Below are 56,470 nucleotides of genomic sequence, written 5' to 3' on the forward strand. Positions count from 1 at the left end.
TTTTCGATCCGGAGGCGGCATCGGGCCATGGTTTGCCCGCCTTTTGTTTGGTCTCGTTCGATGCCATGAAAAGAGATGCCGTGGTTTTTTCTGCGTTTTTTGCACCTGTAGTGTAATTGCGCGTGCGGCCTGATCGATGAGCCTTCGACAATGGATCTGCCAGGCGAGCGCAGTTCTGCGCTGATTTGGCGCAGCCGAAACCCGGTGGTGATAACGCACAAACGATAACAACCGCCTGTCTGACACAGCTGCGATGGAAGGGCTGGATGTGGTAAAATCCCTGCACCCTCTTTCCCCTTCCTGGAAACTGTGCAATAGGGTCACCGCCAAACGGTGTTTTGCATGGGGAAGACAAATGCAGATTCGTGAGGCTCTCACCTTTGACGATGTTTTGCTGGTTCCGGCCGCGTCCAGTGTTCTGCCGAACACGGCGGATACGCGCACTCGGGTGACCCGCGCGATCTCACTCAACATTCCATTGTTGAGCTCTGCCATGGATACGGTGACGGAATCGCGCATGGCGATCAGCATGGCGCAGGCCGGTGGCATGGGGGTTATTCACAAGAACCTTGATGTTGCGGAACAGGCCCGCCAGGTGCGCCGGGTGAAGCGGTTTGAAAGCGGGATCGTCTATAATCCGATCACGCTGCGCCCCCATCAGACCCTGGCCGATGCCAAGGCCCTGCAGGAACGTTACCGCGTGACGGGGTTCCCGGTGGTGGATGATCAGGGCCGTGTGGTCGGCATTGTGACCAACCGGGATATGCGGTTTGCGTCCGACGACAAGACACCGGTTTCCGTGATGATGACCTCTGCCAATCTCGCCATGTTGCAAGAGCCCGCAGAGCGTGAAGAAGCCAAATCTCTGATGCGGGCGCGGCGCATTGAAAAGCTGCTGGTGACCGACAAAACGGGCAAGCTGACCGGGCTTTTGACGCTGAAAGACACTGAGCAGGCCGTACTGAACCCGACCGCCTGCAAGGACGATCTGGGCCGCCTGCGGGTGGCTGCGGCGACCTCGGTCGGCGACAGCGGCTTTGAACGGTCCGAGGCTTTGATTGATGCCGGTGTCGACATCGTTGTGGTTGATACGGCCCACGGCCATTCAGCAGGGGTTCTTGAAGCTGTAAAGCGGATCAAGGCATTGTCGAACGAAGTTCAAGTGATCGCCGGCAATGTCGCGACCGCGGATGCGACCCGCGCGCTGATTGATGCCGGGGCAGATGCGGTCAAAGTCGGGATCGGCCCCGGTTCGATCTGCACCACACGGATGGTCGCCGGGGTTGGCGTGCCACAGCTGACGGCTATTATGGATTGTGCGCGGGCGGCGGATGACACGCCGATTATCGCCGACGGTGGCATCAAATTCTCTGGTGACTTTGCCAAGGCGATTGCGGCAGGCGCCTCCTGCGCTATGGTCGGTTCCATGATTGCGGGCACGGATGAGTCTCCGGGCGAGGTAATCCTGTATCAGGGCCGGTCCTTTAAATCCTATCGCGGAATGGGGTCCATGGGGGCAATGGCCCGGGGCTCCGCGGATCGGTACTTTCAGAAAGATGCGGCCAGTGACAAGCTGGTCCCCGAAGGAATTGAAGGCCAGGTCCCGTACAAGGGCTCTGCTGGTGCGGTTGTTCACCAGCTTGTCGGCGGCCTGCGCGCCGCGATGGGGTACACAGGCTGTGCCACCATCGAGGATATGCGGAAAAACTGCGAATTTGTGCGCATCACCGGCGCGGGTCTAAAGGAGAGCCACGTTCATGATGTTCAGATCACACGCGAGTCGCCCAACTACCGGATCGGGTGAACCCCCGATGAAAAATGATCCCCACAGGCCCCTGTGGCAAGGCGTCGGAACATGACGCCGGGCGCGCGGGTTCAGGCCGCGATCGAGATTCTGGATGAGATCCTTGCGGGCACTCCGGCAGAAAAATCTCTGACCAATTGGGGGCGGCGCAGCCGGTTCGCGGGTTCCAAAGACCGGGCTGCCGTGCGTGATCACGTGTTTCATGCGCTGCGCTGCATGCGGTCCCATGCGGCGCTTGGTGGCGCCATGTCTGGCCGTGGACTGCTGATTGGCGGTCTGCGAGATGCGGGCGTCGATCCGTCGCAGCTCTTTACCGCAGAAGGGCACGCACCGGGTGTGCTGGCAGAGGCGGAGCTGGAGCAGCCACCGCTTGACGCGGAGTCCGCCGAAGGGTTGGACATTCCCGATTGGCTTTGGCCGCTGTTTTGCAAAAGCCTCGGGGCGGAGGCGCAAGCCGCAGCCGCCGTGCTTCGGACACGGGCTCCGGTGTTTCTGCGCGTCAACCTGACAAAAATCGAACGTGCGGACGCAATCCTGCGCCTCGCACAAGAAGAGGTTGTCACCCTGCCGCATGACGCCTCGGCGACAGCACTTGAAGTGACCGAAGGGGCACGGCGGGTCAAAAACACCCAATGTTACCTCCAGGGCCTTGTGGAATTGCAGGACGCGGCCAGTCAGGCGGTGGTTGATACGCTTCCTTTGCAAGATGGTCAGAGGGTTTTGGACTTTTGTGCCGGGGGCGGCGGAAAAACACTGGCGATGGCAGGTCGGGCGCAACTGTCGCTTTTTGCCCATGATGTGGATCCGCGCCGGATGACGGATGTTCCGAACCGGGCGGAGCGGGCAGGGGTGCAGATAACCTGCCTGACGACCGAAGAGCTGGCGACAACCGGCCCGTTTGATGTGGTCTTTTGCGATGCGCCCTGTAGTGGCTCCGGGTCCTGGCGACGCGATCCGGAGGGCAAGTGGCGGCTGACATCGGATCGGCTGGAAGAGCTTGTGGCCCTTCAGGCCGAGATCCTGGATCAGGCGGCCATGCTTGTGTCGCCGGACGGCGTGCTTGCCTTTGCCACATGTTCGATGCTCGATGTTGAAAACGGGCTGCAATCCCGGGCGTTTGTGGCGCGAACCCCAGGCTGGAAAATCGCGCAAGAAGCCGCTTGGCACGTCCAGAACGGCACCGATGGGTTCTATGTTTCGGTGTTCCAGCGTACAAAAACCGGTTAGTGCCTTGGAAAGTTTTTCGTTTCGCCGCCTTAGTTAACTCCGCCTTAACCAAGGTTGTCGCGATAGTGCAGCATGAAGAATGTTAACGGAGTCGAAATGATCGGTCGCGCCTCCTCGATCGTACCGGACCTGAAGGGACGCGCTCCCGAACAGGTCCGGCTTGTGATGACCGTTTGTATCGCGATGATGCTCATCGCGTCGCCCTGGATCTTACCGGTTCCGGAGTGGGCGGCGCGTGCGCTAATTGCGGTTGGGCTGACGCTGGGCGGGGTTGCCGTTCTGATTTTGGTGCAGGCCCGCGTGCAAGGCAACGCCCGCGCCATGGCCAGCGCGCTGCTGACCAGTTTCATCGAGAAGGACGCAACACCGAGTTTTGCGACGGACGACGACGGTGTCATCCATGCCTGCAATTCTGCGGCGTTGAAACGCTTTGACAGCTCCGAAAGCGAGACGATATCGGGCACTCTGCGCGCCATCCTGGCCAACCCGTCGGCGGTTCTGTTTCGGTTGCAAAGCCGGGCAAAGCTGGAAGGGGCCGCGCGCGAGGACATTGTGACCCGCCGGGGTCATATGCGGTTGTCGGTGCACGAGATGACCACTGGCAGTTTCCTGTGGCGGATCGAGGACATGGGCGAACGTCCGGCCGGGCGCGCCGCAGATACCAATCCTGTGCCAATGATTTCCATTGGTCGGACGGGGGCGGTCTTGTTCATGAACGAAGCGGCCCGCAATCTGATCGGCGAGCGGGTCAAGTCCACGGACCGGCTGTTTTCCTCGCTGCCCGTCATCCCGAACCGCATCAATACCATCATGACAAAGTCGGGACCGGTGGATGTGCTTGTCAGTGAACAGGAGCGGGCGCAGGGGCGCAGCGAGCTGTATTTCCTGAAATCGGACGCGCAGGACAACGCCTCGCACGCCAGTTTCGAGACCCTTCCGGTGCCATTGCTGAAGATCGGCTCCGAAGGAGAGGTCCTGGCCGTCAACCGCATGGCCATGCGGCTACTGGGAATTGAAAAGGCCGAAGGCGTGCATCTGGGGCAGCTGATGGAGGGCCTTGGCCGTCCGATGAACGATTGGCTGCTCGAAACCATCAAGGGGCTCGCGCCACATAAGTCAGAGTTTCTGCGCGTCAGTCGGGACGACAGAGAAGTCTTTGTCCAGGTGACCCTGACCCGCGTTGTCGAAGATGGCGAAACCTTGTTGATGGCGGTCCTGAATGACGCGACCGAGCTGAAAACGCTGGAAGCGCAATTTGTGCAGAGCCAGAAAATGCAGGCGATCGGTCAACTTGCGGGCGGCGTCGCACATGACTTCAACAATCTTCTGACGGCGATCTCCGGCCATTGTGACCTGTTGCTGTTGCGGCACGATCAGGGGGACCAGGACTTTGGCGATCTGATCCAGATCCATGAAAATGCCAATCGTGCGGCGGCGCTTGTTGGTCAGCTGCTGGCGTTTTCACGCAAACAGACCCTGCAGCCAGAAATTCTGGATGTGCGCGAAACCCTGTCCGATCTGACCCATCTGTTGAACCGCCTTGTCGGTGAAAAGGTCTCCCTCACCCTGAGCCATGATCCGGTGATGCGCTCCATCCGGGCGGACAAGCGGCAATTGGAACAGGTGCTGATGAACCTGGTGGTGAACGCGCGGGACGCCATGCCATTGGGCGGCGAAATTCGGATCGAAACGGAGGTCGTCTCTCTCGAAACCGCGCTGGAGCGCGACCGCGCCGTGGTGCCGCCGGGGGAATGGGTGACCATTCGCGTCAACGACGAGGGTACCGGGATTTCGCCGGACAAACTGCAAAAGGTCTTTGAACCCTTCTACACCACCAAACGCACGGGCGAAGGCACGGGGCTTGGTCTGTCGACGGCCTACGGCATCATCAAACAGACCGGCGGTTTCATCTTTGTCGACTCGGTGCTGAACAAGGGCACGAAGTTCACGTTGTTCTTCCCGGTTTACCGCAGTGACAGCAGCGATGCAGAGGTCGCGCCGGAACCGGTGGCCAAGGCAAAGGTGACCGCGCAGCATGGCGAAGGTGTGGTGCTTCTGGTTGAGGACGAGGCGCCGGTGCGTGCGTTTGCGTCACGGGCGCTGCGGATGCGCGGCTACACCGTGCTGGAGGCCGAGTCGGCCGAGGAGGCGCTCCATACGCTTGAGGATCCGAACCTCAGCGTCGATGTCTTTGTCACGGATGTGATCATGCCAGGCATGGACGGGCCAAGCTGGGTGCGCGAGGCGCTGAAGGATCGCCCCGGGACCAAGGTGGTCTTTGTCTCCGGCTATTCTGAAGGTGCCTTTGGCGATTCCGGTCCTGATGTCCCCAACTCGGTCTTTCTGGCCAAGCCGTTTTCGCTGAGCCAGCTTACCGAAACTGTTCAACTGCAACTTCAGTAAGCCGGGGAGCGCGGCTGACCTCAGCCAGCGATGGAGGCGTAAAGCGCAAAATCCTCGGGGTGTTTGCGCTCCAGCTTGCGACGCACATCCCCGCTGAGAGAGAGATCGCCAGCGGGGCTGACGTTTTCCGGTTTCGTCTCAATCGCAATCCCGGTCCTGTCTTCCATAAACCGGTAAAGCGCGCCGAGGTTCTCATAGGCAAACAAATGCGTCACCTGGCAGCCGTTTGGTTGGCCTTCCAGGAATTTCGCCTGGCTGCCGACATTGGCGTGCGCGGGGCGCTTGCCCTTGCAGTAGTCGGTCACAAACGTGTCAAAGCTGATGCCGACGGTAGAGGTCGGCTTGCCCCTCAGGTCGGGACGTTGGCGAAACCGATACCAACTGCCCAGCCAATCCACCGGTTCCCGCATGGTGGCCGCCACCTCAAGTTCCGCGCCGCAGACTTTTTCAAACATCGGCCGTACCCAACGGTTGTAGCGATAGACCGGCGAGTGCTTCAGCTCCGGCGGATCCGAAATCACCAGATCTGCGTGCGGGCGCAGGGCAGTCATCAGCGCCGTGGTGCCGGTCTTGGGAACCGACAAAAGCACCAGTCTGGCACGGTAAAAAACCATCATGACGTAAAAGCCCCGACAATAGATAAAAGTCTCATTGCTTTGTAAACCATTCCTTAACCCCGTTGCCAGTCCCTGAAACAAGGTGGATTGGGCTTGCAATGTTCTTGTTTTGAACCCATAAGGAACAAGAGGAGAACAAAGCAGTGATTGTCGTCCGCCTCTGGGTGTGACACATAGAGAAGGACACGGGTACTATGGCGGATCTATTGACCATGAAGGACGACAAGAAGAGCGGCGACAAGAAAAAAGCTCTGGACAGCGCGCTTGCCCAGATCGAACGGCAGTTCGGCAAGGGCTCGATCATGAAGCTGGGCGATGGCACCGCCCTGCAGGAGATCGAGGCCAGTTCGACAGGCTCGCTGGGGCTGGACATCGCGCTCGGCATCGGTGGCCTGCCCATGGGGCGGATCATTGAAATCTACGGGCCGGAAAGCTCGGGCAAGACCACGCTGACCTTGCATTGCATCGCTGAACAGCAAAAAAGCGGCGGCGTTTGCGCCTTTGTGGATGCGGAACACGCGCTTGACCCGCAATACGCCCGCAAGCTGGGCGTTGATCTGGACGAATTGCTGATCTCGCAGCCCGATACCGGCGAACAGGCGCTTGAGATCACGGATACGCTGGTGCGCTCCGGAGCGGTCAACATGGTGGTTGTCGATTCTGTCGCGGCGCTGACACCAAAATCCGAACTTGAGGGCGACATGGGCGACAGCAGCGTCGGCGTGCAGGCCCGACTGATGAGCCAGGCCATGCGCAAGCTGACCGGCTCGATCAGCCGGTCCAAATGCATGGTGATCTTCATCAACCAGATCCGCATGAAAATCGGCGTCATGTTCGGCTCGCCCGAAACCACGACTGGCGGCAATGCGCTCAAGTTCTACTCCTCCGTGCGCCTTGATATTCGCCGCATCGGTTCGGTCAAGGATCGTGACGAGATCGTTGGCAACAGCACCCGCGTCAAAGTGGTGAAAAACAAGGTTGCGCCCCCGTTCAAACAAGTTGAATTCGACATCATGTATGGCGAAGGCATCTCCAAGATGGGGGAATTGCTCGACCTTGGCGTGATTGCGGGTGTGGTCAACAAATCCGGGGCCTGGTTCTCTTACGGGGACGAGCGGATCGGGCAGGGGCGCGAAAATGCCAAGACCTATCTGCGCGAAAACAAACGCATCGCCCTGGAGATCGAAGACAAGATCCGCGCCGCGCATGGGCTTGATTTCGAAATGCCACCCGAGGACAAGGACGACGATGTTTTGTTCGAAGGCTGACGATGCTGGTTAGTCAAGAAGACCTGGATGCGGCCCTGCCGTATGTGATGGCCGCCCCGAAAGATCGGGCGGCCATTTCCATGCTGTGTCTGCGTCCGGGCTATGGCAGGCGCAATTTCGTGGATGAGATTTCGGTCTCTGCAGAGCGCGGGATCGAGGGGGATCGATGGCTCGAACGCCCCTGGTTGCGGCTTGAGGATGGCCGTCCCGATCCCGGCATTCAGATTTCGATCCTGTCTCTGCGCGTGTTGGACCTTGTTTGGCGCGCGCGCAAAGACACCCCTCATCCTGGCGATACCTTCATTGTTGACATGGATCTCTCCGAGGAAAACCTGCCCGTCGGTCAATTTCTCCGGGTCGGTGGTGCTGTGCTCAAGGTCTCGGATGTGTTCAACGATGGCTGTGTGAAGTGGAAAACCCGCTATGGTGCGGCGGCGAAATGCTGGGTGGATCAGGACGAACACCATCCCCTGCGTCTGCGCGGTGTCCTGTGTTCGGTCGAGACGGCCGGGACGATCCGGACCGGGGACCTTCTGTCCAAGGCATAGCGGCACGGGGCACACGGGCGGGCCAGATCGGTTTTTGGGCGGTGGACAGCCTCGCACAGGCGAGATAAACCGCCTAGGATTGTTCCCTTCACATCAGAGAGCCGCGTGATCATGCCCAGCTTGAACGACATTCGGTCGACCTTCCTCAACTATTTTGCCAAGCAGGGCCACGAGGTTCTGGATTCCAGTCCGCTTGTCCCGCGCAATGACCCGACCTTGATGTTCACCAACTCAGGGATGGTGCAGTTCAAGAACTGCTTCACCGGGCTTGAAAAACGCGACTATGTCCGGGCGACAACTGCACAAAAATGTGTGCGCGCCGGCGGCAAGCATAACGACCTCGACAATGTCGGCTACACCGCGCGCCACCATACTTTTTTCGAAATGCTGGGGAACTTCTCCTTCGGGGATTACTTCAAATCCGAGGCCATCCCCTTTGCCTGGGAGCTGATCACGCGCGAATTCGGCATTCCCAAGGACAAGCTCTACACCACCGTTTACCACACCGACGACGAAGCGTTTGAGATCTGGAAAAAGGTCGGTGTGCCCGAAGACCGCATCATCCGCATCGCGACGTCGGATAACTTCTGGCAAATGGGTCCCACCGGACCTTGCGGTCCCTGCACCGAGATCTTTTACGATCATGGCGACCATATCTGGGGTGGTCCTCCCGGCTCTCCCGAGGAAGACGGCGACCGGTTCATCGAAATCTGGAATGTCGTTTTCATGCAGAACGAACAGTTCGAAGACGGCTCGATGAAAGCTCTCGACATGCAGTCGATCGATACCGGCATGGGGCTGGAGCGGATCGGCGCCTTGTTGCAGGGCAGCCATGACAACTACGATACGGATCTGTTCAAGGCACTGATCGAAGCTTCGGCCGATGTCACCAATGTCGATCCCTATGGCGACCAGAACGTGCACCACCGGGTGATTGCGGACCATTTGCGCTCGACCTCTTTCCTGATGGCCGATGGCGTGATGCCTGCCAATGACGGCCGTGGCTATGTGCTGCGTCGCATCATGCGCCGGGCCATGCGTCACGCGCATCTGTTGGGGGTAAAAGATCCGGTGATGCACCGGCTTGTGCCCGCTTTGGTTCAGCAGATGGGGGCGGCCTATCCCGAACTGCGTCAGGCGCAGTCGATGATCGAAGAAACGTTGAAGCAGGAAGAAACCCGGTTCAAACAAACCCTGGATCGCGGTCTGAAACTGTTGGACGACGAGATTCTGGATCTTGATGACGGCGCGCCATTGCCCGGCGCCGCCGCGTTCAAGCTCTATGATACCTACGGTTTCCCGCTGGATTTGACGCAGGATGCACTGCGCGAAAAGGGCCGCGAGGTGGACACCGACGGATTTGCCGCCGCCATGGCAGAACAAAAGGCCAAGGCGCGCGCCGCCTGGGCCGGTTCGGGCGAGGCGGTGGACAGCACGGTCTGGTTCGACATCGCCGATGCCAAGGGCACCACGGATTTCCTCGGCTACGAGACCGAGCAAGCCGAAGGGCAGATCGTCGCCCTGGTCAAGGACGGCGCTGAGGTTCGCGAAGCCGGGCAGGGCGACAGTGTCCAGGTGGTTCTGAACCAGACGCCCTTCTACGCCGAATCCGGCGGACAGGTTGGCGATCAGGGTGTGATCCGCGTCGAGGGCGGTGCCGTGCAGGTGACCGACACCAAAAAGGTCGCGGGCGTCTTTATTCACATCGGCGCGGTGATCGAAGGTCAGGTGACCACTGGCGCCGCTGCACAGCTAGAGGTCGATCACGAGCGTCGGTCGGCTATTCGTGCAAATCACTCCGCGACCCACTTGCTGCACGAGGCCCTGCGCGAGGCGCTTGGCGATCATGTGGCACAGCGCGGATCGCTCAATGCTCACGACCGCCTGCGGTTCGATTTCAGCCATACCAAGGCGCTGAGCGAAGCCGAATTGCGCCAGGTCACAGCAGACGTCAACCGCTATATCCGCCAGAATTCCACGGTCGAAACCCGGATCATGACCCCGGACGATGCCCGTGCTCTTGGTGCGCAGGCGCTGTTTGGCGAGAAATACGGCGACGAGGTTCGCGTTGTCTCGATGGGGAAGGCCGCCACCGGCAAGGGGAAGAACGGCGACACCTATTCGCTGGAGTTGTGCGGCGGCACCCATGTCAAGCAGACCGGTGACATCGGGACCTTCGTGATCCTCGGTGACAGCGCGTCGTCGGCCGGGGTGCGCCGGATCGAGGCGCTGACCGGCGCGATTGCACTGGAGCATCTGGAAGGCGAAGCCGCGCGTATGGCGGAGATCGCAGGTGCGCTGAAAACTCAACCGACCGAGGTGATCGATCGGCTGAAATCCCTGATGGACGAGCGCAAGGCGCTGCAGAATGAGATCTCAAACCTCAAGCAGCAGATTGCAATGGGGGGCGGTTCCGATGGCGCTGCAGAAACCCGCGAGATTGGCGGCAAGACCTTTCTGGGGCAGGCGCTTCAGGGCGTGTCCGGCAAAGATTTGCGGGGATTGATTGATGCCCACAAGCAAAAAATCGGCTCGGGCGTCATCCTGTTGATTGCCGAAGACGAGGGAAAAGTCGCGGTTGCGGCCGGGGTCACTGACGATCTGGTGGCTGAGATCTCAGCCGTTGACGTTCTGCGCGCGGCGGTTCCGGCCGTTGGCGGCAAGGGCGGCGGCGGTCGCCCGGATATGGCGCAGGGCGGTGGCAAGGATTTTGCCGGAGCGGAGGACGCGATCAAGGCCGCAGAGGCCTTGCTTGCCAGCTGACCATTGGATCAAACCACTTGGCCTGACGGGCAGACATTCTTTTGCCTGCCCGGCGGTCGAACAAGAGAGGAGGCTTTGATGCCCGCACTTTGGATTGCACATGTCACTGTCACGGATCAGGAGGCCTACGGTCAATATGCCGAGCTGGCCGGTCCGGCCATCGCCAAACATGGCGGCGAATTCATCGCTCGTGGCGGTCGTTTTGTTCAGCTGGAAGGCAAGGAGCGCCCGCGCAATGTGGTTGCCCGGTTCCCCAGCGTCGATGCTGCCGTAGACTGCTACAACAGCCCGGAATACCAGGAAGCGCTGGATCACGCGCGCGGCGCCTCGGAACGAGAGCTGATGGTCGTCGAAACCAGCGACTGACCAGGCATTGGGTTGCATAGATTCAACGAAGGGCGCCATCTGGCGCCCTTTTCTTTGCATTCGCACCTGAGCGCACTGGGCATGTAGAACAGGCGTTCCGACATCAGGCGTTGCCAACAAAAAAGGCCGCCAGATCGGCGGCCTTTTGAGTATTTGCAGTGCTTACTGGTTGGCTTTGGCCATCCGCTTGCGTTCATGCGGGTCAAGATAACGCTTGCGCAGACGAATGGAGGTGGGCGTCACTTCGACCAGCTCGTCATCGTTGATATAGGCAATCGCTTCTTCCAGTGACAGCGTGACGGGTGTCGTCAGGCGAACCGCGTCATCGGTGCCAGAGGCCCGAACGTTGGTCAGCTTTTTCCCCTTCAGCGGGTTCACTTCCAGGTCATTTTCGCGGCTGTGCTCGCCGATGATCATACCCTGGTAGATATCGGCCTGCGCACCGATGAACATCTTGCCACGCTCTTCGAGGTTCCACAGCGCATAGGCGACAGACTGTCCGTTCTCCATTGAGATCAGCACACCGGCGCGCCGGCCCGGAATAGACCCCTTGTGCGGTGTCCAGCCGTGGAACACACGGTTCAGAACGCCGGTGCCGCGGGTGTCGGTCAGGAACTCGCCGTGATAGCCGATCAGCCCGCGCGAGGGCACATGGGCGATGATGCGGGTCTTGCCGGCGCCAGCGGGTTTCATCTCGACCAGCTCACCTTTGCGGTTGCCGGTGAGTTTTTCGATCACGACGCCGGAATATTCGTCATCCACGTCGATGGTGGCTTCCTCGACCGGCTCCATGCGCTGGCCGTTTTCTTCGGTGAACAGCACCTGCGGACGCGAGATTGACAGCTCGAACCCTTCGCGGCGCATGTTCTCGATCAGAACGCCCATCTGAAGTTCGCCGCGACCGGCAACCTCAAATGCTTCGCCGCCGGGTGTGTCGGTGACCTCGATGGCCACGTTCAGTTCGGATTCCTTCATCAGGCGGTCGCGGATAACGCGCGACTGCACCTTCTTACCGTCCCGACCGGCCAGCGGGCTGTCGTTGATGCCAAACGTCACAGTAATGGTCGGAGGATCAATCGGCTGGGCGGGCAGCGCCTCGGTCACGGAGGTATCCACCAGGGAGTCCGCAACGGTCGCCTTGGTCATGCCAGCAATGGTCACGATGTCACCGGCTTCGGCGATTTCAATCGGTTGCTGGGACAGGCCGCGGAACGCGAGGATTTTGGTGGCGCGGAAGTTTTCGATCAGCTCGCCTTCGCGGCTCAGCGCCTTGAGGCTCTCGCCGATCTTGAGCGTCCCGCTTTCAACGCGGCCCGTCAGAATGCGGCCCATGAACGGATCCGCACCAAGCGTGGTCGCCAGCATGCGGAAGGGTTCTTTCATCTGGGCGATCTGCTTGGGCGCAGGCACGTGCTTGACCACCATGTCAAACAGCGCGTCGAGGTTCTCGCGCGGGCCGTCCAGCTCCATATCGGCCCAGCCGGAACGACCCGAGGCATACATCGACGGGAAATCCAGCTGGTCGTCATCGGCGCCGAGATTAGCAAACAGGTCGAAACACTCGTCCAGCGCGCGATCCGGCTCGGCGTCGGGTTTGTCGACCTTGTTCAGCACCACAATGGGACGCAGGCCCAGGGCCAGGGCCTTGGACGTCACGAATTTGGTCTGCGGCATCGGGCCTTCGGCGGCGTCCACCAGCAAAACGACTCCGTCCACCATCGAAAGGATCCGCTCGACCTCACCACCGAAATCGGCGTGACCGGGGGTGTCAACGATGTTGATCCGGGTGCCTTTCCATTCGACCGAGGTACATTTGGCCAGAATGGTGATGCCGCGTTCGCGTTCCAGGTCGTTGGAATCCATGGCACGTTCTGCCACGGCTTGGTTTTCGCGGAATGCGCCGGATTGTTTAAGTAGCTCGTCAACCAGTGTCGTTTTACCGTGGTCAACGTGCGCGATGATCGCAATATTGCGCAGGTCCATGGGTCATGCCTTTAATTGGGGTTGCCGCGCGCATACCGTGATACCCGGCCAAAGGCCAGAGGAAATACGGTCTTGATCACTTTCTGACGCCGCGCTGCCGCATCGGCCACGGGTTTTAGTGGCTGGCGCTGTTGGAAAACAGGTGAATCACCAGGATGCCCGCCAGGATCATCGCCATTCCGAGGGCGGCGGGAAAGTCGATCCGCTGACCAAAAACGACAAATCCGATGATGGCAATCAACACGATGCCCAGGCCGGACCAGATCGCGTAAACGATACCGACCGGCATGACCTTCAGCGTCAGGCTCATCAGAAAGAACGACGCCCCATAGGCCACAATGACAATCAGGACCGGGCCGAGCCGGGTGAATTGCTGGCTGGCCTGCAGCGCCGTGGTGCCGATCGTCTCGGCAAGTACTGCGGCCATAAGATAGAGATAGTGCATCGTGAAACCTCGGTACGGGACGTGGGCGTCAGATCCGGCCTTGTGCCGTGAACCATGGGGTGAGCAGGCGGCGAATATGATCCCAGACCAGCGGCGCCCCGCGCGCGACCTTGGCTCCGACCCGCGTGTCGAGCTGGGGCAGGGTGACGTTGTAGTCAACCCAGCTGCCGCCGCCATTCGCGAGGTTCAACAAGATCGGCTGGACCCGGTCAATGGCCTTGGCAAAGATCGCATCTGGCGTATTGTTGGCCTCGAATTCGTCCCAGAGGGCCAGAAAATCGCGCGCTTGAGCCTCCGGCAGCATGCCAAAGAGCCGCTGGGCCGCGGCCTGCTCTGCTGCGGCGATCCGGGCCAGGTCAGCGGCCGCAAGGGCGGTATGGATCGGCACGTCGCCCGCGTCGATTTCCACCAGGTCGTGCAGCAAGAGCATCGCCAGCACCCGGTCTGGCGCGATGTTGGTCGAACTGTGCTCTGCCAGAACCCAGGCGTAGAGCATGATATGCCAGCTGTGTTCGGCGGAGTTTTCATGGCGGCTGCCATCTGCGATCTTTGAGGCCCGCAGCACGGACTTGAGCTGATCCGCTTCGGACAGAAACCGGAGCCGGGCGGAGAAATCCGTTTCGGGCAGTGTCTGGCCGGACAAAAGCAACTGCGCCGCGTCATAGGCCTCGGGAAACCGGTCTTTGAGGCAGGTCGCGCGCCCGGTGGCAAGGTTCTCGCGCACAACGCGGATATGGTCCGGAGGCGCCGCAGATCCGCAAAGCGTCTGGAAGATCGGCTGACAGTAGTCCAGAGCTTTTGCAAAGCGAGCGTCCGGGCTTTCGGCGGCTTCGAACTCCGTCCAGAGGCCTGCGAAGACGTCGGACTGCGCCGCTGGCAGCAAACCAAAGATCCTGCGTTGCGCGACCTCTTCTGCCGCGGCAACCGCAGACCAGTTGGTCGGCTCATCAATCGGATGATCGCCCACGTCGATTTCAACGATGTCATGCAGCAGCAACATCTTGATCACCCGTGGGATCGAAACCTCTGCGGGGGCATAGGGCGCGAAACACAGCGCATAAAGCGCAAGGTGCCAGCTGTGTTCGGCAGAGTTTTCCCGGCGACGGCCGTCCAGCAACAGGTTCTGACGCTCTACCTGGCGTAACCTCTCGATGTCGCACAGGAATTCGAATTGCAGCGTCAGGTCTGAGGTCATTCTTTGGTCTGGGCCCTTGCTTCTAGCGCCGCCTTGGCGGTTTCTAAACGGGTCGTCAGGAATTCGCGCGCCGTGCGTTCGGCAAGCCGGACGCGGATCTCTGTCAAATAAGCTTCTTCAAGAGATTGAGAGGCCGCCCCGAGTACCTGGGCGACCTCCATGTATATGCGATCTTCTTCAAGCGCATCCTGGACCTTGAGCGTATCCTCAGCCAGCTGAGCCGCCAGCCTGTCCAGCGTCGACATCAGCGCGAGCTTTCCGTCAGCCGCCGCTTCACATAGTCGTTCACGTTGCCGATCATGTTGTCCATATGCGTGTCCTGGAAGAAATGATCCGCGCCTTCGATCTCGGTATGGGTGATGGTGATGCCCTTCTGCTCGTGCAGCTTGTTCACCAGGTTCACCGTGTCCGCAGGCGGGGCAACCCGGTCGGCGGTCCCGTTGATGATCAACCCGGAGGACGGGCAGGGCGCGAGGAAGGAAAAGTCATACATATTGGCAGGTGGGGCGACCGAGATAAATCCGGTGATCTCCGGCCGACGCATCAACAGTTGCATACCGATCCAGGCCCCAAAGGAGAACCCAGCGACCCAGCAATGCTTTGAATTGTTGTTCATCGACTGCAGATAATCGAGCGCAGATGTGGCATCGGACAGTTCTCCGACGCCCTGATCGTATTCGCCTTGCGAGCGACCCACGCCGCGAAAATTAAACCGCAGGACGGTAAAGCCCATGTTATAGAAGGCATAGTGAAGGTTATACACCACCTTGTTGTTCATGGTGCCGCCGAATTGGGGATGCGGATGCAGCACGATTGCGATCGGCGCGTCCTTTTCCTTTTGCGGGTGGTAACGGCCTTCCAGGCGTCCTTCGGGTCCGGGGAAAATGACCTCAGGCATGGGTGGGTGGATCCTACTCTCTTTTGGCGCGAATGTCAGAGACATATACTTGACGAAATTTCTCTGACACCTTAGAACTATTCTAAAGAGGCGCGGGTTGCTACCGGCACCTTGTCAAGCTGAAATACGCATTGGCAATGGTATCGTCAATCATTTGCTGCCTTTTCGACGAAAGGGTGAGTGGATGAAGCTTTCTACAAAGGGTCGGTATGCCATGGTGGCCTTGGCCGACATCGCAATGCATCCGGCAAAGGGGTTGGTCGTGCTGGCCGACATCTCGCGGCGCCAGGACATCTCGCTGCCGTATCTGGAACAGCTGTTTGTTAAACTGCGGCGGGCGGGACTTGTGTCCTCGGTTCGTGGTCCCGGTGGTGGGTATCGCCTGGCAAGACCCGCAACGGAGATCCGCGTGGTTGAAATCCTGGCCGCCGTCGACGAGACGGTGGATGCGATGCACAAAGGCGCCGGCGTCTCTGGCGGGGCCTGTGGCAGCCGCGAACAATCGTTGACCAACCGGCTTTGGGAGGGGTTGAGCGCGCATGTCTATGTGTTCCTGCACCAGACCCGCCTGTCGGATGTGATCGACAATGATCTTGCGCCCTGTCCCGCGGTTCCGACCCTGTTTGCGGTTGTGGATGAATAAATCCTCCTAAACCCATGCCTTTGCTTTGTTTCTGGAAAGATCCACGATGACCCGCGTCTATTTGGACCATAATGCCACATCGCCGCTGCGCCCCGAAGCGCGGGCGGCCATGGTTGCGGCGATGGATCTCTGTGGCAATCCCTCATCGGTTCACGCCGAAGGGCGCGCGGCCAAATCCCTGGTGGAACGCGCGCGGGCCCAGATCGCTGCTGCCTTTGGTGCCGAGGGGGCCGATATCGTCTTTACCTCGGGATCAACAGAAGGGGCCGCGCTGGCGCTTTCTGGTCGCGACCTGCACGGATCTGTGGTTGAGCATGACGCCGTAAGGTCCTGGGTGACTGAAGATCTATCTGTTTCCCAGTCGGGTGTTGTCACGGTTTTGGATCCCGCGCGTTCAACCCTTCAACTGGCCAACTCGGAAACGGGCATCGTGCAAGATCTGCCGGACGGGCTGGCGGTGACGGATGCGACCCAGGTTTTTGGCAAACTGCCGGCTGCGTTTAATTGGATGGGGGCGACGATGGCCCTGATGTCGGCGCATAAATTCGGTGGCCCCAAGGGGGTCGGCGCGCTCTTGCTCAAACGTGGCACGGAGCTTTCGTCGCAGATCAAAGGGGGCGGCCAGGAGATGGGACGCCGGTCGGGGACGGAAAATGTGATTGGAATCGCAGGTTTCGGAGCCGCAGCTGAAGCCGCTGCCAAAGATTTGGACGCGGGCGTCTGGGATCGGGTTGCAGAACTTAGAAATATTCTAGAAAACGCGGTTGCGGCAGAGTGCCCAGAAACTATTTTCATAGGGCAGGCGGCCCGCCGCCTTCCGAATACCTCGTGTTTCGCGACCCCCGGCTGGAAGGGCGAAACGCAGATCATGCAGATGGATCTGGCTGGTTTTGCGATCAGTGCAGGCAGTGCCTGTTCCAGTGGCAAGGTGCGTGCCAGCGCGGTTCTGACCGCAATGGGATTTGACGAGATCACGGCCCAGGGTGCGATCCGCGTATCGCTCGGGCCGGAGACGACTGAAACGGATGTGTTGCGCTTTGCTAAAGCGTGGTGCGCCAAACAGAAGAAACATCGCGCCCGTTTGGCGTGAGTTTAGGAGAAGACGATGGCCGCTCTGGACCAATTCGAAGCAAAAGAAGGTGTTGATCAGGAAACGGTGGATGCCGTTCGCGATGTCAGCACCTACAAATACGGTTGGAATACCGATATCGAGATGGAATACGCGCCCAAGGGCGTGAACCCGGACATTGTGCGGCTGATCTCGGACAAGAACGAAGAGCCCGAATGGATGACCGAATGGCGTCTTCAGGCCTTTGACCGCTGGACCGGTATGAAAGAACCGGAGTGGGCGATGGTGACCTACCCCAAGATCGACTTTCAGGATCAATACTACTATGCCCGTCCCAAGAGCATGGAAGTAAAGCCAAAGTCGCTGGACGAGGTCGATCCGAAGCTTTTGGCGACCTATGAAAAGCTCGGTATCCCGTTGAAAGAACAGATGCTTCTGGCCGGCGTCGAGGGCGCCGAGGGCGCGCCCGCCGAAGGCCGCAAGGTCGCAGTCGATGCGGTGTTTGATTCCGTTTCCGTCGGCACGACTTTCCAGGCGGAACTGAAAAAGGCCGGCGTGATCTTCTGTTCGATCTCCGAAGCGATCCGGGAGCATCCCGAGCTGGTGAAAAAATACCTCGGCACGGTGGTTCCTGCGTCGGATAACTTCTACGCCACGCTGAACTCCGCTGTGTTCTCGGATGGGTCCTTTGTCTATGTGCCGCCGGGCGTGCGCTGCCCGATGGAACTGTCGACCTATTTCCGCATCAACGCCGAAAACACCGGTCAGTTCGAACGTACGCTGATCATCGCTGACAAGGGCTCTTATGTGTCCTACCTCGAAGGCTGCACCGCGCCGCAGCGCGATACCGCACAGCTGCATGCCGCCGTGGTCGAGATCATCATCGAAGAAGACGCAGAGGTGAAATATTCCACCGTTCAGAACTGGTATCCCGGCGACGAGAACGGCAAGGGCGGCATTTATAACTTTGTCACCAAACGTGCCGATTGCCGGGGCGACCGGGCCAAGGTGATGTGGACGCAGGTGGAAACCGGCTCTGCCGTGACCTGGAAATACCCGTCCTGCATCCTGCGCGGCGACGAAAGCCAGGGCGAGTTCTACTCCATCGCCATCGCCAACAACATGCAGCAGGCCGATACCGGCACCAAGATGATCCACCTCGGCAAAAACACCAAAAGCCGGATCGTGTCCAAGGGGATCTCTGCCGGCAAGGCGCAGAACACCTATCGCGGGCTGGTTTCGATGCACCCGAAGGCGAAAAACTCGCGCAACTATACCCAGTGCGACAGCTTGCTGATCGGGGATAAATGCGGTGCCCACACGGTGCCGTACATCGAGGTGAAGAACAATTCTTCCCGCGTCGAGCATGAGGCCACCACCTCCAAGGTGGATGACGACCAGCTGTTCTATTGCCGCCAGCGCGGCATGGATGAGGAAGAAGCGGTCGCCCTGGTGGTGAACGGGTTCTGCAAGGATGTTCTTCAGGCACTGCCGATGGAATTTGCCATGGAAGCCCAGCAACTGGTTGCGATTTCGCTCGAAGGTTCGGTGGGCTAACCATGGTCCTTACCACCACCGCTTCCGTCAATATGCACGCCAGGGCCGCGTTTTGCGGTGTCGGTGCGACGGCGATGGTGGGCTAGGCTTGCAAGTTCGGAGACACGACAGTGCTGTTTGACCCAGATCACTTGGCGGAATTCCTGCGGCGTGTGGCGTCTGGCCAATCCGTGGGCTTTGGCGGTGTAGACCTCTACACAAGCGAAATTCACGGCCGCCGGATGGTGTTCTCGGTCGAGATGCAGCGGGATCCGATCCAGCGGTCCCATCGCGAAGGGCGCTTTTACGAAGAGGAAGAACTGGCTGTTATCAAGTCGCTTTTTCCTCTTGGGGGCACCTTCGTCGATATCGGGGCGAATGTGGGGAACCATGGGCTTTATGCGGCGGTCTTTCTGTCGGCCGGCAAGGTTATCCCGTTCGAGCCGAACCCGCGCGCCTACAAGCTGTTGCTGTCGAACATCGCGGCCAATGGGCTCGCGGCGCGGTTCGATCTGAGCCATATCGGCAAGGGGCTTGGCGCGGCACCGCAGGGCAGCTTTGGGATGGAGGATCGCGACCGGAACCTCGGCGCTGCAAAGATGTTGCCCGGCGCGGGTGACATCGAGGTGACCACGGGTGACCTTGCGCTGGCGGACAGCTCTCCCGACTTCATTAAGATCGACGTGGAAGGTATGGAAATTGATGTTCTTTCAGGTCTGAAAACCGTCATTTCCCGATGCCGTCCCGCCTTGCTGGTAGAGGTCGACCGTGACAACGACGACGCGTTTCATGCGCTGGTGGATGACCTTGGCTACGTGATTGCGGACACGCTGCAACGCTACAATCGAAACAAGAATTACGTTATCACACCCCGCCAGACCGGCGCGGATGGGTAACGAGACAAGAAAAGCAGCTGCCATCCCCGATGTGCTGCATGAGAGAAAAGGCGAAGAAACATGCTTGAAATCAAAAACCTGCACGTGAAACTTGAAGAAGAGGACAAGCAGATCCTCAAAGGCGTCAACCTGACCGTCGAAGCGGGCAAGGTCCATGCGATCATGGGGCCGAACGGGTCTGGCAAATCGACGCTGTCGTATGTTCTGTCCGGCAAGGATGGCTATGAGGTCACCGAAGGCTCCGCGACGCTGGAAGGCGAAGAGCTGCTGGAGCTGGAACCGGAAGAGCGCGCCGCGCTTGGCGTGTTTCTGGCCTTTCAATACCCGGTGGAAATCCCCGGCGTTGGCAACATGACCTTTCTGCGCACTGCCGTAAACGCACAGCGCAAGGCCCGTGGCGAAGAGGAATTGTCGGCCTCTGACTTCCTCAAGGTGGTGCGTGAAAAAGCCAAGACCCTGAAGATCGACGCCGAGATGCTGAAGCGTCCGGTCAATGTCGGCTTCTCCGGTGGTGAGAAAAAGCGCAACGAAATCCTGCAGATGGCGATGCTTGCGCCGAAGATGTGCATTCTTGACGAAACCGACTCCGGCCTGGATGTCGATGCGATGAAACTGGTTGCCGATGGCGTCAACGCGCTGCGGGACGAGGGCCGTGGCTTCCTTGTGATCACCCATTACCAGCGCCTGTTGGACCATATCAAACCGGACGTTGTGCACATCATGTCGGATGGGCGTATCATCAAGACGGGCGGCCCCGAGCTGGCGCTTGAAGTGGAGCATAACGGTTACGCCGACATCCTCGCAGAGGTGGCATAATGGCGCTTCCTGAACTGAAACACTCCACGACCGAGGCTCGCCTTGCGGCCTTGGACCTGCCGACCGGGGGCTGCCTTGACGTCGCCCGTCGTGCGGCCCTGTCCCGGGTTCAGACCATGGGTCTGCCTGATCGGCGTGATGAATACTGGAAATACACCCGCCCAGACACGTTGACCGCGGTGGAGGCACCAGCGGCTGCCGTGTTTGAAAGCGGCGAAGCAGCGATGTTCGATGGCTTTGACAGGCTGCAGATCGTCTTTGTCGATGGTGTGTTTGATCCGGATGCTTCGGATGATCTGTCGCTCGAAGGTGTCAGCATCGAACGGCTGATTGATCTGAAGGACAAAGATATCCATTGGTCCAAGGACATCTACGGCGTTCTTGAAGCACGCGGTCAGATCCCGGTGGAACGGCCCCTGGCGGCGCTGAACACAGCTTTTGCCACGGATGGTGTCGTTGTCCATGTCACCGGCACGCCGTCCAAGCCGCTCAACTTTGTATATCGTCACGGCCAGGAAAACTCTGACGCGATCCTGCACCATGTGATCAAGGTTGACAGCGATGCCGAAGCGACAATTCTTGAAAACGGACCCGCCGCATCGCGGTTCAACCACGTGATCGAGATCGACATCGCCGATCGTGGCACCCTGCATGTGGTGCGGTCGCAGGGGCGCGACCACGAACGCCGCGCAGCGACCCATATGTTCGCGCGGCTGGGCCAGGAATCCGTGTTCAAAAGCTTCACGCTGACCGTGAACGGTGTTTTGACCCGTAACGAGGCTGTGGTCGAATTTCTCGGCGATGACGCGGTCGCCCATGTCGCGGGGGCCTGCGTTGGCGATGGCGATTTTCACCACGACGACACCGTATTCGTCACACATGATGCGGTGAACTGTGAGAGCCGCCAGGTCTTCAAAAAGGTTCTGCGCAACGGTGCCACGGGCGTATTCCAGGGTAAGATCCTGGTGAAGGAAGGCGCGCAAAAGACTGACGGATATCAGATTTCCCAGTCCTTGCTGCTGGACGACGACAGCCAGTTCCTCGCCAAGCCAGAGCTGGAGATCTATGCCGACGACGTGGCCTGTTCGCACGGCTCCACCTCCGGTGCGATTGACGAGGAAGGCTTGTTCTATCTGCGGTCGCGCGGCGTGCCAGAGGCGGAGGCGACCAACCTCATGACCCTGGCGTTTCTAGCCGAAGCGGTACAGGAAATCGACAGCGACGAGATCGCCGCATCGATCAATGACCGCCTCTACGGCTGGTTGGCCCGGCGGGGCTGAGGCCACGATGGCGGTGAGCACCGACATTCTGGCGACCTACCGGCGACCCCAGCAGGTGATCGCGCGGCTCCTCTTGATGGGGCCGCGTGAAGACCGGCTTTTGGCAATCCTGATGGGCGGTTGCACCTTGATGTTCATCGCTCAGATGCCGCGTCTCGCCCGTGAATCCCATTTGACGGGGCAGGAGCTCAATATGCTGCTGGGCGGTGCGCTGCTCGGGATCGTTTTCATGGCGCCGCTGGCGCTTTATGCGCTGGCGTGGGTCTCGCACCTGATCCTGCGCGCTTTGGGCGGGCAGGGCGACGGGTACCAAAGTCGGCTGGCGCTGTTCTGGGCTTTTCTCGCGGCCACTCCGATCCTGTTGCTGAACGGTCTGGTGGCGGGATTCATCGGACAGGGCAGCGCGCTGAATGCGGTTGGTGTTTTCTGGTTTCTCATTTTCGTTTGGTTCTGGATTGCGGGATTGCGTCAGGCCTACTGGGGAAAATCTTGATGGATTTCAAATCGCTCGCCATCGAAACTTTGGTGGACCCGGCCTCGGCTGCGCGCCGCATGCTGATCCGGCAATTTGGCACAGATGTCGTCTGGACCGGTTTTGCGCTTTGCGTGGTTCTGACCGTTCTGCTCTATGCGGTTCAGGGCTATTTGCTCGGCGTGCCCTCCAATGGGGTCTTTCCGATGCTTAGCGCTCCGGCGTTTGGCGTGTTGCTCGTGTCCTTGCAGCTTGCCTTTACCTTTTGTGCGCTAGTGGTCGGGCGCTGGCTGGGTGGGCAGGCACGGTTTGTTCCATACCTTGGCCTGCTTGTTTGGCTCAGGTTCTTGAATATCGCTGTTCAAGCTGTTGCAATCGCCCTTATTTTTGTCGTTCCGCCCCTGGCGATCGTGCTGAATCTCATCTCAGCGATCTATGGGTTTTATCTGTTGCTACACTTCACGAACGAAGGTTTCGGGCTGGCGTCCCTGGCCAAATCTCTCGGTGTGGTTCTGATGGCCGGTCTCGGCGCGATCACGACCGTCCTGCTTCTGATGGGGCTTTTTGTCCCTGCAATTCTGGAGACGTCCAATGTATGATGTCGAAAAAATCCGATCCGATTTCCCAATCCTGTCGCGCGAGGTCAATGGAAGGCCGCTGACCTATCTCGACAATGGCGCCTCCGCTCAGAAGCCTCAGGTTGTGATTGATGCGGTGACAAAGGCCTACGCAGAGGAATATTCCAACGTTCACAGGGGGTTACACTTTCTTTCTAACCTCGCCACCGAAAAGTACGAAGCCGTCCGTGGCACCGTTGCCAAGTTTCTGAACGCCGGCAACGAAGACCATATCGTCCTCAACTCCGGGACCACCGAGGGGATCAATCTCGTGGCCTATGGCTGGGCGATGCCGCGTTTCGAAGCCGGCGATGAAATTGTGCTGTCGGTCATGGAGCATCATGCCAATATCGTGCCCTGGCATTTCCTGCGGGAGCGCCAGGGCGTCGTGTTGAAATGGGTCGAACCCGATGCTGATGGCAGCCTTGATCCGCAAAGCGTTCTGGATGCGATTGGCCCACGCACCAAACTTGTGGCGATTACCCATTGTTCCAACGTGCTGGGGACTGTTGTTGATGTTAAATCCATCTGTACCGGTGCCCGTGCCAAAGGCGTTCCGGTTCTGGTCGACGGGTCACAGGGCGCGGTCCATTTGCCGGTAGATGTTCAGGACATCGGTTGTGATTTCTATGCGATCACGGGGCATAAGCTTTATGGACCGTCAGGATCCGGTGCGATCTATATCCGGCCAGAACGAATGGCAGAGATGCGGCCGTTCATCGGTGGTGGTGACATGATCAAGGAAGTCAGTCGCGACCGGGTGATCTATAACGATCCGCCGATGAAGTTTGAGGCCGGAACGCCTGGGATCGTGCAGACGATCGGACTGGGTGTTGCGCTGGACTATATGATGGATATCGGCATGGCTGAGATTTCCACGCACGAGGCCGAGCTGCGCGATTATGCTAGCCGCAAGTTTCAAGGCCTCAACTGGTTGAACATCCAGGGGCAAGCGGCGGACAAGGCCGCTATCTTCAGCCTGACCCTGGACGGCGCCGCACATGCTCACGATATCTCGACGATCCTGGACAAAAAAGGCGTCGCCGTGCGTGCGGGTCATCACTGTGCGGGACCGTTGATGGATTTCCTTGGCGTGACCGCGACCTGCCGGGCGTCCTTTGGGCTGTATAACACCACATCAGATGTTGATCGTCTCGTGGATGCGCTGGAACTGGCACACGAGCTTTTCGCCTGAAACTACCAGAACAAACTGGTCACCAATTGGATGCGGCGCGGGAATACACCGTCGCCGCATCACCTCTTATTTACATAATACTGATTATCGGACTTGTAGTTCGGTCGAAATCACGCGGCCTGTTGTGCACGACATCACTGTGTCTTGGTCGACTTAGACCAGCAAATATGCTGTTTGAACGGCGTTTTCCCGTGTATGACCTGCAGAATTTGCGGATGCCGTTAACCGCTGTCTCGCCAACAGCCACTGTGGCAGGACGGAACCTTTTGCAAATTTGTCGACGCAGAGAATGAGTTTCTGAAAAAATCCGAGAATTGCAAAAATGCTAGCTTGGATCGTCATACTTGGCCTGCATGATCCGAAACGCGCAAAGTGCGCTGGAGGATCTTCAGGCCGGTTAACGCCTTTTGCCCAAAATGCCTTTCAAATTGTATCAGTGTTAACGGTACTCTTCACAAATCTAGCCGAGGTCAAGGGCATACACAGGCCGATATCAGGACTGATGGCACGCCTATCCCCGCAAAATGACGGGGCCTGCATTTCTGCAAGCCCCGTATTGTGTTTCTGCGGTGCGTTAAGGGTTTAAAAGAACGCCTGCAATCCGGTCTGTGCGCGCCCAAGGATGAGCGCATGGACATCATGGGTGCCCTCGTAGGTGTTCACCGTCTCCAGGTTCACCATATGCCGGATCACATGGAACTCCAGACTGATCCCGTTGCCGCCATGCATGTCCCGCGCGACACGGGCAATCTCGAGCGCCTTGCCGCAGTTGTTGCGTTTGACGATGGAAATCATTTCCGGCGCGGCGTTCGCCTCGTCCATCAGGCGCCCGACCCGTAGCGACGCCTGCAGCCCAAGCGCGATTTCGGTTTGCATATTGGCCAGTTTGAGTTGGAACAGCTGTGTGTTTGCCAGCGGACGCCCGAATTGCTGACGGTCCAATCCGTACTGGCGGGCCGCATGCCAGCAGGATTCCGCCGCGCCCATGACGCCCCAGCTGATCCCGTAGCGGGCCCGATTGAGACAGCCAAACGGACCTTTGAGCCCTTCGACATAGGGCAGCAGCGCGTCCTCGCCCACCTCGACATTGTCCATTACGATCTCGCCGGTGATCGACGCCCGCAGCGACATTTTCTTTTCGATTTTCGGCGCCGACAGGCCTTTCATTCCCTTTTCCAGCACAAAACCGCGGATCTTGCCGCCATGTGCCTCTGATTTTGCCCAAACGACAAAGATATCGGCGATGGGCGCATTGGAGATCCACATTTTGGAGCCGGTCAGACGATAGCCATCGGCGGTTTTTACCGCGCGGGTCTTCATCCCGGCCGGATCCGACCCGGCGTCCGGTTCGGTCAGGCCAAAACACCCGATCCATTCGCCGGAGGCGAGTTTTGGCAGGTATTTTTGGCGCTGTGCCTCGCTGCCATAGGCGTAGATCGGATACATCACCAAGGAGCTTTGGACTGACATCATGGAGCGATAGCCGCTGTCCACCCGCTCGACCTCACGCGCGACCAGGCCGTAAGACACGTAGCCGCCGCCCAATCCGCCGTATTCTTCGGGAATCGTGGTGCCAAGCAGGCCCATTTCGCCCATCTCACGGAAAATCTCCGGGTCAGTGTGTTCGGATTGGAAGGCTTCGGTGACGCGGCTTTGCAGTTTTTCCTGTGCGTAGGCGCGTGCCGAGCTTTCGATCATGCGTTCGTCTTCGGTCAATTGGTCCGACAGCCGGAACGGGTCTTCCCAATTGAATTTGCCCAGATCGGGGGCGTCTTTGGCGCGCAGGCTTGGTTTTGCATCCGGCATCGGGAGGTCTCCTCAAAAAGTGTTGTTGAAACCTTAAGGCGGCGCGGGGTGAAAAAACAGCGAGACTTTGACAATCCTATATGACAAAAGGTCATACATGTCTGTGCCGCGTCGTTTCCTTCCTTCGATATCCTCTCTGCGTGCGCTGGAGGCGCTGGACCGGCTTGGCAGCGCATCGGCCGCCGCGGCAGAATTGTCGCTGACACAGGGCGCAGTAAGTCGCCAATTGCAGGCGCTGGAGCGGCAATTGGGGCTGGAGCTTGTGGTGCGCGCGGGGAAAAAGCTGACATTGTCCACCGAGGCTGCGGCCTACGCCGATGAAATTCGCCAAGCCCTGGATCGGATCGCCCAAGCGACCCTGACGGTGCAAGCCAGCCCACTGGCGGGTAGCCTCAACCTTGCTATTCTGCCGGCCTTTGGGATGCGTTGGCTGATGCCACGGTTGCCGGAGTTTTCGCGTCGCCACCCCGATGTGACAATCAATATGTCAACGCGTCTTACTCAGTTCAACTTCGCACTGGAAGGGTTTGATGCCGCGCTTCATTTCGGAAACGCCGATTGGCCGGGAACAGATTCCCTGCTGTTGAAGCAGGAGCAATTGTTGCCAGTGTGCGCGCCAGAGCTGCGGCAGCGGTATCAGCTCGCCGCGCCGGCGGATGTGTTGGACATGCCGCTTTTGCATATCCAGTCCCGTCCCAATGCCTGGCGTGATTGGTTCGCGCGGCAAGACGTCCAGCCGGAGGGCGCCCTGCCGGGAACAATGTATGATCAATTCGCAACCATAAATCAGGCCGCCTTGCATGGGCTCGGCGTGGCGTTGATGCCGGACTACCTGGTTGAACAGGATCTGGCCACCGGTCGGCTGGTCGCCCTGCACGCCCAGCCAGAAGATATCGGCGGCGCCTACTATCTGGTGTGGCCACGATCAAAGGCGCGAAACCCGGCCCTGTTGCAGTTTCGCGGCTGGCTGGCCGGGCAGGCGCAACCAGAAGACCCCCTGCCCCGATAGCATAAATGCCAGCACCAGCCGCAGGCCACAAAACCGCGGCGACAAGACAAACGGCCCCGACCTGCGCCGGGACCGCTCTGCGTCTTTCGGGGACGTTTTTGTCAGCCGAGCGCGTAGCCGGCGCCGCGCACCGTACGCACCGGATCTTCACCGCCATGCTGGGTCAGCGCCTTGCGCAACCGACCGATATGGACATCCACGGTGCGGGTATCGACGTAAATGTCGCGCCCCCAGACCCGGTCCAGCAGCTGTTCGCGGCTCCAGACCCGGCCCGGCTTTTCCATAAACGTGGAGAGCAGGCGAAATTCGGTCGGACCGAGTTTCAGCGGATGTTCCGATCGGCTTACCTTGTGGGTTTCCGCATCCAGGATGATGTCGTCGAACTCCAGCCGCATACCAACGGTGGCGGGACGCACGCGGCGCAATTGGGTGCGCACCCGCGCCATCAGCTCGATGACGGAATAGGGTTTCACCACATAGTCATCGGCACCGGTTTCCAGCCCGCGCACCTTGTCCACCTCTTCGGATCGGGCCGACAGCATGATGATCGGAATGCCGCGGGTTTCGGTCCGTGTTTTCAGACGACGGCAGACTTCGATACCGGTGAGATTGGGCATCATCCAGTCCAGGACGATGATATCCGGCATGTCCTCGTCCACCAGGAGCAAAGCCTCTTCGCCGTTTTCCGCCTTGATCACCCGAAAGCCGTCGGCTTCCAGGTTGTAGGCCAGCACTTCCCGCTGGGCCAGCTCGTCCTCGACGACCAGAACCGTGGGCTGATCGACTGCCATGGCTTAGACCTCCTGCGGCGAAACCGATGTGGTATCCGCCTTGATGCGTTCTTCTTCCGGCTTGTTGCCGGTCACGAGATAGATCACCTGCTCGGCCATCGCGGTAACGTGGTCGCCCATGCGTTCCACGTTCTTGGCGATGAAATGCAGGTGCATGCAGGAGGTGATGTTGCGCGGATCCTCCATCATATGGGTCAGGAACTCGCGGAACAGGGCGTTGTACATCTGGTCGACGTCGCGGTCCCGTTCGATCACGTCCCGTGCCAGTTCGGCGTCGCGCTGGATGTAGCTGTCCAGGGCGTCCTTCAGCATCAGTTCCACTTCGCGTGCCATCCGGCGCAGCGCGGCAGAGCTGTCCGCGACCGCCGGCCCCTGCACCAGCACCCCGGTGCGTTTTGCCATGTTCTTGGCATAGTCGCCGATCCGTTCCAGGTGGCCGGAGATCTTCATCACGCTGAGGACGACGCGCAAATCCACCGCCGCAGGCGAGCGGATCGCGATCACGCGGGCCGCGTCTTCGTTGATCAGCTCTTCGAGCCCGTCAATGGCGGCATCGGCCTTGACGACCTTGGCCGCCAGTTCCTCGTCGCGGGTTTCCAGCGCCCGGGCGGCCTCCATGATGGCGGCCTCGACCAGGCCGCCCATTTTCATGATCCGGGCCTGGATCGCCTCGAGGTCCCGATCGAATGCGGATGCAATGTGTTGCTCTTCCATCAGATATTCTCTCTACCTTAGCCGATGCGGCCGGTGATGTAGCTTTCGGTGCGAGGATCTTCGGGATTGGTGAAGATCTGACCGGTCGGACCAAATTCAACCAGGTTGCCCAGGTGGAAGAAGGCGGTTTTTTGCGACACGCGCGCGGCCTGCTGCATCGAATGGGTCACGATGACCACCGAATAGCTTTTGCGCAATTCGTCGATCAGCTCTTCGACCTGGGCAGTGGCAATCGGATCGAGCGCCGAACAGGGTTCGTCCATCAGCAGGACTTCGGGTTCGGTGGCCACGGCGCGGGCGATGCACAGACGCTGTTGCTGACCACCGGACAGACCGGTGCCGGGCGCATGCAGGCGGTCCTTGACTTCGTCCCAGATCGCCCCGCGGCGCAGGGATTTTTCGACGATCTCGTCCAGTTCCGCCTTGCTGGTGGCCAGGCCGTGGATGCGCGGGCCATAGGCGACGTTGTCGTAGATCGACTTTGGAAACGGGTTCGGTTTCTGGAACACCATGCCGACCTGGGCGCGCAGCTGCACCGGGTCCACGCGCTTGTCGTAGATGTCCTCGCCTTCCAGCAGGATATTGCCCGTCACCCGGCAGATGTCGATGGTGTCGTTCATCCGGTTCAGGCACCGCAGGAAGGTGGATTTGCCGCAGCCCGACGGGCCGATAAAGGCCGTGACCGTCTTGTCTTCGATCTCGACGTTGACGCCCTTGATGGCATGCGTGTCGCCGTAATAGACGTTCACGTCCTGCGCGGCGATCTTGGTGCGTTGGGTTTCCACGGTATTATCCACTACTGTCATGTCGTTCATTGTAAATGTCTCCCTTACCAGCGGCGTTCAAAGCGGCGACGCAGGATCACGGCCAAGGTGTTCATGGTGATCAAGAAGACCAACAAGATGATGATGCCGCCCCAGGCGCGTTCGTAAAAGGCCGGGTCGGCGCGTTTTGCCCATTCGTAGATCTGGGCCGGCATGGCGGAATTCGGCGACAGGAGCCCTTCGGAGATGGTTCCCGGCGCGTTTGAGGCGATGAACCCGACCATGCCGATCAGCAACAGCGGTGCGGTTTCCCCAAGCGCCTGTGCCAGACCGATGATGGTCCCGGTCAGGATACCGGGGGCTGCAAGCGGCAGCACGTGGTGAAACACGGACTGCATTTTCGACGCCCCGACCCCCAGTGCCGCATCGCGGATCGACGGCGGCACCGCCTTGAGCGAGGCACGGGTCGAAATGATGATCGTCGGCAGGGTCATCAGGGTCAGCACCAGACCGCCCACCAGCGGCGCCGAGGACGGCAGGTGCATGTAGTTGATGAACACCGCAAGGCCAAGAATACCAAACACGATCGACGGAACCGCCGCGAGGTTGGAAATATTGACCTCGATGATGTCGGTCAGCCAGTTCTGCGGTGCAAATTCCTCCAGGTAGATGGAGGCCGCGACACCGATGGGCAGGGCCAGGACCAGCACCACCAGCATCATGAACAGCGACCCCAGCATGGAAACCCCCATGCCTGCCGCCTCGGGCCGGGCATCAGAGGCATCCGAGCCAAGGATGAACGACAGGTTGAAGGTTTTCTCGATCACATCCGCCGCGACCAGCGCATCCACCAGATCCAGCTGTTCGGCAGAGATATTCTTGTCATTGCCGATGCTGTCGCGGCTGACGCGGGATTTCAAATAGCCATCGACACGGCTTTGCGCGAGAAAGCGGAACTCGACCGTTTCGCCGATCTGGTCGGGGTTTTCGATCACATAGGCCCGCAGGGTGGCGGCGGCGTCCTTGGACAGGATATCGGCCATGGCCTTGGGCTTGAGCGGGGTTTCGATGCCCAGCTCGGATACTTTGGCCGCGACGGCATCGCGGATGATCGGGGCATAGCCGAAGGTGGTCACTTTCTTGATCTCGTCGAGATCGCGATTGCCGCTTTTGTCGAGCTTGTCTTCCAGCAGTTCCACTTCGAGCGTGATGAAGGTCTGTTGGAAGGCGCCGAGGCCGCGGCTGAAGATGGTCGTCACCAGAACCACCAGCATCAGCAGGCCGATGGCGATCGCCACGATCCCATAGGCCTTGAACCGGGTTTCGGCCGCGTTGCGTCGCTTGGTGCGGTCCGTCAGCTCCAGCAAGGAATTGCCGAGTTTTTTCTGCTTTGGAACGTCGCCAGAGGCGGGAGATTGGCTGAGGTCAGTCATTAGTCGTACTGCTCCCGGTATTTGCGCACAATATAAAGCGCGAGAACGTTGAGGCCCAGGGTAAGGACAAAGAGGGTCAGACCAAGCGCAAAGGCCACCAGCGTTTCGGGGCTGGCAAAATCTGTGTCGCCGGTCAGCTGGCTGACAATTCGGGTGGTGATCGTGGTCATGGCTTCAAGCGGGTTGCCAGAGAACTTGGCAATCGCCCCTGCCCCCATCACAACGATCATGGTTTCACCGATGGCACGCGAGGCGGCCAGCAGAACCGCGCCGACGATGCCAGGCAGGGCTGCCGGCACCACCACCTGGCGGACGGTTTCGGATTTGGTCGCGCCCAGCCCGAGCGAGCCGTCGCGCATCGCCTGCGGGACCGCGTTGATGATGTCATCCGACAGCGACGACACAAACGGGATCAGCATGATCCCCATCACCAGGCCGGCGGTCAGCACCGAAGTGGCCCCCGACATCCATTCGACGCCGAGAATGCCGTTTTCGCCCTGACCGAAGAATTTGACCAGGGCCGGCCCAACGGTCAGCAGCGCAAAGAGACCGTAGACGATGGTTGGAATGCCGGCGAGAATTTCCAGCAGCGGTTTGGCAAAGGCGCGTGTTGTCGCGCTGGCATATTCACTGAGGTAGATCGCGGCAAAAAGCCCGATCGGCACCGCCACCAGAAGCGCGATGACCGACACATAGAGCGTCCCCCAGAGCAGCGGCAGGATCGACAGGTCCGAGTCACCGCGAAAGTTCGGCGCCCAAGAGGAGCCAAAGAAGAAGTCGGTCCAGGGATGCAGCGCAAAGAAGTTGCGGGTTTCAAACACCATCGACAGTACGATGCCGATGGTGGTCAGGATCGCCAGCGACGCGGCCAGGATCAACAGGGCCATAATGCCCTGTTCCACCACGTTGCGGGCCCGGAAATCCCGATGCGTGCGACCATAGGACCAGGCAAAACCACCAAGTGCGGCCAGCGCCACGATCACCGTCATGACCAGAGTGCCGGTGGCATTCATCGTGCGATAGCTCTGCGCGGCCCGCAGCACCTCGGGGCGGACATCGGAGCCAAGCGCGACACCGATTTCACCAAGCCGGCCACGGACATCCGAAAATTCGGTGCGCACGCTGCTGGCCTGATCGCTGGTCATTGCGCCCTGGGCGACCGCGAGGTCCAGACCCTCGGCGACCCGGCGCACATCACTCATGACCAGCCCGCGGGTGGTGCCTTCCGTTATAACGTCATCCGGGATCAAGCTGGAAACCCGGGATTCAATGAGGATGGGCTGCAACAACAGCCAGGCCCCAAGAATAACAAGCGCCGGCACCAAGGCCGACAGCGCTACATTGTGCCCGTAATACGAGGGCAGCGAATGAAGGTCCTTCGGGTTTCCATTGGCGGAAACCAGCGCGCGGTTGCGGCCGAGGAAGAACCCGGCGACCGACAACGCGATCAGGACGAGAACAAGCCAGAAGGTGGGCATCAAGAGCTCCGTTCGACGGTGCGAAGTTGGAATTTATCTGAAACGAAAGGCCGGGGCAGCACACTGCCCCGGCCGGAAAAACCTTGCGCGGGGCTCTTAGGAGTTGCCGCCCATGGTTGCTTCTGCTGCAACAGCTTCCTGGGTTTTTGCCAGTTCCGGGTCAGAAACGAGGCCATACTCGGCCAGCGGGCCGTCGGGGCCTGCAACCTCATCAGAGATGAAGAACTCAGCATATTCTTTCAGGCCGGGGATCACGCCGATGTGGGCTTTCTTGACGTAGAAGAACAGCGGGCGGGACACCGGGTATTCGCCGGTCGAGATGGACTCGGTGGAGGGAACAACGCCGGACATGGTCGCAACCTGCAGCTTGTCGGTGTTGTTCTCGTAGAAGGCCAGACCAAAGACGCCGATGCCATCCTTGTTGGATTCGATGCGGGCCAGGGTCTCGGTGTAGTCGCCGTCGATGTCGACAGACACGCCATCGGTGCGCAGGGCGATACAGGCTTTTTCTGCTGCATCTTCGTCGCCGCCGTTGGCCGCGGTGAAGGCTTCGAGCGCGCCGGTTTCTTCACAGCCGGTCAGGATGACCTTCTCTTCGAACACTTCACGGGTGCCGTGCTTGGTGCCGGGCACGAAGGCCTGGATCGGCTGGGCCGGGAAGTCGGCGTTGACTTCGTTCCAGGTTTTGTTCGGGTTGGCAACCAGTTCACCGTCGACAACGATCTGGTCGGACAGCGCCAGGAACCAGTCGGACGGGGTGAATTCGAAACCGTTGCCGTTGATGTCGGAGGCGAAAACGATGCCATCGTAGCCGATGCGGACTTCGATGATGTCGGTCACGCCGGCGTCGGCGCAGGCTTTGATCTCTTTTTCGCGGATCGCGCGGGAGGCGTTTGCAATGTCGATGGTGTTTTCGCCAACACCTTCACAGAAACGCTTCAGGCCTGCGGAAGAGCCACCGGATTCAACAACCGGTGTCGGGAAGTCGAAGTTCTCGCCGAAGGCTTCGGCAACGATGGAAGCATAGGGCAGTACGGTGGAGGACCCAGCAACCTGCACCTGGTCACGTGCAGCTGCTGCAGTGGCAGAAACGGCTGCGATTGCCAGGGTGGATGCGGTCAGTTTCACAAAGGACATGTAAGTCTCCATGAGTTTAAGAAGTTTACGATCACCCCCAAGATGATCTTGCGCCCCTCCTAGAAGGCTCAGGTGTGCCTTTTGTGACAGTCATGTAACAGTTATATGACGAAGGGCCTGTCTGGCTGTGAAAAAACCGAAATAGTTGCGCTGGCTTTATTTTCGCCGCTTGAAACCGCTGGATCGGGTGCCAGCGGGCCGGTTTTGCGTTGGTAAAGCTTAACAGCGTGTAACAGAGGCCGGTTGGGGCAGTTGGTCACAAACCCACAACTGCTGTTGGTTTTTATGGAGTCTGACGCGGCGGCGACTGCGGCTATTGCGGCAGGATGACGGTGAAGGTCGCGCCCTGCCCCAGATCGCTCTCCACCCGCAGCCGGCCGCGATGGCGGTTGATGATGTGTTTCACAATCGCAAGACCAAGCCCGGTGCCCCCCAATTCGCGCGACCGATGATTGTCGGCGCGATAGAACCGCTCTGTCAGGCGCGGCAGATGGACCGGGTCGATGCCGGGGCCATCGTCGATCACCTGCACCCGCACGGCGGCGCAACGCAGCGCCGGGTCGCGGTCCAGAACCGTCAGTACGACGCTGACGGTCTCGCCGCCATATTTCAGGGCATTCTCGATCAGGTTGGTAAAGACCTGCTGGATCTGATCGGGGTCGGCGGGGATCTCGACAGGAATGGAGGGCGCGTCCAGCACCAGCGCGGTGCCCCCCGCCTGCGCCAGAGGCTCCAGCGATTTGATAGTGGATTTCAGATGTTCGACCAGATCGACCCGTTCCTTGGGGCGCACGCGTTCTTCGCTCTCGACCCGGTTCAGGGACAAAAGATCGCCGACCAGCCGGTTCATCCGGCTCGCTTCGCCTTCCATGATGGCCAGAAACCGGTCGCGCGCATCGGCGTCGTCGCGGGCCGCACCGCGCAGGGTTTCGATGAACCCCATCAACGCCGTCAACGGTGTGCGCAGTTCGTGGCTGACATTGGCGACGAAATCCCGCCGCATCTGGCTGGCCTGTTCGCGGTCGGTGATGTCGGTGAAACAGACCAGGACCGCGCCACCCTTGACCGCACCGACACCCGCGACATAGCGCAGGGCCACCTCAAACGTGGTGTCCTGCGCGCCGTCGTTGGACAGATGGCGGGCAAACCGGGGCTGCCGGTCAAGCAGGCTGTTCTCGATCGCGGTGGTGACACTGGGCTGGCGCAGGATGGTCGCAAAGTGGCGCCCGACGATCTGCGGCCCCAGCAAAGTGGCCCCCTCGACGTTGACGGCAATGAACCGCTCTGTCTGATCCACCATGACGGCGGGCAGCGGAATAGCGGCCAGAACCCCTTCGATCAGTTCCTGCGACATGTATTTGCCCTGTGTTTGCCCGGTGCTTGCCCAGTGTTTCTTGTGGTAACGGCCTGTCTAGCTCGCAATTGTAACTATGACGTGGCAGCCGCAACCGCCTGGACAAAGATCGCGCAGAGCGCGTCGGGATCCTCCAGCCCGACCGATACGCGAAAGAACCCTTCGTGCAGGCCGAGGCGCGCGCGGTGGTCCGCGGTCAGCGCGCGGTGGGACGAGGAGGCCGGATGGGACAGGGTGGTGCCGACATCGCCCAAAGTCGGGGCAAAGGACAGACCTTCTGCCGCGCGGGTAAAGGCGTTGGCGGCGTCGCGCCCACCATTCAGTTCAAAGCTGACCATATTGCAGCCCCGGCCCTGCAACAGGTCGGCCGCGCGGGCGTGGTCGGGGTGGTCGGTCCGGTTGGGATAGATCACGCGCTTGACCCCCGGCAGCGCTGCCAGACAATCGGCCAGACGCGCGGCTGTCGCCTCGGCCCGATCAAACCGCAGATCAAAGGACAACAGACCCCGTTCCGCCAGCCAACAGTCAAAGGGGCTGCCGGTCATGCCGGTGGTCACACAGAACACCCGCATCCGGTCGTTCAGCGCTGGGTCCTTGGCAACCACATAGCCCAGCATCACATCGGAATGGCCCGCAAGCAGTTTGGTGACCGAGTGGATGACAATATCCGCGCCATGTTCAAAAGGCCGGAACGCGCGCGGGGTGGTGAAGGTATTGTCGACGACCATCAGCAGGTCATGTTCGCGGCACAGGGCCGCGATGCCGGCGATATCCGCCACGGCCAGCGTCGGGTTGGAGACGGCCTCCACCAGGATCATCCGGGTTTCGGGGCGGATCGCGGCGCGCATTGCCGCCACATCGCCGGGATTGGCCAGCGAGGTTTCGATCCCGAGCCGCGGCAGGTCTTCCTTCATCAGGCGCAGGGAGCGGCCATACAGCTGGTCGCCACCGATGACGTGATCGCCTGTTTTCAACAGGCCCAACAGAACCGCAGACACGGCGGCCATGCCGGATCCGGTCACAACGCCGCCGGTCGCACCTTCCATGTCATCAAGTCGGCGCGCGATCACATCGGCGTTGGGGTGACCCTCACGCGAGTAGGTATAGCCATGCACGCGACCTTCGTACTGGTCGTCCAGCGCATCCGGTGTTTCTGAGGCATAAACAACCGATGGGCTGAGTGGTGTCACCACGGGATGGCTTGCGCTCTCGGGCAGACCATGAGGGCGCATGACAGAGGGGCGGGAATTTTTCACGTTCAGATCTCCTTCAGCTCCGCTTTGAAGCGGCGCATGTTGTCCTGATAATGCAGCGCGCTTGCGGTCAGCTTGGCTGCCAGCGCTGCGTCCACCTCGCGGACGACCTTGCCGGGGGCGCCCATGACGAGAGAATTATCAGGTATCACTTTGTTTTCGGTGATCAGAGCGCCCGCTCCGATCAGACAGTTTTTACCAATCCTGGCACCGTTGAGCACCGTCGCCCCCATGCCGATCAGGCTGTTGTCGCCGATGGTGCAGCCATGCAGCATGACCTTGTGACCGATGGTGCAGTTCTCACCGATGGTCAGAGGAAAGCCTGCATCAATGTGCATCACCACGTTTTCCTGCACGTTCGACCCGCGCCCGATGCGGATTTCCTCGTGATCGGCGCGGATGGTGGTGCCGAACCAGACAGAGGCGCCGGCCTCCAGCACGACCTGGCCGATCAGGTGGACGCCTGGCGCAATCCAGGTGTCGGGGTCGATTGTCGGGCGGTGATCGCCAAGCGCGTATAGGGTCATGACAGGTCGTCGAACTCCTCTTGCAGGCGGCGGGCGTGGTCGATCAGGGTCGGCTGCTGAATACGGCGCAGGCGGGTGGCTCTGATGATCGTGCGCAGCTGCTCTTCGGTCTCATCAAGGTTTTCGTTGATCAGCACGTGATCATAGGAGCCCCAATGCGAGATCTCGTCCCAGCTTTTTTGCATCCGGCGCTGGATGGTTTCGGCGTCATCCTGACCGCGCCCTTCCAGTCGGCGGCGCAATTCGGTGATCGAAGGCGGCAGCAGAAAGATCGACAGCGTGTGTTTGCCCAGATCGGAGTTGGTGATCTGCTGGGCCCCCTGCCAGTCGATGTCGAACAGCACATCGCGCCCGGCATTGATTGCCTGCTGAATGGGGCCTTTGGGCGAGCCGTAGAAGTTGCCGAAAACATGCGCATGTTCCAGCATCTCGCCATGGGCCACATCGTGTTTGAACGACTCGACCGAGACAAAATTGTAATCCTGCCCGTCGACCTCGCCCGGCCGCGGTTTGCGGGTCGTGGCCGAGACTGAGAAACTGATGTCCTCGTCCCAGGCGCGCAGCCGCTTGGCCAGCGTCGATTTGCCAGCGCCAGACGGCGACGAAAGGATAATGAGAAGACCGCGTCGTTGCGGGCGGGGCTGGCCCTGCGAAGTCACCATGAGAGGTATCGCTCCTTATTCGATGTTCTGGACCTGCTCGCGCATCTGGTCGATCACGGTTTTGAGTTCCAAACCGACGTCGGTCAAGGCTGCGTTCTGTGCTTTTGAACACAGTGTGTTGGCCTCGCGGTTGAATTCCTGCATCAGGAAATCCAGCTTGCGCCCGACCGCGCCGCCTGCCGCCAGCAGATCCCGCACCGCGATGACATGCGCGTTGAGCCGGTCCAGCTCTTCGGTGACATCCGATTTCACCGCGATCAGCGCCAGTTCCTGGGCCACACGGTCCGGGTCCGCCCCGGTGCCGTTCTGCAGAACCTTGGCCAGATTGGCCTTCAGCGTGGTTTCGACCTGCGGGCGACGGGCAGCTGCGCGCTGGGCGGCGGTTGCGCAGAGTGCTTCGACCTGATCCAGCTGGGCGGTCAGAACAGCATGAAGCGCCGCCCCCTCGCTCTGCCGCATCTTAACGAAGTCGTCCAAAAGTGAGTCGAATTCGGATAGGAGGGTTTTGACCAGGGGGGCGCTGTCCTGCTCGGGCGTTGACATCTCCAGGACCCCCCGCATCCCGAGAATATCGGTGGCGCGCACGGCGGCCAGTGGCACTCCGGCGCGTTCAGCCAGGAGCTGCGTCTGGGTGATCGCGGCCAAGGCCTGGTCCAGGGCGGCCGGGTTGATCTGCATCTGACCCTTGCTGTCTTCTGCCCGGCTCAGCCGAATCCCGATCGAGACATTGCCGCGCCCCAGCCGCTTCGATGTTCTGGATTTCAGTTCTGTTTCAAGACCTTCCAGCCAGTCCGGAACCCGGACGCGTATGTCCAGCCCCTTGGCGTTGACCGATCTGAGATCCCAGCTCCAGCTTGATCCGCCCTCTGCGCCCTGCCCCGAGGCAAAGGCTGTCATGGAATGCAATGTCATCTATGACCCTCCTGTATCCTGAATACAGACCACCCGGGTTGGGTCAATGGGTCCCGATGCGGGATCTGGACCAAAGGTGCGGCGGACCTATACCAAAGTGTTAACCATTGCTTAAAGTATTGGTCCAAAGTTGAGTTAGATTGTGTCATGTTAACTCCACGGTAACCAGATCGGCGTTAACCCTTGGAGAAGATCTCCTGCCAGGGTGCGGTGCCAAGAACCGGATGCAGCAGAGGACGAGACAGATGATTTTTCGCGGTCACAATGACGCAGAGAGCAAGACAGGACAGGACAAGGTGGTAGCTATGGATCGCTTTCGCAGCCGTTCGAACATGTCGCCGTTGCGTCAGGCCGAGGCCTATTGGTCTGCACTGCGCCGCGGTGATGAAATCCCGAGCCGGTCGCAGGTCGACCCGCGGGGGCTGGAAAACATCCTCAGCCAGACGTTCATTCTGGAACGTGTCGCCCCCGGCATTGCGCGGTTCCGTCTGGCCGGTCAGAAGGTCAACGAACTGGCAGGCATGGAAGTGCGCGGCATGCCGCTGACGGCCTTCTTCACCGCCGACTCCCGCAAGGAAGTGAGCGCGGCGCTGGAGCATATGTTCACTGACCCGTCGATCATCGAGCTGGAGCTGAAAACCGAAGCCACCCGTCTGCGCGGCAGCCGGTCCGCGCGTATCATCCTGCTGCCGCTGCGCAGCGATCTGGGCGATGTCAGCCGGGCGCTGGGCGTGATGGTCTACGAAGGTGGCGCGAGCCGTGTGTCGCAGCGTTTCAACGTTGAAACATGCACCATTCGCCAGGTGGGCAAGGCCCCGGCCGATCAGGGCCGTTTTTCTGAGGTGAAGGCCCCGCCGCGCATTGCCGATCCAAGCCTGCGTGACCTGCCCCGTCGCGATCTGTCTGCCAAGAGCCCCCGCCCGACCGAAGGTTTTGCGGAATCCCGCCCCGCCTTTGAGCGTAAATCGACCAGCCTGATGGAAGAGGCACGCTCGCTTCTGGAGCGGGCGCGTCGCGAAAACGACGCCGCGTTGAAATCCGCCCGGACACCGGCATCGCACCGGGCTGAGGCCGACCGCAAGGCGCCTGTCACGTTGGAAACCGTGTCGACCACGGATGCCGCGAAACTGGTGTCGCGTCCGCCCCGCGGTGGTAAACTGAAGCCGGCTGCGTCGCACCTGCGTTTGGTCGTCTCGCGGGACTGATCGTTAAAATTCTATTCGAACTCTCTTCGAATACATATAAGTTTCAACCTACTGGACATAGCAGTTGAAGTATTGACGCCCGGGTGCAGAACGCCCCGGGCGTTCTTTTTTGTCGCGCGATCTGGCGCCAATCGAACCAGGTATTTCCGATGAGCATAACAAAACGGCCCGCAAAAGACGGGCCGTTTCAAAGGAAGTTCCAAAGGCGTTTCCGCCGGATTCACGGGATCAGATCGCCGCGCGATCCTCGTTCGGGCTGCGCAATTGCGACAGCTCCTCGGCGACGAGGAAGGCCAGTTCCAGCGACTGGCTGGCATTCAGGCGCGGATCGCAAGCGGTGTGGTAGCGGTCGCTCAGGTCCTCTTCGGTGACGTCGCGCACACCGCCGGTACATTCGGTCACGTCCTGGCCTGTCATCTCGAAATGCACACCGCCTGGCACGGTGCCCTCGGACTGATGCACGCCAAAGAAATCACGCACCTCGCGCAGGACGGAATCAAAGGGGCGCGTCTTGTAGCCGGTGGCCGATTTGATCGTGTTGCCATGCATCGGATCGCAAACCCAGGTGACCTTGGCGCCCTCTTCCTTGACCGCCTTGACCAGGCGCGGCAAATGCTCGGCTGCCTTGCCGGCGCCAAAGCGGGCGATCAGCGTCAACTTGCCCTCTTCGTTGGCCGGATTGAGCTTTTTCATCAGGACCTTGAGGTCCTCTGCGGTGGTGGTTGGCCCGCATTTCAGGCCGATCGGGTTCAACACACCGCTACAGAATTCCACATGGGCCCCATCGGGCTGACGGGTTCGGTCGCCGATCCAGATCATGTGACCAGAGCCGGCCAGCCATTTGCCAGAGGTCGAATCCAGCCGGGTCAGCGCTTCTTCATACTCCAGCAGAAGGCCTTCGTGGCTGGTGTAGAACTCAACCGATTGCAGGGTGTGGGCGGTCTCTGTGGTCACCCCGGCCGCCTTCATGAAGTCGAGCGTATCGGTGATCCGGTTGGCCATCTCGCGGTAGGCTTCGGCCTTTTCGCTCTCGGTAAAGCCGAGCGTCCAGGAATGGACCTGGTGCACATCCGCATAACCGCCGGTGGAAAAGGCGCGCAGCAGGTTCAGGGTTGCCGCGGCCTGGGTATAGGCCTGCAGCATCTTTTTCGGATCGGGAATGCGGGCTTCGGCCGTGAAGGGCAAATCATTGATGATGTCGCCCCGATAGCTGGGCAGCTCCACCCCGTTGACGGTTTCGGTCGGCGCGGAGCGGGGTTTGGCAAATTGGCCGGCCATGCGGCCGACTTTGACCACCGGAACCTTGGCGCCATAGGTCAGAACCATCGCCATTTGCAGCATCACCTTGAAGGTATCGCGAATGCCATCGGCGCTGAACTGTTCAAAGCTCTCGGCGCAGTCGCCGCCTTGCAGCAAAAACGCCTCGCCCCGGCCGGCGGCCCCCAACTGCGCCTTGAGACGGCGGGCCTCGCCGGCAAAAACCAGTGGCGGGTATTTGGACAATTGCGCTTCGACAGACTGCAGCGCGTCCTGATCCGTATAATCCGGCATCTGGACCCGCGGCTTGTTCCGCCAGTTCGTTTTCTGCCAATCGCTCATGGTTTTCGCTCCGAAAATGACTTTGAAACCCGGTTTTACGAAAGAAGCGTATATAGAAGAGCGCTAACAGTGGCCAGTTTAGAATTTCGACATCTTGACCCGGCTGCGAAGCTGTGAGCAGGGTTTCAAATTCGCGACCGTGCGTCGCGTGGCTTTTGAACACCGTCTATGAAGACCCCGTTTTGTAAGGACCCGAGCCATGCAAGCCAAGCCAGAGGCCCCTCCTGCACTGAGCTCAGGTAGTAAACATCGCCGGTTTGCGTTTGTTCTGCTGGACCAATTCACGCTTCTTTGTTTCTCCGCTGCGATGGAATCACTGCGGATCGCAAACCGCATGGCCGGGCGCGAGCTTTACTCCTGGAAACTTCTGGGGGAAGGCGGCGACACGGTGACCTGCTCTGCCGGGACCGTTTTTCACGTCGATTCCGATCTGGAAGAGCTGCTGCGGGACGATACCATCATGCTGTGTGGCGGGATCGAGGTGCAGAAGGCGACCACCAAGCGGGTTCTGTCCTGGCTGCGCCGCGAGTCCCGCAAGGGGCTGATTATCGGCGGCCTGTGCACGGCGTCTTATACGCTGGCCAAGGCAGGGCTGCTTGATGGCAAACGCGCGACCATTCACTGGGAGAACTCCGACAGTTTCGACGAGGAATTTGAAGATGTGGATCTGACCAAATCCGTTTTTGTGATCGACGGCAACCGGATGTCGACGGCTGGCGGCACCTCTTCCATCGACCTGATGCTGAAGATCATCGCGGATGACCATGGCGAAGAGCTTGCCAATCTGGTGGCGGATCAGCTGATTTACTCTTCGATCCGGACCGACCAGGATACTCAGCGCCTGTCCATTCCGACCCGCATCGGGGTGCGGCATCCGAAATTGTCGATGGTCATCCAGATGATGGAAAGCAACATCGAAGAACCGATCAGCCCCTCGGTCCTGGCCGAGGATGTGGGCATGTCGACGCGGCAGTTGGAACGGCTGTTTCGCCGCTACCTCAACCGCAGCCCCAAGCGATACTATATGGAGCTGCGGCTGCAAAAGGCGCGCAATCTGTTGATGCAGACGGATATGAGTGTGATCAACGTCGCCCTGGCCTGTGGCTTTGCCTCGCCGTCGCATTTTTCGAAATGCTATCGCGCCCATTATGACACCACGCCCTACCGTGAACGCGGCAGCAAAGGTGTGCGCCACGAGGCCTGACGGGGACCGTTCTATCGCCGGTTGTGGCTATTCGGGGGTGATCCTGAACAGGGCGCCTTCGTTCTCTGACGCGAACCAGATGGCGCCGTCGGGGCCCTCGCGCAGATCACGAACACGACCGGTTTCAGGTGATTTCAGACGCTCTGATTCTTGCAACGGTGTGCCGGAAAGCCTTGAGATGAAATCAAATTTCAGGGAGCCGACAAAGATGTCGCCGCGCCACTCCGGCCAGAGCTTGCCCGAGTAGATCAGCATCCCCGAGGGCGCGATCGAGGGGTCCCAGTACCAGGCGGGCTGCTCCATCCCCGGTTTCGACGTGCCCTCGCCGATCTTGCGCCCGGAATAATGCTCTCCGTATGAAATCACCGGCCAGCCGTAATTTGCGCCCTTCTGGATCAGATTGACCTCATCGCCGCCCTTGGCGCCATGTTCAACCGCCCAGATCCGCCCCTCTGCATCCATCGCCAGCCCCTGCGGATTGCGATGACCATAAGACCAGACGGCCGGGCGCGCCTGGGCCGTGGCGACAAATGGATTGTCTGCGGGAATGCCGCCATCTGGCAAAATCCGAATGATCGATCCCTGTTCGCGCGACAGATCCTGCGCGCTTTGCCGGTCGCCGCGCTCGCCGAGGCTGACATAAAGGCTGCCGTCCTGCGCCTCGACCAGACGGGAGCCGAAATGCTGCCCGCCGCGCGCGCCTTTGGTTGCTTCAAAAATAACCGTCAAGTCATTGAGTGATTTGTTGTCTTCGCTCAGGCGCGCGCGGGCCACGGCTGTGCCAGCACCACGACCTTGGGCCTTGGCGAAGGTGAAATAGACTGTGCGGCTGTCGGCAAAATCGTGGGCGGCGCGCACATCCAAAAGGCCCCCTTGCCCCACGTCGTCGACCTCGGGCGCGCCTGACACCGGCGCTTTGCGCCCGTCGGTCACAAACCAGAGCTGCCCCCTGCGTTCGGTCACCAACAGGTCGCCGCCGAGCAGAAAGGTGAACCCCCAGGGCCCCTCCAGGCCATCCACCATCTTTTGCACGTGCAACCTGCCCTGACTGCTGTCGAGTGCGGAGGCCGGAACGGACAGGCTGAGAAGGCTCCAGAGGGTGGTTATCGCTATGGTTGCGAGACGCGGTATCATTGATTTGTCCTTTTCAGCTTGGGCGTTGGTGACGCAGCTCCGCACCGCAAAAAGCAGCACGGAACACTCTTCCCTTTCCTGCGGGGCTTGCATAGGCTCCCTGTCGAACAAGATTGTTCCAACATGGGAGTTTTCAAATGAAAAAACTGCTGACCGCGACCGCAGTCGTCGCGCTAACAGCCGGTTCCGCCTTTGCCGGGGGCCACGCCACAGAAGTGAAACTGGGCGTTCTGCTCGGCTTTACCGGACCGATTGAATCCCTTGCGCCTGCCATGGGCTCCGGTGCCGAGCTGGCGATGGCTGAGGTGACCGAGTCGGGCAAGCTGCTGGACGCCGCCAAGGTGACCCCGCTGCGGGCCGACACCGGCTGTATCGACAATGGTCTTGCGACGGCAAACGGTGAAAAACTGCTGGCGGACGGTGCAAATGGCATCATCGGTGGCGACTGTTCCGGCGTGACCGGCGCAATCCTGCAAAACGTGGCGATCCCGAACGGCATGGTGATGATTTCGCCCTCCGCCACCTCGCCCGGTTTGTCGACCATGGACGACAACGGCCTGTTCTTCCGGACGGCGCCGTCCGATGCCCGCGAAGGTCAGGTGATGGCAGAGATCCTCAAGGATCGCGGCATCGATTCCATCGCGCTGACCTACACCAACAACGACTACGGCAAGGGTCTGGCTGATGCCATTCAATCCTCGTTCGAGGCCGTTGGTGGCGAAGTGACCATCGTCACCGCGCATGAAGACGGCAAAGGCGACTATTCCGCCGAAGTCGCGGCCCTTGCTTCGGCCGGGGGCGATATCCTCGTGGTGGCGGGCTACCTCGATCAGGGTGGGCTTGGCATCATTCAGGGCGCGCTGGACACCGGCGCGTTTGACACATTCGGGCTTCCGGGTGGCATGATCGGCGACTCGCTTCCTGCCAATGTCGGCTCCGATCTGGATGGCTCCTTTGGTCAGATCGCCGGATCGGACAGCGAAGGCGCGGAAATCTATGCCAAGATGGCCGCGGATGCGGGTTTTGACGGAACGTCTGCCTATTCGCCGGAATCCTATGATGCGGCGGCGCTGTTCCTGCTGGCCATGCAGGCGGCAGGCTCGATGGATCCGGCGGAATACGGCGCCAAGATCATGGATGTGGCCAATGCCCCCGGCGAGCCGATCAACCCCGGTGAACTGGGCAAGGCGCTGGACATCCTCGCCGCTGGCGGTGAGATCGACTACCAAGGGGCCACGGGTGTCGAGCTGATCGGCCCGGGCGAAAGCGCCGGCTCCTATCGCGAGATCGAAGTCAAGGACGGCAAAAACGCCACGGTGTCCTTCCGCTAAGGCGGCACGGTTCGAGATCGAAACTGATCAGCCCGGGAGCCTCAGCGCCCCGGGCTGTTCCAAATTAAGAACAGTCGCCAACAAACGCGCGACAAGGGATAAAATGACATGATCGTCGTCGAGGACCTGCACAAGCACTTCGGCGGATTCCATGCGGTGGACGGCGCTTCGCTGACCATCAAAAAGGGATCCATCACCGGTTTGATCGGACCAAATGGTGCAGGTAAAACCACGCTTTTCAACGTCGTAGCGGGCGTTCTTCCTCCGACATCCGGTCGGGTTCTGATGGAGGGCGAGGACATCACCGGCCTGGCCCCGCATGAGCTGTTTCACAAGGGGCTTTTGCGCACCTTTCAGATCGCGCATGAGTTTTCGTCGATGACCTGCCGCGAGAACCTGATGATGGTTCCGGGCCATCAATCGGGCGAAACCCTGTGGAACACATGGTTTGGACGCAAGCGGATCGCCGAAGAAGAACGCGCCCTCAGAGCCAAGGCGGATGAGGTCCTGGAATTCCTCACCATCAGCCATATTGCGGACCTCAAGGCAGGTGAAATTTCCGGCGGTCAGAAGAAGCTGCTGGAACTCGGGCGCACCATGATGGTCGATGCCAAGATCGTTTTTCTGGATGAGGTCGGCGCCGGCGTCAACAGAACCCTGCTCTACACGATTGCCGATGCCATCAAACGTCTGAACGAAGAACGTGGCTATACCTTTGTCGTGATCGAACACGACATGGAATTTATCGACCGGCTTTGTGATCCCGTGATCGTGATGGCCGAGGGCCGCAAGCTCGCCGAAGGCACGCTGGACGAGATCAAGGCGAACGAGCATGTCATCGAAGCATACTTGGGTACTGGATTGAAAAATAAAAACAAAACATCAGGGGGCAGCCAATGAGCGAACCCTTTCTAATCGGTGACCGCATGACCGGGGGCTATGGCAAGGGGCCGGATATCCTGCATGATTGCACCATCGCAGTGAACCCGGGTGAGATCGCCGTGATTGTCGGACCCAACGGGGCTGGGAAATCCACAGCGATGAAGGCGGCCTTTGGCATGTTGACCCTGCGCGGCGGCTCCGTGCGGCTGGCCGGGGAAGACATCACCCACCTCAGCCCGCAGGACCGTGTCGTCAAGGGCATGGGGTTCGTGCCGCAATCCAGCAATATCTTCACCTCGATGACGGTAGAGGAAAATCTGGAAATGGGCGCCTTTATTCGGCGCGATGACTTTTCCGAAACCATGGAACAGGTCTATCACCTCTTTCCGATCCTGAAGGAAAAACGCAACCAGGCCGCAGGTGAACTTTCGGGCGGGCAGCGCCAGCAGGTGGCAGTGGGGCGCGCGTTGATGACCAAACCCAAGGTTTTGATGCTGGACGAGCCGACCGCCGGCGTATCGCCGATTGTCATGGACGAGCTGTTCGACCGCATTATCGAAGTGGCGCGCACCGGACTGCCGATCCTGATGGTCGAACAGAACGCCAAACAAGCCCTTGAGATCGCAGACAAAGGCTATGTTCTGGTGCAGGGGCGCAATGCCTTTACCGGCACGGGGCAAGAGCTTCTGACCGATCCCGATGTGCGCAAATCCTTTCTGGGGGGCTGAGCTATGGATTTCCTCAACGCCGTTGTGGCATTGTCCAATTTCGTTCTGATCCCCGGTATCGCCTACGGCAGCCAACTGGCGCTTGGCGCGCTTGGCGTGACGTTGATCTATGGCATCCTGCGGTTTTCTAATTTTGCCCATGGCGACACCATGGCGTTCGGCACCATGGTGACGATCCTGTTCACCTGGTGGTTTCAATCGATGGGGATCAGCGCGGGCCCGCTGCCCACCGCCCTTCTTGCCCTGCCCTTCGGCATTCTGGCGACGATGGGTCTACTGGTGGGAACGGATCGGGTCGTCTTTCGGTTCTATCGACAGCAAAAAGCCAAGCCGGTGGTCTTTGTCATGGTCTCGCTCGGTGTGATGTTCATGATGAACGGGCTGGTCCGCTTTGTCATCGGTCCCGGCGATCAGCGGTTCGAGGATGGCGAGCGGTTCATCATCAAGGCCCGCGCGTTCAAGGAGATGACCGGCCTGGACGAAGGGCTGGCGATCAAGACCTCGCAAGGGATCACGGTGGTGACGGCCATCGTCGTGGTCGCGGTGCTGTTCTGGTTCCTGAACCGGACCCGCACCGGTAAATCCATGCGGGCCTATTCCGACAACGAGGACCTGGCGCTGCTCTCTGGTATCAACCCGGAGCGGGTGGTGATGATCACCTGGCTGATCGTTGCCGCCTTGGCGACCATTGCCGGGACCTTGTATGGACTTGATAAGTCCTTCAAACCTTTCACCTATTTCCAACTTCTCCTGCCGATTTTCGCGGCTGCCATCGTTGGCGGGCTAGGGAGCCCGCTGGGGGCCATCGCCGGCGGGTTTGTGATCGCGATGAGCGAGGTGATGATCACCTATGCCTGGAAAAAGGTCGCCGGTTACCTGCTGCCCGAGAGCCTGGAACCTGATGGGTTGGTGCAGCTTTTGAGTACGGATTACAAATTCGCCGTCTCCTTTGCGATCCTGATTGTTGTCCTGCTGTTCAAACCCACCGGCATTTTCAAAGGAAAAGCGGTATGACCGAAAGAGTGAAACATACGCTTCTGTTCATCGGCGTCGCGCTGCTGTTGGTGCTGGAGGGCACGACCTCCGCGCTTGGGGTGTTTTCGGGATCCTGGAATTCCTCGCTGACCATCCTGAACATGGGGCTGATTTCGGCAATCATGGCGCTAGGGGTGAACCTGCAATGGGGGTTTGCCGGGCTGTTCAATGTTGGCATCATGGGGTTTACCGCCCTTGGCGGGCTGGCTGTCGTGCTGACTTCGATGCCGGCAACACCCGGTGCCTGGGACATCGGTGGTCAGCGTATTCTGCTGGCCCTGGTGCTGGGGGCGACCACCATCGGCGGCGCTATTCTGGCCTATCAGAAACTGGCGCCGGGCCGGCCGCGCATGGTCGGAATGATTGCGACGCTGATCGCGGGTTTCTTTATCTATCGCATGGTTCTGGACCCCGGAGTTGAAGCGGTCGAAAGCATCAATCCCGCGCTGGAAGGCAATATTGGCGGACTGGGTCTGCCGGTGCTGCTGGCCTGGCCGATCGGGGGCATCCTGGCCGCCGGTGTCGCCTGGGTCATCGGCAAGACCGCCTTGGGTCTGCGGTCCGACTACCTTGCGATTGCAACCCTTGGCATTGCCGAAATCATCCTCTCAGTGCTCAAGAACGAGGACTGGTTGTCGCGCGGGGTGAAAAATGTGGTCGGTCTGCCGCGTCCGGTGCCCTATGAGGTCGACCTGCAGAATGATCCTGGTTTTGTTGCAAGCGCGGCCAGCTGGGGGTTCGACCCGACCACAGCCTCGACCCTTTATGTCAAACTGGGCTATTCCTTGCTCTTCACCGTGGTCCTGCTGGTTCTGCTGTGGATGGCGCAGATGGCGTTGAAGAGCCCCTGGGGCCGGATGATGCGCGCCATTCGCGACAATGAGGTCGCCGCAAACGCGATGGGCAAGAATGTCACCCGGCGACATTTGCAGATCTTTATCCTCGGCTCGGCGGTCTGCGGGATTGCCGGTGCCATGATGACCACCCTCGACAGCCAGTTGACACCTGGCACCTATAACCCGCTGCGGTTTACCTTTCTGATCTGGGTGATGGTGATTGTCGGGGGATCGGGCAACAATTTCGGCTCGGTGCTGGGCGGTCTTCTGGTCTGGTTCCTGTGGATCAAGGTCGAACCGCTGGGGACGATCCTGATCGAGGTCCTGACGGCCGGCATGGACCCGGACAGCGCCCTGCGCGCGCATCTGATGGAAAGTGCGGCGCATATGCGCCTGTTGACCATGGGGCTGATACTCCTGCTGGTCCTCAGGTTCAGCCCTCGCGGCTTGATCCCGGAAAAATAACAAAAAACGCCGCCCTGACATGGGCGGCGTTTTGCTGTGCAGGGCCGGGTGAAGGCGCCTCAGCGCCCCTTGAACAGGCCGCCGAGGATGCCACGGACCAAGCGTCTGCCGGTGGTGCCTTTCAGCTCCTTGATGACCGCTTCTGACATGGCGGAGGCAAAGGTGTCGCCGCCGCCAACGCGGCGCGACGTCGATCGGCCCACCCGGCCGCCGCTGTATCGCCGTGCAGCATTGAATTCGCGCACCATCGGGTCGGCCGCAGCTTCGGCCTCGGTTTCGGCCACTTCTGCCGCCGCCGCCGCGTCGTCGGCCCGCGATTTCAGGATCTCATAGGCGGAGTGCCGGTCAATCGGCGTGTCATACTTTGACGACAGGCCGGAGGATTCGATCACTGCGCGCCGCTCCGCCGGGGTAATCGGGCCCAGCTGGCTGGACGGGGGCCGGATCAGCGTTCGTTCGACGATCCCCGGCACGGCTTTCTTTTCCAGCATCGAGGTCACGGCCTCGCCGACACCGACGGCGCGGATGGCCTCTTCGGTGGAAAAGCGCGGGTTTTCCCGATAGGTTTCGGCCGCCAGTTTCAGTTTTTTGCGGTCTCGGGCGGTAAAGGCACGCAGTGCATGCTGAACGCGGTTGCCCAACTGGCCCAGAATATCTTCGGGGATGTCATCCGGCGACTGCGTCACGAAATAGATGCCGACCCCTTTGGAGCGGATCAGACGCGCCACCTGTTCCACCTTGTCCACCAGCGCCTTTGGCGCATCCTCAAACAGCAGATGCGCTTCGTCGAAAAAGAACACCAGCTTTGGTTTGTCCGGATCACCAACCTCCGGCAGCGTTTCGAACAATTCACTCAGCAACCACAGCAGGAAGGTCGCATAGAGTTTCGGGGCGGCCATCAGCGTGTCGGCGGCAAGGATGTTCACGATCCCCTGCCCCGACGCGTCACAGCGCATCAGATCTGCCAGCTCCAGCGCGGGTTCGCCAAACATGCCGGAGCCGCCCTGGTTTTCCAGCACCAGCAGGCGCCGCTGAATGGCGCCGATTGATGCGGTCGAGACATTGCCATAGCGCAGCGACAGCGCGGCCCGGTTTTCACCGACCCAGACCAACAGCGCCTGCAGGTCCTTCAGATCAAGCAGCGGCAGCGCCTGTTCATCCGCCAGACGAAAGGCGATGTTGAGGATGCCTTCTTGTGCTTCGCTCAGGTCCAGCAGGCGGGACAGCAGAAGTGGGCCCATTTCGGCAACGGTCGTGCGGATTGGATGACCCTGTTCACCAAAGAGATCCCAAAAGGCGACGGGGACGTTCTGGTAAGAAAACGCAGTAAATCCGATTTTTTGCGATCTTTTAACAAAGGCGTCATGGAGCGGCGCATCGGCCCTGCCGCTGTTGGCTAGACCAGACAGATCGCCTTTGACATCGGCCAGAAACACCGGCACGCCCTGCTGCGAGAAACTCTCTGCAAGGATTTGAAGTGTAACGGTTTTACCCGTTCCGGTCGCCCCTGCAATCAGACCGTGTCGGTTGGCATATTTCAATGACATATACTGGGGGTCGGCGTAGTCCGGCCCGCCGCCACCGATAAATATTTCCTCTGGCATTCCTTCATAACTCCTAACGGCGCTTATGGAACGAAAATACAATGTTAACCTTTCCGTGCCAGCCTGAACTTGCCCGTCGGTTCCAATGCGGTTTTCCGGCGGACATTTCCTCCCTGTCAGACTGGCCGTGCCTTGTGCACGGCCATTTTTTTCGACAGCCTGCCTGTCATGTTGGAACTTGTCACATTTCTTCAGCAAAAGAAGCGCAAAAGGTCCGTTTGAAACAGATACTGATTTTTTTTGTTATTGGATGTTGACCGGGCGGGAATTCGCTCGTAACGTTCTGATTAATAACTAAGTCGGCCAGTCCGACGGGGAGATGTGTTTGCAAAAAGGGGGCTTCTGGCCCCCTTTTTCGTGTCTGACGGCTCCTGTCGCGGCAGCGGATTTTGAATCGGTCAGCCTTGATCTGGCGCCTTCCGGCCCGGCTCTGGTGGGGGGGCGCTTTTTTTCGCATCGGGCCGACCCTCGGATTGTCTTCTGCCCCAGACCTGGTGATTGGCAACATTCCGCAGACGAGCCCAAAACCAGGGAATTCTGCCGGGAATTGCGGGGGCTGGCGGTTTTATTCCCCTGACACATCCGGGTGGTCATGTTACATGCGAACAATAAACCAAACAGAAGAGGCATTCATGTTGAAATCCCTCAGCTCGCTCTCTCTTGCCGTTCTGATTGCGGCGCATGCGCCCGCTCTGGCACAAGAGACGACCGAACAGGATGCAGTTGAACAGACTGCGGAAACTACAGAAGACGGCACGCCGGCGCCCAAGCCAAACGCCGATCAGCTTCTTGATCTCGGAACGCCCAATGATGACGCCTCACAGGTCGGTCAGCGGTATTCCAAAGAGAAATTCGGAGATTGGGATCTGGCATGCGTCCGGACGAACTCGGGCGAAGACCCCTGTTCGCTGGTTCAGGTGCTCGTCGATGACGAAGGCGGCCCGGTTGCCGAGGTCTCGCTGTTTCGCATCGATACCGCCGGTGGTGGCCAGGCGGTTGCCGGGGCGACAGTGATCGCGCCGCTGGAAACGCTCTTGCCCGCTGGCCTGTCGATCTCGGTCGATGGTGCGCCGGGCAAGCGGTATAATTTCTCCTTCTGCAACAGCGCCGGCTGCGTGGCGCAGATTGGACTGACCGAGGCCGATATCAATGCCTTTAAACAGGGCAGCGCGGCGACATTCAGCCTGCGCCCGGCCCCCGCCCCAGAGACGGTGGTGTCGGTCAAGATGTCGCTGAGCGGCTTCACATCTGGCTATAACGCCGTGGATGTCGTGTCGCAGTAATCCAACCGACTGTTTGCAAAAAAAGCGGCCCGCGCGCAGATATCACTGCGTGGGGGCCGTTTGTTTGAGGGGAACCGTACGGGCATCGAAGGCCACGGCCCCCTTGGGCCGCCCCTGGCCTAGACCCGTTTCAGTGCAAGGACCGCGTTCAGCCCGCCAAAGGCAAAGGCGTTGGAAAGCGCAACAGAGACCTTCGCCTCGCGGGCCTCGTTCGGCACCACGTCCAGCGCGCATTCTGGATCCGGCTCTTCATAGCCGATGGTGGGGGCAATCACCCCGTCGCGCAGCGCCATGATGCAGGCCAATAGCTCCACCGCACCGGTGCCACCGATCAAATGCCCATGCATTGATTTTGTCGAAGACATCATCAGGCTGTCGGCATGCGGGCCAAAGACATCGGCAACAGCGGCGCATTCGGTCTTGTCATTCGCGGCCGTCCCGGTGCCGTGGGCATTGATATAACCGACCTCCGAGGCATTGACCCCGGCATCTTTCAACGCTCCGGAAATGGCCCGCGCCGCCCCCTGTTTGCTGGGCATCACGATATCCGCAGCGTCAGAACTCATGGCGTAGCCGACGATCTCGCACAGGATCTCGGCCCCGCGGGCGCGCGCGTGTTCGTATTCCTCAAAGACAAAAATGCCGGCCCCTTCCCCCTGCACCATACCATTGCGATTGGCGCTGAAGGGACGACAGGCATCCTTGGACATCACACGCAGGCCTTCCCAGGCCTTGACCCCGCCAAAACACAACATCGATTCCGACCCGCCGGTGATCATTGCCGGGCTCATCCCGCTGCGCACCATCTGAAAGGCCTGTGCCATGGCGTGGTTTGACGAGGCACAAGCGGTCGAGACCGTATAGCTTGGCCCCTTCAGGTTGTATTCCATCGACACATGGCTGGCGGCGGCGTTGTTCATCAGCTTTGGCACCACAAAGGGATGCACCCGGTTCTTGCCGTCCTCATAGACCGATCTGTAGTTGTCGTCCCAGGTCGAGACACCGCCGCCCGCGGTGCCGAGCACGACGCCGGATTTCGCGGCCAGCTCCCCGATGAATTCCAGGCCAGACTGTCGGATCGCTTCTTCGGCGGCAAACAGGGTGAACTGGGTGAACCGGTCATAGAGCGCCATCTGTTGCCGGTTGAAGCGACCTTCTGCCTCAAAATCACGGACTTGGCCGCCGATCTTGATGGCAAGTCGATCCACGTCCCGGAACTCCAGCGGGCCAATTCCGCAGCGTCCCTCGCGCATCGCCTCCAGCGTTGCGGCGGTGGAATGACCCAGCGCGTTGATCGTTCCGGCGCCGGTGATCACAACACGTTTCATCTGTTGTCCTCTTGGTCGGCTGGCTTCAGGGATCAGCCTTTGTCGGCGATCAACGTATTGATGCCATCCACAATCGCGCGCACATTCGAGATGTCAAAATCGCTCTCGTTTGGTTCGTTCGCGTTAAACGGGATCGTGATGTCGAATTCTTCCTCGATCGCAAAAATGCACTCGACCAGACCGAGGCTGTCGATTCCGAGGTCGTCCAGGGTGCTGTCGAGGGTAACATCTGACGGATCTAGGACCGCCTGTTCCGCGATGATTGCGATGACCTTGTCCTGCGTGCTCATAAAGGCGGCTCCTGCGGGAGAAACATTTGCGAGTGGTTTACTGATTGCGACCTTATTTGAAAACAGCCTTTTTCAACGCGTCGAGGTCGCGCAGCATTCGCGGCAGACGGCGTTGCGCTTTGTACATTTCCGTATGGGTGTCCATCTTGACGGCGGGATACCCCATCATGACGCGGCCGGCGGGGACGTTTGACAGGATCTTGGTGCCGCCCCCGGCGATGACACGATCCCCGATGAATGTGTTGTCCGCAACACCACATTGTCCGCCGAGCACGACATTGTCGCCAATTGTCACGGAACCGGACAACCCGGTTTGGCCACAAAGCAGGCAATCAGCGCCGATGCGGCAGTTGTGACCAATATGGACCTGGTTGTCGAGCTTGGTGCCATCGCCGATTTCCGTGTCCCGGATGGTGCCATTGTCAATCGTGGCGTTTGCACCGATTTCCACGTCATTTCCGATCCTTACGGAGCCAAGTGAATGTATCCTGACCCAGGCTTGCGCCTTGGCTTCGCCCTGGTCTCCCAAGGTTTTGCGGACGTTTTCCACCCCGGAGGTCTCTGGCGTGACATAGGAAAACCCATCGGCGGCAATGCGCGCGCCGGGCTGGGCGCGAAACCGGTCACCGATCGTCACGCGGGCCCCGATGGAGACCATTTCACGCAAGTTCGCACCGACTCCGAGGGTGACATCCGCCCCGATAAAGCAATGCGCGCCGATCAGCGATCCGTTGCCGATGCGGGCTCTCGGGCCGATCACCGCCAGCGGGCCGATTGTGACATCCGCCCCGATCTGTGCGCTCGGGTCGATCACTGCGGAGGGATGGATACCCGGCGTTTCGTGCTGGCCGGGGTCCAGCATGCGCGTCAATCCGCCCATCGCAAGGCGGGGCCGCGCGACAAAGATCGCCGCCTCCAGACCCAGCGCCTGCCAGTCGGCCCCCTCCCAAAGCAGCGCCGCACGGGCGCGTCCCTGCGACAGGGCCTCGCCATATTTGGGCGACATCGCCATGGCCAGCGCGTCCGGACCGGCGTCCTGGGGTTCTGCTGCACCTGAGATGACAAAGTCGACCGCGCCAACCGCTTCGGCACCAAGTGATTTTGCGATTTCACCTACGCTGAACATCGGGCCATTCCTCCTGAACCGGATCCTGGCCCGAGACTTAACCCTGAACGCCGGGGAGTACTACCCCTGCCCGTTCCAGGGCCTCCCAGATCTTGGCATCGCGACCATAGACATCCCGGCGAAACTCCGCGCGGCCATCTTCGCTGACAAAAGCCGTGCGATAGATGATGTGTACCGGCACCTTGGTTTCCAGTTCGACCTTGGTTTCCTTGCCGCTGTTCAGGACGCTTTGGAAAAAGCCCTTTGGATCGTCTTCCTGCACCGCAAGCAGGGCATAGGCAAAGTCAAACGGGTCCTGCAGACGGATACACCCATGTGAAAAGGCCCGAACCTCGCGTCCGAACAGGCTCTTTTGCGGCGTATCGTGCAGGTAGATGTTATATTTGTTCGGGAACATGAATTTCACCAGACCCAAGGCATTGCTGCGGCTCGGCGGCTGGCGCATGGCAAAGGGAAAGCTGCGCTGGGTGAACTGGGTGAAATCCACGGCGTTGCGGTCCACGACGCGCCCGCGGCTATCGGTAATCTCGATATAGCTGTGGGCGTTGGGGTTGTTTTTCAGCTTGGGCAGATATTCCTTGGTCACGATGGACCGTGGGACATACCAGCTTGGGTTGATCACCATATGCTCCATCTCGTCGGAGAACTCCGGCGACCGGCGGTCATGGCTGTTACGACCAATGACAGAGCGGGTGACAAAGGTGACTTCGCCCTTGTCGATGATCTTGGCGGTGAAATCGGTCTGGTTGACCAGAACATGCCGGTCGCCGCGATCTGGCGTCAGCCAGCGTTCGCGCTCCATCGCGACAATGACGGATTTGATCCGGTCGGTCACCGGGCGGTTGACCTCTTTCAACGTGCCTTCGCCTGCGATCCCGTCAACCTCAAGCCCATGCTCGCCCTGGAACCGGCGCACCGCGTCTTCCAAGGCCAGATCGTAGCTCCGTGCGGCGGTGGGCGTCAGGTATCCCATGGTCACCAAACGGTTTCGCAGCGCAATCACATCCGTGCCGGTGTCGCCCGGCTCCATCTTGCGGACCGGAACCGGGGCGCCCCAGCCGCCTGCGTCCAGCAGCGTTTCCAGCCGTAGTTTTTCACGCAGCAAGGCGCGGTACTGCGTCGAATGCGGCACAAGAGATTGCAGGAACGCCTGCGGCCGCTGCGTTTCAATCCCGCGCAGGATCGCAACCATGTCCACCTTGTGCTTTTTGCGGACGATGCCGTCGTCAATGCTCTCGGGGTTGTTAATCAGACCGGTCTGAAGGTCGGTCGCATAATCGACCAAGGCGCGGCTCAGGGCGACTTCGACGGCGCCCAGATCGCGGGTCGATTTCACCGCGCGCATCTGCTCGATCAACCGGGCCGCCACCACGGACATATCCGGCAACCCATGCGCCGAGGCTTCGTCCAGCGCCTGCATCAGCGCCTGACGTCGGGCGCGCGCCTCATCCGTCTGTGCGGTCCAGATCGGATCATAGTTGTTTTCACGATAAAAAGCGGCGACGGAGTCGTCCTCCCAGGCCATTTCAGCCACCGCTTGGCGAAATCCTGTGGTGGAGGCTTCAGCCGCATCGGCCCAATGGAGGGCAACCCCAAGACCGGCCGCGAACAGACCGGCGGTGACATAGGATGTGATCTTTGGGGCGCGGGCCTGCGACATTGTTCAATAACTCCAAGCTTCAAATCGGATGATCCAGTTAGACCTTAAGCCAGCATAGGTAAACGCCCGGCTTGCAAGTCCATTCACATTTCCATCAGGCATGCAAAAGCAGCAACGTTGATGCGGCGAAACCCCTAGGTTGGCTTTTTGTTCCATCGGGTTAGGGGGAAAAACCCGTCTGCCCTCCCCTTTTGCGCAAGAAATTGCCGAAAAATCACCACATTCTGGCAAGGGATCATTCAAGAGTTGGCACCCGATTCCTGCTGTGCCATATATCCATTGCGCAACAAAGCGTGAAAAAAACCCGGTCCAACCGGGAATTGTGGAACAAAAAAAGCGTACGGGACAACGCTCCTCACATGGCAAAAAAAGATTTCGGGTTTTCCCGTCGAGCACTCTTGAAGGCCTTTGCAGCGACCGCCGTTGCATCCGCCCCAACCTACAGCCAGGCCGCCGGTTTTCTGCGCGGCGGCGGCGATATCCGACGGATCCGTATGTACTCCGGTCGCACGGGCGAACGCCTGGATATGGTGTACTGGATCGATGGCGACTATATCAAGGACGCCGTCAAGGAAGTGAACCACTTCATGCGCGACTGGCGGACCGATCAGATCAAGTCGATTGATCTGCGGACAATCGACATCATGGCGGCATCGCACAATCTTCTGGATGTGTCCGAACCCTATATGTTGTTGTCCGGCTATCGCAGCCCACAGACAAATTCGATGTTGCGCAGCCGATCCCGCGGTGTGGCGAAAAATTCGCTACATATGCAGGGACAGGCCGCCGATCTGCGGCTCGCATCCCGCTCCGTTTCGCAAATGGCGCAGGCGGCCCAAGCCTGCAAGGCCGGTGGCGTTGGACGGTATCACGGGTCGA

The 56,470-nt window shown here is 59.9% G+C and carries 52 protein-coding genes (2 of these 52 cut by a window edge); 26 read left to right on the forward strand and 26 right to left on the reverse strand.

Annotation, left to right across the window (positions count from 1 at the left end):
- Positions 1–286, reverse strand: partial view of a hypothetical protein gene (locus TRIHO_RS23730; RefSeq protein WP_131811204.1) — the 5' portion only. 35 nt of this gene lie to the left of the window's left edge; the window shows 286 of its 321 coding nt (coding positions 1–286); the start codon lies at positions 284–286; its stop codon lies off the left edge, out of view.
- 69 nt (positions 287–355) lie between these two features.
- Between TRIHO_RS23730 and guaB the strand changes: the two genes are divergently transcribed.
- The 3 genes from guaB (at position 356) to TRIHO_RS12770 (ending at position 5,434) form a co-directional block, all read left to right on the forward strand.
- Positions 356–1,804, forward strand: coding sequence for an IMP dehydrogenase (gene guaB / locus TRIHO_RS12760; RefSeq protein WP_068244161.1), 1,449 nt, complete (start codon positions 356–358; stop codon positions 1,802–1,804).
- 51 nt (positions 1,805–1,855) lie between these two features.
- Positions 1,856–3,031 (forward strand): RsmB/NOP family class I SAM-dependent RNA methyltransferase, encoded by a 1,176-nt coding sequence (locus tag TRIHO_RS12765; RefSeq protein ID WP_068244164.1) that lies wholly within the window; start codon positions 1,856–1,858, stop codon positions 3,029–3,031.
- Between the two features lie 96 nt (positions 3,032–3,127).
- Positions 3,128–5,434, forward strand: a complete 2,307-nt coding sequence (locus TRIHO_RS12770) for an ATP-binding protein (protein ID WP_068244167.1) — start codon at positions 3,128–3,130, stop codon at positions 5,432–5,434.
- Positions 5,435–5,454: 20 nt separating this feature from the next.
- Here TRIHO_RS12770 and TRIHO_RS12775 read toward each other — a convergent pair whose 3' ends face one another.
- The gene (locus tag TRIHO_RS12775) at positions 5,455–6,051 is read right to left on the reverse strand and encodes a gamma-glutamyl kinase (RefSeq protein WP_068244170.1); all 597 of its coding nucleotides are present in this window, start codon (positions 6,049–6,051) and stop codon (positions 5,455–5,457) included.
- Between the two features lie 194 nt (positions 6,052–6,245).
- Between TRIHO_RS12775 and recA the strand changes: the two genes are divergently transcribed.
- From recA to TRIHO_RS12795, 4 genes are all read left to right on the forward strand, one after another.
- The gene (recA, locus tag TRIHO_RS12780) at positions 6,246–7,319 is read left to right on the forward strand and encodes a recombinase RecA (protein ID WP_068244173.1); all 1,074 of its coding nucleotides are present in this window, start codon (positions 6,246–6,248) and stop codon (positions 7,317–7,319) included.
- Positions 7,320–7,321: 2 nt separating this feature from the next.
- On the forward strand, positions 7,322–7,867 hold the full coding sequence (locus tag TRIHO_RS12785) for an MOSC domain-containing protein (RefSeq protein WP_068244176.1): 546 nt from the start codon (positions 7,322–7,324) through the stop codon (positions 7,865–7,867).
- Positions 7,868–7,978: 111 nt separating this feature from the next.
- Positions 7,979–10,630, forward strand: coding sequence for an alanine--tRNA ligase (gene alaS, locus TRIHO_RS12790; RefSeq protein ID WP_068244453.1), 2,652 nt, complete (start codon positions 7,979–7,981; stop codon positions 10,628–10,630).
- Positions 10,631–10,708: 78 nt separating this feature from the next.
- Positions 10,709–10,996 carry a DUF1330 domain-containing protein gene (locus TRIHO_RS12795; protein ID WP_068244179.1) on the forward strand — a complete coding sequence of 96 codons (288 nt, stop codon included), beginning with the start codon at positions 10,709–10,711 and terminating at the stop codon, positions 10,994–10,996.
- 162 nt (positions 10,997–11,158) lie between these two features.
- Here TRIHO_RS12795 and typA read toward each other — a convergent pair whose 3' ends face one another.
- From typA to TRIHO_RS12820, 5 genes are all read right to left on the reverse strand, one after another.
- Positions 11,159–12,979 carry a translational GTPase TypA gene (typA, locus tag TRIHO_RS12800; RefSeq protein WP_068244182.1) on the reverse strand — a complete coding sequence of 607 codons (1,821 nt, stop codon included), beginning with the start codon at positions 12,977–12,979 and terminating at the stop codon, positions 11,159–11,161.
- A 115-nt stretch (positions 12,980–13,094) separates the two neighbouring features.
- On the reverse strand, positions 13,095–13,424 hold the full coding sequence (locus tag TRIHO_RS12805) for a DMT family transporter (protein ID WP_068244185.1): 330 nt from the start codon (positions 13,422–13,424) through the stop codon (positions 13,095–13,097).
- 28 nt (positions 13,425–13,452) lie between these two features.
- Entirely contained in the window at positions 13,453–14,619 is a 1,167-nt protein-coding gene (locus TRIHO_RS12810; protein ID WP_068244188.1) for an HD domain-containing protein, read from the reverse strand.
- Positions 14,616–14,864, reverse strand: a complete 249-nt coding sequence (locus TRIHO_RS12815) for a hypothetical protein (protein ID WP_068244191.1) — start codon at positions 14,862–14,864, stop codon at positions 14,616–14,618. The genes TRIHO_RS12810 and TRIHO_RS12815 overlap by 4 nt, the downstream gene beginning before the upstream one ends.
- Positions 14,864–15,517: an alpha/beta hydrolase gene (locus TRIHO_RS12820; RefSeq protein ID WP_068244194.1), complete on the reverse strand. Its 654-nt coding sequence runs from the start codon at positions 15,515–15,517 to the stop codon at positions 14,864–14,866. Before TRIHO_RS12820 ends, TRIHO_RS12815 begins: the two co-directional genes overlap by 1 nt.
- 184 nt (positions 15,518–15,701) lie before the next feature.
- Here TRIHO_RS12820 and iscR point away from each other — a divergent pair, with 184 nt between their 5' ends.
- The 9 genes from iscR to TRIHO_RS12865 all read left to right on the forward strand — a co-directional run bounded on the left by iscR (position 15,702) and on the right by TRIHO_RS12865 (position 24,041).
- Positions 15,702–16,160: a Fe-S cluster assembly transcriptional regulator IscR gene (gene iscR, locus TRIHO_RS12825; protein ID WP_068244197.1), complete on the forward strand. Its 459-nt coding sequence runs from the start codon at positions 15,702–15,704 to the stop codon at positions 16,158–16,160.
- Positions 16,161–16,206: 46 nt separating this feature from the next.
- On the forward strand, positions 16,207–17,250 hold the full coding sequence (locus tag TRIHO_RS12830; RefSeq protein ID WP_068244199.1) for a cysteine desulfurase family protein: 1,044 nt from the start codon (positions 16,207–16,209) through the stop codon (positions 17,248–17,250).
- A 15-nt stretch (positions 17,251–17,265) separates the two neighbouring features.
- Positions 17,266–18,786: a Fe-S cluster assembly protein SufB gene (gene sufB / locus TRIHO_RS12835; protein ID WP_068244202.1), complete on the forward strand. Its 1,521-nt coding sequence runs from the start codon at positions 17,266–17,268 to the stop codon at positions 18,784–18,786.
- A gap of 110 nt (positions 18,787–18,896) precedes the next feature.
- Complete coding sequence (locus TRIHO_RS12840; protein WP_068244205.1) at positions 18,897–19,661, forward strand: FkbM family methyltransferase; 765 nt, start codon at positions 18,897–18,899, stop codon at positions 19,659–19,661.
- A 60-nt stretch (positions 19,662–19,721) separates the two neighbouring features.
- Positions 19,722–20,477 carry a Fe-S cluster assembly ATPase SufC gene (gene sufC / locus TRIHO_RS12845; RefSeq protein ID WP_068244209.1) on the forward strand — a complete coding sequence of 252 codons (756 nt, stop codon included), beginning with the start codon at positions 19,722–19,724 and terminating at the stop codon, positions 20,475–20,477.
- The gene (locus TRIHO_RS12850; RefSeq protein ID WP_068244212.1) at positions 20,477–21,757 is read left to right on the forward strand and encodes a SufB/SufD family protein; all 1,281 of its coding nucleotides are present in this window, start codon (positions 20,477–20,479) and stop codon (positions 21,755–21,757) included. Before sufC ends, TRIHO_RS12850 begins: the two co-directional genes overlap by 1 nt.
- A 7-nt stretch (positions 21,758–21,764) precedes the next feature.
- On the forward strand, positions 21,765–22,250 hold the full coding sequence (locus tag TRIHO_RS12855; protein ID WP_068244456.1) for a hypothetical protein: 486 nt from the start codon (positions 21,765–21,767) through the stop codon (positions 22,248–22,250).
- Positions 22,250–22,828: a YIP1 family protein gene (locus TRIHO_RS12860; RefSeq protein WP_068244215.1), complete on the forward strand. Its 579-nt coding sequence runs from the start codon at positions 22,250–22,252 to the stop codon at positions 22,826–22,828. Before TRIHO_RS12855 ends, TRIHO_RS12860 begins: the two co-directional genes overlap by 1 nt.
- Positions 22,821–24,041, forward strand: a complete 1,221-nt coding sequence (locus TRIHO_RS12865; RefSeq protein ID WP_068244218.1) for a cysteine desulfurase — start codon at positions 22,821–22,823, stop codon at positions 24,039–24,041. The genes TRIHO_RS12860 and TRIHO_RS12865 overlap by 8 nt, the downstream gene beginning before the upstream one ends.
- 582 nt (positions 24,042–24,623) lie before the next feature.
- On the opposite strand, the gene TRIHO_RS12870 is transcribed toward TRIHO_RS12865, so the two are convergent.
- Entirely contained in the window at positions 24,624–25,847 is a 1,224-nt protein-coding gene (locus TRIHO_RS12870; RefSeq protein WP_068244221.1) for an acyl-CoA dehydrogenase, read from the reverse strand.
- A 97-nt stretch (positions 25,848–25,944) separates the two neighbouring features.
- On the opposite strand from TRIHO_RS12870, the gene TRIHO_RS12875 reads away from it, so the two are divergent.
- On the forward strand, positions 25,945–26,856 hold the full coding sequence (locus TRIHO_RS12875; protein ID WP_068244224.1) for a LysR substrate-binding domain-containing protein: 912 nt from the start codon (positions 25,945–25,947) through the stop codon (positions 26,854–26,856).
- Between the two features lie 101 nt (positions 26,857–26,957).
- Here TRIHO_RS12875 and phoB read toward each other — a convergent pair whose 3' ends face one another.
- The 11 genes from phoB to TRIHO_RS12930 form a co-directional block, all read right to left on the reverse strand.
- Complete coding sequence (phoB, locus tag TRIHO_RS12880) at positions 26,958–27,647, reverse strand: phosphate regulon transcriptional regulator PhoB (RefSeq protein WP_068244227.1); 690 nt, start codon at positions 27,645–27,647, stop codon at positions 26,958–26,960.
- Between the two features lie 3 nt (positions 27,648–27,650).
- Positions 27,651–28,361 carry a phosphate signaling complex protein PhoU gene (phoU, locus tag TRIHO_RS12885; protein ID WP_068244229.1) on the reverse strand — a complete coding sequence of 237 codons (711 nt, stop codon included), beginning with the start codon at positions 28,359–28,361 and terminating at the stop codon, positions 27,651–27,653.
- Between the two features lie 17 nt (positions 28,362–28,378).
- On the reverse strand, positions 28,379–29,176 hold the full coding sequence (gene pstB, locus TRIHO_RS12890) for a phosphate ABC transporter ATP-binding protein PstB (RefSeq protein WP_068244231.1): 798 nt from the start codon (positions 29,174–29,176) through the stop codon (positions 28,379–28,381).
- Between the two features lie 14 nt (positions 29,177–29,190).
- A complete protein-coding gene (pstA, locus tag TRIHO_RS12895) occupies positions 29,191–30,558 on the reverse strand; it encodes a phosphate ABC transporter permease PstA (RefSeq protein ID WP_068244234.1) in 1,368 nt (455 codons plus the stop codon).
- Positions 30,558–32,036, reverse strand: coding sequence for a phosphate ABC transporter permease subunit PstC (gene pstC, locus TRIHO_RS12900; RefSeq protein ID WP_068244237.1), 1,479 nt, complete (start codon positions 32,034–32,036; stop codon positions 30,558–30,560). The genes pstA and pstC overlap by 1 nt, the downstream gene beginning before the upstream one ends.
- A gap of 96 nt (positions 32,037–32,132) precedes the next feature.
- Positions 32,133–33,173, reverse strand: coding sequence for a substrate-binding domain-containing protein (locus TRIHO_RS12905; protein WP_068244240.1), 1,041 nt, complete (start codon positions 33,171–33,173; stop codon positions 32,133–32,135).
- A gap of 313 nt (positions 33,174–33,486) precedes the next feature.
- Positions 33,487–34,527 carry a sensor histidine kinase gene (locus TRIHO_RS12910; RefSeq protein WP_068244243.1) on the reverse strand — a complete coding sequence of 347 codons (1,041 nt, stop codon included), beginning with the start codon at positions 34,525–34,527 and terminating at the stop codon, positions 33,487–33,489.
- A gap of 74 nt (positions 34,528–34,601) precedes the next feature.
- The gene (locus TRIHO_RS12915; RefSeq protein WP_068244459.1) at positions 34,602–35,759 is read right to left on the reverse strand and encodes a trans-sulfuration enzyme family protein; all 1,158 of its coding nucleotides are present in this window, start codon (positions 35,757–35,759) and stop codon (positions 34,602–34,604) included.
- 26 nt (positions 35,760–35,785) lie between these two features.
- Entirely contained in the window at positions 35,786–36,307 is a 522-nt protein-coding gene (locus tag TRIHO_RS12920) for a gamma carbonic anhydrase family protein (RefSeq protein WP_068244245.1), read from the reverse strand.
- Complete coding sequence (gmk, locus tag TRIHO_RS12925) at positions 36,304–36,969, reverse strand: guanylate kinase (RefSeq protein ID WP_068244248.1); 666 nt, start codon at positions 36,967–36,969, stop codon at positions 36,304–36,306. Before gmk ends, TRIHO_RS12920 begins: the two co-directional genes overlap by 4 nt.
- Before the next feature lie 15 nt (positions 36,970–36,984).
- Positions 36,985–37,881: a YicC/YloC family endoribonuclease gene (locus TRIHO_RS12930; protein WP_068244251.1), complete on the reverse strand. Its 897-nt coding sequence runs from the start codon at positions 37,879–37,881 to the stop codon at positions 36,985–36,987.
- A gap of 245 nt (positions 37,882–38,126) precedes the next feature.
- Between TRIHO_RS12930 and TRIHO_RS12935 the strand changes: the two genes are divergently transcribed.
- The gene (locus TRIHO_RS12935) at positions 38,127–39,086 is read left to right on the forward strand and encodes a PAS domain-containing protein (RefSeq protein ID WP_068244253.1); all 960 of its coding nucleotides are present in this window, start codon (positions 38,127–38,129) and stop codon (positions 39,084–39,086) included.
- A gap of 228 nt (positions 39,087–39,314) precedes the next feature.
- Here the strand turns inward: TRIHO_RS12935 and TRIHO_RS12940 are convergent, their stop codons facing one another.
- Positions 39,315–40,685 (reverse strand): class II 3-deoxy-7-phosphoheptulonate synthase, encoded by a 1,371-nt coding sequence (locus TRIHO_RS12940; RefSeq protein WP_068244255.1) that lies wholly within the window; start codon positions 40,683–40,685, stop codon positions 39,315–39,317.
- A 199-nt stretch (positions 40,686–40,884) separates the two neighbouring features.
- Between TRIHO_RS12940 and TRIHO_RS12945 the strand changes: the two genes are divergently transcribed.
- Positions 40,885–41,889 carry a GlxA family transcriptional regulator gene (locus TRIHO_RS12945; protein ID WP_068244258.1) on the forward strand — a complete coding sequence of 335 codons (1,005 nt, stop codon included), beginning with the start codon at positions 40,885–40,887 and terminating at the stop codon, positions 41,887–41,889.
- 27 nt (positions 41,890–41,916) lie between these two features.
- Here the strand turns inward: TRIHO_RS12945 and TRIHO_RS12950 are convergent, their stop codons facing one another.
- Positions 41,917–43,023 (reverse strand): PQQ-dependent sugar dehydrogenase, encoded by a 1,107-nt coding sequence (locus tag TRIHO_RS12950; RefSeq protein WP_068244462.1) that lies wholly within the window; start codon positions 43,021–43,023, stop codon positions 41,917–41,919.
- A 137-nt stretch (positions 43,024–43,160) separates the two neighbouring features.
- Between TRIHO_RS12950 and TRIHO_RS12955 the strand changes: the two genes are divergently transcribed.
- From TRIHO_RS12955 to TRIHO_RS12975, 5 genes are all read left to right on the forward strand, one after another.
- Positions 43,161–44,354 (forward strand): ABC transporter substrate-binding protein, encoded by a 1,194-nt coding sequence (locus tag TRIHO_RS12955; protein ID WP_068244261.1) that lies wholly within the window; start codon positions 43,161–43,163, stop codon positions 44,352–44,354.
- A gap of 108 nt (positions 44,355–44,462) precedes the next feature.
- A complete protein-coding gene (locus TRIHO_RS12960; RefSeq protein WP_068244264.1) occupies positions 44,463–45,254 on the forward strand; it encodes an ABC transporter ATP-binding protein in 792 nt (263 codons plus the stop codon).
- Positions 45,251–45,964, forward strand: a complete 714-nt coding sequence (locus TRIHO_RS12965; protein ID WP_068244267.1) for an ABC transporter ATP-binding protein — start codon at positions 45,251–45,253, stop codon at positions 45,962–45,964. Before TRIHO_RS12960 ends, TRIHO_RS12965 begins: the two co-directional genes overlap by 4 nt.
- 3 nt (positions 45,965–45,967) lie before the next feature.
- The gene (locus TRIHO_RS12970) at positions 45,968–46,978 is read left to right on the forward strand and encodes a branched-chain amino acid ABC transporter permease (protein WP_068244270.1); all 1,011 of its coding nucleotides are present in this window, start codon (positions 45,968–45,970) and stop codon (positions 46,976–46,978) included.
- Positions 46,975–48,300, forward strand: coding sequence for a branched-chain amino acid ABC transporter permease (locus TRIHO_RS12975; protein WP_068244273.1), 1,326 nt, complete (start codon positions 46,975–46,977; stop codon positions 48,298–48,300). Before TRIHO_RS12970 ends, TRIHO_RS12975 begins: the two co-directional genes overlap by 4 nt.
- A 59-nt stretch (positions 48,301–48,359) precedes the next feature.
- Here TRIHO_RS12975 and TRIHO_RS12980 read toward each other — a convergent pair whose 3' ends face one another.
- On the reverse strand, positions 48,360–49,904 hold the full coding sequence (locus tag TRIHO_RS12980) for a helicase HerA-like domain-containing protein (protein ID WP_068244276.1): 1,545 nt from the start codon (positions 49,902–49,904) through the stop codon (positions 48,360–48,362).
- A gap of 632 nt (positions 49,905–50,536) precedes the next feature.
- Here TRIHO_RS12980 and TRIHO_RS12985 point away from each other — a divergent pair.
- A complete protein-coding gene (locus tag TRIHO_RS12985; protein ID WP_068244279.1) occupies positions 50,537–51,187 on the forward strand; it encodes an invasion associated locus B family protein in 651 nt (216 codons plus the stop codon).
- 119 nt (positions 51,188–51,306) lie between these two features.
- Here TRIHO_RS12985 and TRIHO_RS12990 read toward each other — a convergent pair whose 3' ends face one another.
- From TRIHO_RS12990 to TRIHO_RS13005, 4 genes are read right to left on the reverse strand one after another with little or no spacing between them, the layout of a single operon-like run.
- Positions 51,307–52,515, reverse strand: a complete 1,209-nt coding sequence (locus TRIHO_RS12990) for a beta-ketoacyl-[acyl-carrier-protein] synthase family protein (protein ID WP_068244282.1) — start codon at positions 52,513–52,515, stop codon at positions 51,307–51,309.
- A 32-nt stretch (positions 52,516–52,547) separates the two neighbouring features.
- Positions 52,548–52,805, reverse strand: coding sequence for an acyl carrier protein (locus tag TRIHO_RS12995; protein WP_068244286.1), 258 nt, complete (start codon positions 52,803–52,805; stop codon positions 52,548–52,550).
- Between the two features lie 52 nt (positions 52,806–52,857).
- A complete protein-coding gene (gene lpxD, locus TRIHO_RS13000) occupies positions 52,858–53,931 on the reverse strand; it encodes a UDP-3-O-(3-hydroxymyristoyl)glucosamine N-acyltransferase (RefSeq protein ID WP_068244289.1) in 1,074 nt (357 codons plus the stop codon).
- A gap of 37 nt (positions 53,932–53,968) precedes the next feature.
- The gene (locus tag TRIHO_RS13005; RefSeq protein ID WP_068244292.1) at positions 53,969–55,591 is read right to left on the reverse strand and encodes a L,D-transpeptidase family protein; all 1,623 of its coding nucleotides are present in this window, start codon (positions 55,589–55,591) and stop codon (positions 53,969–53,971) included.
- Positions 55,592–55,950: 359 nt separating this feature from the next.
- On the opposite strand from TRIHO_RS13005, the gene TRIHO_RS13010 reads away from it, so the two are divergent.
- Positions 55,951–56,470 carry the 5' portion of a YcbK family protein gene (locus TRIHO_RS13010; protein ID WP_068244295.1) on the forward strand. It continues 47 nt past the right edge of the window, so only the first 520 of its 567 coding nucleotides appear in the window; it begins with the start codon at positions 55,951–55,953; the stop codon falls past the right edge of the window.

The sequence above is a fragment of the Tritonibacter horizontis genome, from assembly GCF_001518015.1.
Lineage (GTDB): Bacteria > Pseudomonadota > Alphaproteobacteria > Rhodobacterales > Rhodobacteraceae > Epibacterium > Epibacterium horizontis.

Coding starts and splice junctions, on each gene's coding strand:
- TRIHO_RS12855 (WP_068244456.1), top strand. CDS start 21,765: ATGGCGGTGAGCACCGACATTCTGGCGACCTACCGGCGACCCCAGCAG.
- TRIHO_RS12765 (WP_068244164.1), top strand. CDS start 1,856: ATGACGCCGGGCGCGCGGGTTCAGGCCGCGATCGAGATTCTGGATGAG.
- sufC (WP_068244209.1), top strand. CDS start 19,722: ATGCTTGAAATCAAAAACCTGCACGTGAAACTTGAAGAAGAGGACAAG.
- TRIHO_RS13005 (WP_068244292.1), bottom strand. CDS start 55,591: ATGTCGCAGGCCCGCGCCCCAAAGATCACATCCTATGTCACCGCCGGT.
- phoB (WP_068244227.1), bottom strand. CDS start 27,647: ATGGCAGTCGATCAGCCCACGGTTCTGGTCGTCGAGGACGAGCTGGCC.
- TRIHO_RS12805 (WP_068244185.1), bottom strand. CDS start 13,424: ATGCACTATCTCTATCTTATGGCCGCAGTACTTGCCGAGACGATCGGC.
- guaB (WP_068244161.1), top strand. CDS start 356: ATGCAGATTCGTGAGGCTCTCACCTTTGACGATGTTTTGCTGGTTCCG.
- TRIHO_RS12955 (WP_068244261.1), top strand. CDS start 43,161: ATGAAAAAACTGCTGACCGCGACCGCAGTCGTCGCGCTAACAGCCGGT.
- TRIHO_RS12850 (WP_068244212.1), top strand. CDS start 20,477: ATGGCGCTTCCTGAACTGAAACACTCCACGACCGAGGCTCGCCTTGCG.
- TRIHO_RS12865 (WP_068244218.1), top strand. CDS start 22,821: ATGTATGATGTCGAAAAAATCCGATCCGATTTCCCAATCCTGTCGCGC.
- TRIHO_RS12975 (WP_068244273.1), top strand. CDS start 46,975: ATGACCGAAAGAGTGAAACATACGCTTCTGTTCATCGGCGTCGCGCTG.
- TRIHO_RS12995 (WP_068244286.1), bottom strand. CDS start 52,805: ATGAGCACGCAGGACAAGGTCATCGCAATCATCGCGGAACAGGCGGTC.
- TRIHO_RS12920 (WP_068244245.1), bottom strand. CDS start 36,307: ATGACCCTATACGCGCTTGGCGATCACCGCCCGACAATCGACCCCGAC.
- TRIHO_RS12785 (WP_068244176.1), top strand. CDS start 7,322: ATGCTGGTTAGTCAAGAAGACCTGGATGCGGCCCTGCCGTATGTGATG.
- TRIHO_RS12985 (WP_068244279.1), top strand. CDS start 50,537: ATGTTGAAATCCCTCAGCTCGCTCTCTCTTGCCGTTCTGATTGCGGCG.
- pstA (WP_068244234.1), bottom strand. CDS start 30,558: ATGACTGACCTCAGCCAATCTCCCGCCTCTGGCGACGTTCCAAAGCAG.
- TRIHO_RS12915 (WP_068244459.1), bottom strand. CDS start 35,759: ATGCGCCCTCATGGTCTGCCCGAGAGCGCAAGCCATCCCGTGGTGACA.
- alaS (WP_068244453.1), top strand. CDS start 7,979: ATGCCCAGCTTGAACGACATTCGGTCGACCTTCCTCAACTATTTTGCC.
- iscR (WP_068244197.1), top strand. CDS start 15,702: ATGAAGCTTTCTACAAAGGGTCGGTATGCCATGGTGGCCTTGGCCGAC.
- TRIHO_RS12870 (WP_068244221.1), bottom strand. CDS start 25,847: ATGCCGGATGCAAAACCAAGCCTGCGCGCCAAAGACGCCCCCGATCTG.
- TRIHO_RS12910 (WP_068244243.1), bottom strand. CDS start 34,527: ATGTCGCAGGAACTGATCGAAGGGGTTCTGGCCGCTATTCCGCTGCCC.
- TRIHO_RS12945 (WP_068244258.1), top strand. CDS start 40,885: ATGCAAGCCAAGCCAGAGGCCCCTCCTGCACTGAGCTCAGGTAGTAAA.
- TRIHO_RS12820 (WP_068244194.1), bottom strand. CDS start 15,517: ATGCCTGAGGTCATTTTCCCCGGACCCGAAGGACGCCTGGAAGGCCGT.
- gmk (WP_068244248.1), bottom strand. CDS start 36,969: ATGGTGACTTCGCAGGGCCAGCCCCGCCCGCAACGACGCGGTCTTCTC.
- recA (WP_068244173.1), top strand. CDS start 6,246: ATGGCGGATCTATTGACCATGAAGGACGACAAGAAGAGCGGCGACAAG.
- pstB (WP_068244231.1), bottom strand. CDS start 29,176: ATGAACGACATGACAGTAGTGGATAATACCGTGGAAACCCAACGCACC.
- TRIHO_RS12770 (WP_068244167.1), top strand. CDS start 3,128: ATGATCGGTCGCGCCTCCTCGATCGTACCGGACCTGAAGGGACGCGCT.
- phoU (WP_068244229.1), bottom strand. CDS start 28,361: ATGGAAGAGCAACACATTGCATCCGCATTCGATCGGGACCTCGAGGCG.
- TRIHO_RS12935 (WP_068244253.1), top strand. CDS start 38,127: ATGATTTTTCGCGGTCACAATGACGCAGAGAGCAAGACAGGACAGGAC.
- TRIHO_RS12905 (WP_068244240.1), bottom strand. CDS start 33,173: ATGTCCTTTGTGAAACTGACCGCATCCACCCTGGCAATCGCAGCCGTT.
- TRIHO_RS12875 (WP_068244224.1), top strand. CDS start 25,945: ATGTCTGTGCCGCGTCGTTTCCTTCCTTCGATATCCTCTCTGCGTGCG.
- TRIHO_RS12940 (WP_068244255.1), bottom strand. CDS start 40,685: ATGAGCGATTGGCAGAAAACGAACTGGCGGAACAAGCCGCGGGTCCAG.
- TRIHO_RS12970 (WP_068244270.1), top strand. CDS start 45,968: ATGGATTTCCTCAACGCCGTTGTGGCATTGTCCAATTTCGTTCTGATC.
- TRIHO_RS12795 (WP_068244179.1), top strand. CDS start 10,709: ATGCCCGCACTTTGGATTGCACATGTCACTGTCACGGATCAGGAGGCC.
- TRIHO_RS12990 (WP_068244282.1), bottom strand. CDS start 52,515: ATGAAACGTGTTGTGATCACCGGCGCCGGAACGATCAACGCGCTGGGT.
- lpxD (WP_068244289.1), bottom strand. CDS start 53,931: ATGTTCAGCGTAGGTGAAATCGCAAAATCACTTGGTGCCGAAGCGGTT.
- TRIHO_RS12815 (WP_068244191.1), bottom strand. CDS start 14,864: ATGTCGACGCTGGACAGGCTGGCGGCTCAGCTGGCTGAGGATACGCTC.
- TRIHO_RS12980 (WP_068244276.1), bottom strand. CDS start 49,904: ATGCCAGAGGAAATATTTATCGGTGGCGGCGGGCCGGACTACGCCGAC.
- TRIHO_RS12960 (WP_068244264.1), top strand. CDS start 44,463: ATGATCGTCGTCGAGGACCTGCACAAGCACTTCGGCGGATTCCATGCG.
- TRIHO_RS12965 (WP_068244267.1), top strand. CDS start 45,251: ATGAGCGAACCCTTTCTAATCGGTGACCGCATGACCGGGGGCTATGGC.
- TRIHO_RS12950 (WP_068244462.1), bottom strand. CDS start 43,023: ATGATACCGCGTCTCGCAACCATAGCGATAACCACCCTCTGGAGCCTT.
- TRIHO_RS12860 (WP_068244215.1), top strand. CDS start 22,250: ATGGATTTCAAATCGCTCGCCATCGAAACTTTGGTGGACCCGGCCTCG.
- pstC (WP_068244237.1), bottom strand. CDS start 32,036: ATGCCCACCTTCTGGCTTGTTCTCGTCCTGATCGCGTTGTCGGTCGCC.
- TRIHO_RS12810 (WP_068244188.1), bottom strand. CDS start 14,619: ATGACCTCAGACCTGACGCTGCAATTCGAATTCCTGTGCGACATCGAG.
- TRIHO_RS12830 (WP_068244199.1), top strand. CDS start 16,207: ATGACCCGCGTCTATTTGGACCATAATGCCACATCGCCGCTGCGCCCC.
- TRIHO_RS12930 (WP_068244251.1), bottom strand. CDS start 37,881: ATGACATTGCATTCCATGACAGCCTTTGCCTCGGGGCAGGGCGCAGAG.
- TRIHO_RS12775 (WP_068244170.1), bottom strand. CDS start 6,051: ATGATGGTTTTTTACCGTGCCAGACTGGTGCTTTTGTCGGTTCCCAAG.
- typA (WP_068244182.1), bottom strand. CDS start 12,979: ATGGACCTGCGCAATATTGCGATCATCGCGCACGTTGACCACGGTAAA.
- sufB (WP_068244202.1), top strand. CDS start 17,266: ATGGCCGCTCTGGACCAATTCGAAGCAAAAGAAGGTGTTGATCAGGAA.